Source organism: Aquimonas sp. (genome assembly GCF_044377145.1).
GTDB lineage: Bacteria > Pseudomonadota > Gammaproteobacteria > Xanthomonadales > Xanthomonadaceae > Aquimonas.
This window is the reverse complement of record NZ_JBILJQ010000042.1, coordinates 1-45630: the sequence shown is the minus strand read 5'-3', so window position 1 is coordinate 45630 and position 45630 is coordinate 1. Positions and strand designations below refer to the sequence as shown.

General features: G+C 67.6%; 31 protein-coding genes. 16 read left to right on the top strand and 15 right to left on the bottom strand.

Annotated elements, in window-relative coordinates:
- The first annotated feature begins 587 nt into the window (after positions 1–587).
- From ACIQ7H_RS13395 to ACIQ7H_RS13385, 3 genes are read left to right on the top strand one after another with little or no spacing between them, the layout of a single operon-like run.
- On the top strand, positions 588–1952 hold the full coding sequence (locus ACIQ7H_RS13395) for a cytochrome ubiquinol oxidase subunit I (protein WP_395792274.1): 1365 nt from the start codon (positions 588–590) through the stop codon (positions 1950–1952).
- On the top strand, positions 1949–2941 hold the full coding sequence (locus ACIQ7H_RS13390) for a cytochrome d ubiquinol oxidase subunit II (protein ID WP_395792272.1): 993 nt from the start codon (positions 1949–1951) through the stop codon (positions 2939–2941). The genes ACIQ7H_RS13395 and ACIQ7H_RS13390 overlap by 4 nt, the downstream gene beginning before the upstream one ends.
- Before the next feature lie 59 nt (positions 2942–3000).
- Positions 3001–4224 (top strand): FAD-dependent oxidoreductase, encoded by a 1224-nt coding sequence (locus tag ACIQ7H_RS13385; protein ID WP_395792278.1) that lies wholly within the window; start codon positions 3001–3003, stop codon positions 4222–4224.
- A gap of 248 nt (positions 4225–4472) precedes the next feature.
- Here the strand turns inward: ACIQ7H_RS13385 and ACIQ7H_RS13380 are convergent, their stop codons facing one another.
- From ACIQ7H_RS13380 to ACIQ7H_RS13365, 4 genes are all read right to left on the bottom strand, one after another.
- Positions 4473–5039 carry a thioredoxin-like domain-containing protein gene (locus tag ACIQ7H_RS13380; RefSeq protein WP_395792270.1) on the bottom strand — a complete coding sequence of 189 codons (567 nt, stop codon included), beginning with the start codon at positions 5037–5039 and terminating at the stop codon, positions 4473–4475.
- Positions 5040–5064: 25 nt separating this feature from the next.
- Positions 5065–7254, bottom strand: coding sequence for a TonB-dependent receptor plug domain-containing protein (locus tag ACIQ7H_RS13375; RefSeq protein ID WP_395792268.1), 2190 nt, complete (start codon positions 7252–7254; stop codon positions 5065–5067).
- A 509-nt stretch (positions 7255–7763) separates the two neighbouring features.
- The gene (locus ACIQ7H_RS13370; protein ID WP_395792276.1) at positions 7764–8426 is read right to left on the bottom strand and encodes a DUF1826 domain-containing protein; all 663 of its coding nucleotides are present in this window, start codon (positions 8424–8426) and stop codon (positions 7764–7766) included.
- A gap of 256 nt (positions 8427–8682) precedes the next feature.
- Positions 8683–9969: a GTP-binding protein gene (locus ACIQ7H_RS13365; RefSeq protein WP_395792266.1), complete on the bottom strand. Its 1287-nt coding sequence runs from the start codon at positions 9967–9969 to the stop codon at positions 8683–8685.
- A gap of 57 nt (positions 9970–10026) precedes the next feature.
- Between ACIQ7H_RS13365 and ACIQ7H_RS13360 the strand changes: the two genes are divergently transcribed.
- Positions 10027–10248 carry a hypothetical protein gene (locus ACIQ7H_RS13360; RefSeq protein WP_395792264.1) on the top strand — a complete coding sequence of 74 codons (222 nt, stop codon included), beginning with the start codon at positions 10027–10029 and terminating at the stop codon, positions 10246–10248.
- Positions 10249–10449: 201 nt separating this feature from the next.
- On the opposite strand, the gene ACIQ7H_RS13355 is transcribed toward ACIQ7H_RS13360, so the two are convergent.
- The 5 genes from ACIQ7H_RS13355 to tal all read right to left on the bottom strand — a co-directional run bounded on the left by ACIQ7H_RS13355 (position 10450) and on the right by tal (position 17279).
- A complete protein-coding gene (locus tag ACIQ7H_RS13355) occupies positions 10450–12894 on the bottom strand; it encodes a phosphoketolase (protein ID WP_395792262.1) in 2445 nt (814 codons plus the stop codon).
- A complete protein-coding gene (locus ACIQ7H_RS13350) occupies positions 12887–13138 on the bottom strand; it encodes a heavy-metal-associated domain-containing protein (protein ID WP_395792260.1) in 252 nt (83 codons plus the stop codon). Before ACIQ7H_RS13350 ends, ACIQ7H_RS13355 begins: the two co-directional genes overlap by 8 nt.
- Positions 13139–13259: 121 nt before the next feature.
- Entirely contained in the window at positions 13260–14534 is a 1275-nt protein-coding gene (locus tag ACIQ7H_RS13345) for an acetate/propionate family kinase (RefSeq protein ID WP_395792258.1), read from the bottom strand.
- Between the two features lie 31 nt (positions 14535–14565).
- A complete protein-coding gene (locus ACIQ7H_RS13340) occupies positions 14566–16188 on the bottom strand; it encodes an alpha-D-glucose phosphate-specific phosphoglucomutase (RefSeq protein ID WP_395792256.1) in 1623 nt (540 codons plus the stop codon).
- A complete protein-coding gene (gene tal / locus ACIQ7H_RS13335; RefSeq protein ID WP_395792254.1) occupies positions 16185–17279 on the bottom strand; it encodes a transaldolase in 1095 nt (364 codons plus the stop codon). Before tal ends, ACIQ7H_RS13340 begins: the two co-directional genes overlap by 4 nt.
- Before the next feature lie 259 nt (positions 17280–17538).
- On the opposite strand from tal, the gene ACIQ7H_RS13330 reads away from it, so the two are divergent.
- Positions 17539–26406: a GH36-type glycosyl hydrolase domain-containing protein gene (locus ACIQ7H_RS13330; protein ID WP_395792252.1), complete on the top strand. Its 8868-nt coding sequence runs from the start codon at positions 17539–17541 to the stop codon at positions 26404–26406.
- Positions 26407–26594: 188 nt separating this feature from the next.
- On the opposite strand, the gene ACIQ7H_RS13325 is transcribed toward ACIQ7H_RS13330, so the two are convergent.
- From ACIQ7H_RS13325 to ACIQ7H_RS13310, 4 genes are all read right to left on the bottom strand, one after another.
- Positions 26595–27125 (bottom strand): GNAT family N-acetyltransferase, encoded by a 531-nt coding sequence (locus ACIQ7H_RS13325; RefSeq protein WP_395792250.1) that lies wholly within the window; start codon positions 27123–27125, stop codon positions 26595–26597.
- 183 nt (positions 27126–27308) lie between these two features.
- Positions 27309–27620, bottom strand: a complete 312-nt coding sequence (locus tag ACIQ7H_RS13320) for a hypothetical protein (RefSeq protein WP_395792248.1) — start codon at positions 27618–27620, stop codon at positions 27309–27311.
- 28 nt (positions 27621–27648) lie between these two features.
- Positions 27649–29361 (bottom strand): tail fiber domain-containing protein, encoded by a 1713-nt coding sequence (locus tag ACIQ7H_RS13315; RefSeq protein ID WP_395792246.1) that lies wholly within the window; start codon positions 29359–29361, stop codon positions 27649–27651.
- A 284-nt stretch (positions 29362–29645) separates the two neighbouring features.
- Complete coding sequence (locus ACIQ7H_RS13310; protein WP_395792244.1) at positions 29646–29942, bottom strand: hypothetical protein; 297 nt, start codon at positions 29940–29942, stop codon at positions 29646–29648.
- A gap of 208 nt (positions 29943–30150) precedes the next feature.
- Here ACIQ7H_RS13310 and ACIQ7H_RS13305 point away from each other — a divergent pair, with 208 nt between their 5' ends.
- Positions 30151–31359 (top strand): AI-2E family transporter, encoded by a 1209-nt coding sequence (locus ACIQ7H_RS13305; protein ID WP_395792242.1) that lies wholly within the window; start codon positions 30151–30153, stop codon positions 31357–31359.
- Here ACIQ7H_RS13305 and ACIQ7H_RS13300 read toward each other — a convergent pair.
- Positions 31335–32753, bottom strand: a complete 1419-nt coding sequence (locus ACIQ7H_RS13300) for a hypothetical protein (protein WP_395792240.1) — start codon at positions 32751–32753, stop codon at positions 31335–31337. The two genes, ACIQ7H_RS13305 and ACIQ7H_RS13300, sit on opposite strands and share 25 nt — an antisense overlap.
- Positions 32754–33214: 461 nt before the next feature.
- Between ACIQ7H_RS13300 and ACIQ7H_RS13295 the strand changes: the two genes are divergently transcribed.
- The 3 genes from ACIQ7H_RS13295 (at position 33215) to ACIQ7H_RS13285 (ending at position 35878) form a co-directional block, all read left to right on the top strand.
- Positions 33215–33811 (top strand): RNA polymerase sigma factor, encoded by a 597-nt coding sequence (locus tag ACIQ7H_RS13295; protein WP_395792238.1) that lies wholly within the window; start codon positions 33215–33217, stop codon positions 33809–33811.
- Entirely contained in the window at positions 33804–34832 is a 1029-nt protein-coding gene (locus ACIQ7H_RS13290) for a hypothetical protein (RefSeq protein WP_395792236.1), read from the top strand. The genes ACIQ7H_RS13295 and ACIQ7H_RS13290 overlap by 8 nt, the downstream gene beginning before the upstream one ends.
- A 143-nt stretch (positions 34833–34975) precedes the next feature.
- Positions 34976–35878 (top strand): ATP-dependent Clp protease proteolytic subunit, encoded by a 903-nt coding sequence (locus ACIQ7H_RS13285; protein ID WP_395792234.1) that lies wholly within the window; start codon positions 34976–34978, stop codon positions 35876–35878.
- Between the two features lie 166 nt (positions 35879–36044).
- Here ACIQ7H_RS13285 and ACIQ7H_RS13280 read toward each other — a convergent pair whose 3' ends face one another.
- Entirely contained in the window at positions 36045–36554 is a 510-nt protein-coding gene (locus ACIQ7H_RS13280) for a DUF1993 family protein (RefSeq protein ID WP_395792232.1), read from the bottom strand.
- A 742-nt stretch (positions 36555–37296) separates the two neighbouring features.
- On the opposite strand from ACIQ7H_RS13280, the gene ACIQ7H_RS13275 reads away from it, so the two are divergent.
- The 7 genes from ACIQ7H_RS13275 (at position 37297) to ACIQ7H_RS13245 (ending at position 45536) form a co-directional block, all read left to right on the top strand.
- Positions 37297–39465 carry an FtsX-like permease family protein gene (locus ACIQ7H_RS13275; RefSeq protein WP_395792230.1) on the top strand — a complete coding sequence of 723 codons (2169 nt, stop codon included), beginning with the start codon at positions 37297–37299 and terminating at the stop codon, positions 39463–39465.
- A gap of 54 nt (positions 39466–39519) precedes the next feature.
- Positions 39520–40890, top strand: coding sequence for an ATP-dependent RNA helicase DbpA (dbpA, locus tag ACIQ7H_RS13270; RefSeq protein WP_395792228.1), 1371 nt, complete (start codon positions 39520–39522; stop codon positions 40888–40890).
- Positions 40891–41038: 148 nt separating this feature from the next.
- Complete coding sequence (locus ACIQ7H_RS13265; RefSeq protein ID WP_395792226.1) at positions 41039–41233, top strand: type II toxin-antitoxin system VapB family antitoxin; 195 nt, start codon at positions 41039–41041, stop codon at positions 41231–41233.
- Positions 41230–41631 carry a PIN domain nuclease gene (locus ACIQ7H_RS13260; protein WP_395792224.1) on the top strand — a complete coding sequence of 134 codons (402 nt, stop codon included), beginning with the start codon at positions 41230–41232 and terminating at the stop codon, positions 41629–41631. Before ACIQ7H_RS13265 ends, ACIQ7H_RS13260 begins: the two co-directional genes overlap by 4 nt.
- Positions 41632–42127: 496 nt before the next feature.
- Positions 42128–44443, top strand: coding sequence for a TonB-dependent receptor (locus ACIQ7H_RS13255; protein WP_395792222.1), 2316 nt, complete (start codon positions 42128–42130; stop codon positions 44441–44443).
- Between the two features lie 67 nt (positions 44444–44510).
- Positions 44511–45200 (top strand): Fe2+-dependent dioxygenase, encoded by a 690-nt coding sequence (locus ACIQ7H_RS13250; RefSeq protein ID WP_395792220.1) that lies wholly within the window; start codon positions 44511–44513, stop codon positions 45198–45200.
- 150 nt (positions 45201–45350) lie between these two features.
- Positions 45351–45536: a hypothetical protein gene (locus ACIQ7H_RS13245; RefSeq protein WP_395792218.1), complete on the top strand. Its 186-nt coding sequence runs from the start codon at positions 45351–45353 to the stop codon at positions 45534–45536.
- The last annotated feature ends 94 nt before the right edge of the window (positions 45537–45630 follow it).

Genomic DNA, 45630 nt, shown 5'->3' with positions numbered 1-45630 from the left:
CATCGTGACCCTGCCCAGTGAACTCGGAAGCAACGAGATCGCAAGCATGAGCGAATCCGCCACTCAGGAGAACGAATGACAGCTATCTGGTGAACAGGCTGTCTCAAAGGGGTTGACGCGTTCCGGTGGACTGACTTAAGGCGCTGGGTTGCATCGGCATGCCAACACCCCGCCCTCTCTCCAACCCCACCTTCGCTTCGCTCGGGCTCACCGAGCCACGGACTCCCACCGGGAGTCCGTAAGCGGCCCGGTTCGCTCCATTGGGAGAGGGGCTCAGATCGAAAGGTTGGGAGCTTGCGGGAACCCCGCTCTACTGACCAAGGCGCTGGGTTACATCGGCATGCCAACACCCCGCCCTCTCCCCAACCCCTCTCCCGCTGGGAGAGGGGCTCAGAACGAGAAGTTGGGAGCTTGCGGGAACCCCGCTCTACTGACCAAGGCGCTGGGTTACATCGGCATGCCAACACCCCGCCCTCTCCCCAACCCCTCTCCCACGGGAGAGGGGCTCAGATCGGGAAATCGGGAGCTCGCCGGAACCCCGCGCTCTAACGAATCCCGAATCCCGATTCCCAATTCCCGGCTCTCAAATGGACCCCCTAGACCCCATCCTCCTCGCCCGCATCCAGTTCGCGGCCAACATCAGCTTCCACATTCTGTTCCCCACCATCACCATCGCGTTGGGTTGGGTGCTGCTGTTCTTCAAGCTGCGCTGGCGACGCACGCAGGATCCGAAATGGCAGGCGGCGTATCGGACCTGGGTCAAGGTGTTCGCGCTGAGCTTCGCGCTGGGCGTGGTCAGCGGCATCACCATGAGCTTCCAGTTCGGCACCAACTGGCCGGGCTTCATGGAGCGCGTGGGCAATATCGCGGGACCATTGCTGGGCTATGAGGTGCTGACGGCGTTCTTTCTGGAGGCCGCCTTCCTCGGCATCATGCTGTTCGGCCAGGGCCGCGTGTCCGACCGGGTGCATACGCTGGCGACATTTCTGGTTGCGTTCGGCACCACCCTGTCGGCGTTCTGGATCCTGGTGCTGAATTCGTGGATGCAGACGCCGGTCGGCTTCGAGATGATCAACGGCCAGGCACATCCGACCGACTGGCTGGCGATCGTGTTCAACCCTTCGTTTCCGTATCGGCTGGTGCACATGCTGCTGGCCTCGGGCCTGACGGTGGCCTTCCTGATCGCCGGGCTCTCGGCCTGGCGGCGTCTGCGCGGCGATACCGGCACGGAAGTGCAGGCCACGCTGCGCACCGGCCTGATTCTCGGTGCGGTGCTGATCCCGCTGCAGATCCTCGCCGGCGACTTCCATGGCCTGAACACGCTGGAGCACCAGCCGGCCAAGGTCGCCGCGATGGAGGGCATCTGGGAGACCGAGCGCGGTGCGGGGCTGCGCCTGTTCGCGATGCCCAATGCGGAAACCCGCAGCAACGACTACGAGATCCAGATCCCCAAGCTGGCCAGCCTGATCCTCACTCACGAGCTCGACGGCGAGATCAAGGGACTGAACGATTTCGAGCACCACCCGCCGGTGGCGCCGGTGTTCTGGTCGTTCCGGGTGATGGTCGGCACCGGGATGCTGATGCTTGCCGTGAGCTGGCTCGGCGTCTGGCAGATCAAGCGCCGCGGCGAGCCCGCACGCTGGCTGCAGCGGGTGCTGGTCGGCATGACCTTCGCCGGCTGGGTGGCGACGCTGGCCGGCTGGTACGTCACCGAGATCGGCCGCCAGCCCTGGGTGGTGTACGGCGTGGTCAGTACCGCCGATGCCGCCTCCAGCGTGCCGGCGCCCTTGATCGGCATCAGCCTCGGCCTGTATCTCAGCCTGTACGCGGCCCTGCTGGTGGCCTACATCAGCGTGCTGTTCCACCTCATGCACAAGGCGTCGAAGGGCGAGCTCGACGCCGGGATCGGCGTCTTGCCTGAAGGTAAGGCCCACGAAGGAGTACGCGCATGAGCGCCTGGCTGCCCGAAATCTTCATGGCCTTGATGGGCCTCGCGATGCTGGCCTACGTGGTGCTGGACGGCTTCGATCTCGGCGTCGGCATCCTGCTGCCCGGCGCCGACGACGCCCAGAAGGACACGATGATTGCCTCGATCGGCCCGTTCTGGGACGCCAACGAAACCTGGCTGGTGCTCGGCGTGGGCATTCTGCTGATCGCGTTCCCGATGGCGCACGGCATGATCTTGAGCGCGCTGTATCTGCCGGTGACCCTGATGCTGATCGCGCTGATCCTGCGCGGCGTCGCCTTCGACTTCCGGGTCAAGGCACGCGCAAAGCACAAGCACCTGTGGGACCGCGCCTTCTTCATCGGCTCGGCGCTGGCGGCACTGTCGCAGGGCTTCATGCTCGGCGCCTACATCCTCGGCTTCGACTGGAGCGTGGCGAACTTCGCCTTTGCGAGCTTCATCGGCGTCTGCCTGCTGGCCGGCTATGCCCTGCTCGGCTCGACCTGGCTGCTGATGAAGGCCGAGGGCGAGCTGCAGATGAAGGCCGTGCGCTGGGCGCAGCGCGCGCTGTGGCTGACCGGCATCGGCATCGGCGCGGTCTCGGTTGCGACGCCGATGGTCAGCGCGCGCATCTTCGAGAAGTGGTTCAGCCTGCCCAACTTCATCCTGCTGCTGCAGATCCCGCTGATCACCGCGGTGCTGTTCTTCATCGCCCTGCGCGCGCTGAAGCGGATGCGCGCCGGTGAACTGCGCAGCCCCTGGCAACCGTTCGCGTGTTCGGTCGGGCTGTTCGTGTTCGCCTTCCTTGGTCTGGCCTACAGCCTGTTCCCGTACCTCGTGGTCGACCGCATCACCATCCACCAGGCCGCAGCGGCGCCGGGTTCGCTGATGATCATCCTGTTCGGCGTGGCGATCACCCTGCCGGCGATCCTGGCCTACTCGGCCTACAGCTACCGGGTGTTCTGGGGCAAGGCGACCCAGCTGCGCTACTACTAGACGGGGACTCGCAGGCACACTGCGCGGCGACAGCGATATCGGAGCCGCGCGTGAAAACCCTGCACATCGCCATCGCCGGCTACGGCAGTGCCGGCCAGGCTGCCAGCCTGCTGCTGGCCCGCGACGGCCATCGCGTTGAAGTGTTCGAGCGCGTCGCCGCACCCGGCCCGGTCGGTGCGGGCTTTCTGCTGCAGCCGACCGGCATGGGCGTGCTGCTGGAGCTTGAACTGCTCGATGCCGCGCTGCAGCTGGGCGCGCCGGTGCGGCGACTGTTCGGCGACCTGCCCAACGGGCGCCGGATCATGGACATGCGCTACGCCGAACTGCAGCCGGACCTGTGTGGGCTGGGCATGCAGCGCGGCGCCTTGTTCCAACTGCTGCACGCCGCGCGCTCGACCGCCACCCAGCTGCATTTCGATGCGCCGGTGCAATCGGTCGAGCCCGAACTCGGCCGTCTGACCACCGCTGACGGTCGTCAGCACGGTCCGTTCGATCTCGTCATCGCCGCCGATGGCTCCGGCTCGCAGCTGCGTGATGCGCTCGGCCCGCAGCGGCTGAATCGGCCCTACCCCTGGGGCGCCCTGTGGTGCCTGCTGCCGGCCGGCGACTGGCCGTATGCCGACGAACTACGCCAGCGCTATCGCGGCGCCCGCCGCATGATCGGCCTGCTGCCGGTGGGCAGGCGCGGTGCGGATCCCAGCCCGCATCTGAGCTTCTTCTGGAGCCTGCCGACGTCCGACTTCGACGCTTGGCGCGAGCGCGGCATGGATACGTGGCGTAGCGAGTTGGCCGAGCTCTGGCCGGAGGCGCGCGAGGTGTTCGATGGTCTGCCCGCGGACCCCGCCGACCTCGCCCGTGCCAGCTATCGCGATGCCGTGCTAAAGCGCTGGCACCACGGCCGCTTGTGCGCGATCGGCGATGCCGCGCATGCGATGAGCCCGCAGCTGGGCCAGGGCGTCAACATGGCCTTGCTGGATGCATTGGCGCTGCGCGATGCGCTGCGCGCGGAACCAAAGATCGAAGCCGCCCTGCCCCGCTACGCCGCCGAGCGTCGTGCACACGTCAGTAGCTACCAGCTATGGTCGCGCTGGCTGACCCCGCTGTTCCAGTCGGACCACGACGCCATCGCCCGCCTGCGCGACCTGCTGTTCCTGCCGCTGTCTCGCCTGCCCGGCAGCCGCGGCCAGAGCCTGAGCGTGCTGTCAGGCATCCAGCAGGGGCTGTTCGGTCGTCGACGGATCAACCCGGGGCTGCTTCAGCATCTTGAGCGGCACCAGCGCTGAGCAGCGCCTCCATCGCAGGTTGATGCGTGCCGCCGAAGGGTTGCTCGCGAGTGAACGATCAGGCTCGTCCCAACGGACCTACAGGCTAGATCAGCCGACGCCAGAGTTGGCCTTGACCCCTACGAGAGCAAGGCCGGCCGGCTTCTAACTGCGGCTTCATCAGGTCGTCGAAGATGGCGCTGCGCAGGCAGCCGCAGCATTCTTCCGCACCAGTTGCTCGGCCGTGGTGGAGGGAACGCGCGCGGCGTTCATGGCTGCGCTTTGGACGCCTGCGCGTCGATCGCGGAGATTGGCGCGGCCGCTTCCGAAACCGAAGCGAGCCATGCTTCCAATACAGACTGCAGACCGAGGTAGCGGCGGCCTTGCCAGCCGCTGGCCAGAACGGTGCCATCGCGATCAAGCAGCACCAGGTTCGGAGGGGCAGCGCCACCCAAGGCGCGGATTGCCGGCAGAGCCTTCAGCCGCCGATAGTCGATCGCCGGCCATGGCATCGACTGTCGACGCATGTAGCGCCGCATCTCGGCCTCGCTGCTGTCGAGGCTCACGTAGACCACCTCGGTATCGGCGCCGGCCACGCGCAGGGCGGCGTGGACCTGTTTCAGGTCTGGCAGAAAGGCATGGCAGGGCGCGCACCACTCGGCCCCGAAGTACAGCGCGACGAAGCGCGGCTCGCGCGGCCAGCGGTAGGCTTCGAAGCGCGCCTCGCTGGGCACGACCAGCGCATTCGCGATGGAGGTGCGCAGTGCAGAATCCTGCGCGCGTGCAGTGCCCGCGGCCGCGATCGCGATCGCGACCATGACCAGCACGCTGGCCATGGTCAACCAGCTGTGGCCATGCGCCCTAGAAGGCATAACGCAGGCGGGCGTAGTAGGTGCGCGCGAAGCGTGGGCCGTAGACGTAGTCGCTGTCGCGGCCAGCCCCCGTTTCGAGGTCGCGCTGCCGCTCGTCCAGCGCGTTGCGTATGCCGAATGACAGGTCGAAGCCTTTGCCGTCGCTGTCGTGGAAATGGCGTGTGGCGCCAATATCCGCGACCCAGAACTCCGGCGTACGATTCAAGCTCGCGGTGCTGTTGTTGAGCACGTACATGCTGCCCGTGTACTTGAGCCCAACGTAGGCGTCCCAGGCATCACTGGGCGCCCAGGTGGCCTGGGCCAAGCCGCTCCACTCGGGGGTCTTGAGATAGTCGCGGGTGGCGATCACGAGCTCGCCGCCGCTCTCGGTATCGTCGAACACCACCTGCGCCTCGTCGAACTGCGACTGGTACCACGCCAGCCCTGCGGTCAGCCGCAGTCCATCCGTGGGCTGCCAGCCAAGGTTGGCCTCCAGGCCCGCCACGCGCGAACCGGCGGAGTTCTCGCGCACTTGAAACAGGCCGCCGTCGGCGTCTTCGCGGATTTCGCTGAGCACGAACGAATCACGCAGGTCGGTCAGCGATGCGGTGAGGTCGAGCATCCAGACGGGATTCGCGGGGTCGGAGCGCCAGTCCAGATTGACCATGCCGGTGACCGCGCGCTCTTCTACAAGATCGTTGGCATTGCGGATGCGGACCGGTTCGGCACCCAGCGTATCCACGTGCAGGTCTTCGCTGAACACCTCGGGCGCGCGGAAGCCCGTGGACAGCCCGGCACGAAGCTTGAGGCCTTCGCTGGCCTGGAATGCCAGCGCGATCCGCGGCGAGAAGATCGGATCCTCAAGCGCGGAGTTCTTGTCCAGGCGCGCGCCCAGCACCAGATCCGCCGCATCGCTGATCGTCCACTCATCCTGCAGGTAGACCCCGAGGTTGGAGAACGTGTCTTCGGCTGTCGTCGCCAGCGTGTCGCCGCGTGCATTTCGATTGCTGTCTTTGACCGATTCGCGCTTGTATTGGACACCGAACGCCAGTGCGTGAGCGCCCCTCCGCAGGTTGAACTGGCTGTCGATGTAGTGCAGCGGGTTGAGCGTTCTACCGTACTGATTGAACGAAACGGACGCCGCGCTGCCGGCAAGGTTGGGGTCGAGTTCGTCAGGATCGTAGTTCGGGTCTGCCGGATCGGTAACAACATCGCCGAGGCCGCCATAGAAGCTGTCGCGTTCGATGTAGGCAAATGAATAGCCGATGCCAAAGTCGAAGTCATCGTCGACGATCTGATCCCAGCGGACACCGCCGCGGTGGTAGTCCGTCTCCAGCGCTTCGGCGATGTTGGCCAGCCATTCGGGCTGGTCGAGCCGGTTGCCGCCGCGGCGCTTCTCGCGCGTGAACTGGTAGTCGGCTCGCAGGCTTGTGTTGTCGTTCAGCGCGTATGAGCCGAGTACTCCAAACACCTGCTGCTGCTTCTCGGTGATCTCGCTGTAGCTGTCGTCATTGAAATCGATGGCGTCGTTCCGCGCCGCCTGGCCCAGAAGCGAAATCCCGCCGCGGCCATCCGCAGACACGAAGTCGCGGCGCGCCTCAGCGGAGTACAGCGGCTCGCCGTCCTGTACGTCGATGCCAGCCTGCACGAAACCACCGTCGTCGCGCGGATACTCGGGGATCAGATTGATCACGCCGGCAACGGCGCCTGCACCGTACAGCGCGGATCCACCGCCCTTGACCACTTCAAGCGTGTTGATGAACGCCGCTGGGATCTGCTCCAAGCCATAGACCCCGCCCAGCGTCGACAGCAAGGGCGTGCCATCGAACAGGATCTGGTTGTAGGCGCCGCCCAGCCCGAGCAGCTGCGCCTCCGAGGTATTGCAGTTCTGGCAGTTGCTCTCCACGCGCAGGCCATTGATGAGTTCAGCCGCCTGCGAGAAGTCCAGCGCGGCGCGCAGGGCAATGTCTTCCCTGCGCAGCACTTCCGTCCGAATCGGCACATCCGACATCAGCCGCTCGGTTCGGGTGGCGGTGCTCACGGTGACTTCGACCACATCCAACGTGGTGGCGGAGGGTCCTGAGTCACCTTCTGCATGGATAGCGCAAGTCGCCGTGCTCAACGCGGCTGCAACGGCGACCTGCAAAGGCAAGCGCCCGAACAAACAGGGGGACGCGCGGTGGAACGGGGATGTGGACATCGGGTTCGGTATACCGGGCAGAGTTCTGATGAGGCGCAAGGATGATCGAAAGTTACGTTATAACACTCGACATGAGAGTGCCGGAAGTCAGCGAAAGGTCGCCCCTGCGCTGCCGAGGCGATACGAAATGCTGCTGTCGGCAGGCCACGCCCAAGAATCTGAGGTCGAAAGCACCCGTCCCATGGTTGAGCGCGCCAAGCGCGCGGTCACACGGGGAAGGCGCAGCAGACCGCTCATCTGAACGCGACAGGCCGCTGTTCGAGGACGGGGATTTCCGCGGTGACATCAGGTGCCGATGGCTGTCGTGAACAGCGCAGGGCGTGTTCACAAACAATGGCGCGTGCGGTGCGTGAGCTCGCTGCGCCCAGGCAGATGGCGCGGGCCCGGGCGCATCGGCCGCTGCGTGCGTCTCGAACCGTTCATCTGCCGGCTCGGGCGGGCTCGCCGATCACGGACGCATGGCGATCGGAGCGTGCGCTGATTGAGATGCAAGCTCTCAAACGTGGCGGTCAGGCCAGATCGATGTCCACCATGGCCAGGACGCGCGGCGCGTCCGCACCCGCCGCAGGGGATCGATGCAGCAGCCCGCGGCCGGACTGGCCTGGATAGTACTTGCCCTTCATCACCGCCACGGCACCGCCGGGGATTTCCTGCAGCGTCGACACGGATGCCCCGCAATCGCCAACTTCCGCACCGCCTCGCTCGATCGCGCTCTCGGGCAACCACTGAGTACCCTGCCCCCGATAGGCGCAAATCAAGCGCAGCGCCACGTGATCGACATGGAATCGTTCACTGACATTGCAGGCTCGGGTTTCAATGCACACACGCAGCGCAGCCTGCGGCGCGAGCTGGCGAGCCAGCGCGAGCAGCAATTGAAGGTCAGCGCGCCAGGGGTCGCTCGCTGCGACAGGCGCCCGCAGAAACGCGCTCAAGGCTGCATCGAGTGCGGGCTCTACGGCGCAGGAGGGCCTGAGCGTGAACCGTTGCTGGCGCGGCATCAGCACGCACAGCTCTGCCATCTGCTGGTGAATCAAAGTGGGCAGCGGACGCTGCCATACCGCCACGCTGAACTGTGGCTGATGAACTCGATGCAGCACGCTCGGCAGCGATCCACACGCAAGGTTGGCGCACGCGACCGAGCCTGTTTGATCGCGCGGGGGTCGCTCGATCATGGGAACTCGCCTGCTCGCAAAGCGCCGTTCCGTAGCAAGTTGCCTCATCGGTCGCATTCCCCATCAAGGCATCAGAAAGGGAGAGCCCATTGGCTCCCACCCCAGTTCGTGGATGCGCGTGCAGTACCGCGCGGCCAATCTGCGCGGAATCCACCCCTCGGTACTCCTGAGCGCTTGGTTTGATCGCGTATCGGCAGCTTCAGCCTCGCCTTTGGCGTGCAAACGCAAGCTCTAGCGCCACGCGCCGGACACGGCATCAGTCCTCAGCCGAGCCCAGCCGCCAGCGCGGAAACGGATCAGGAAGATTTGCCCAGCCGCGTGGGCCTTGGGCCATCTCGCGCGCGCTGAGCAGGCAGGCGTCGAGATCCGCGCGCACGGCTTCCTCGTCGAGCTGGACACCGATGATCGCGAGCTCCTGGCGGCGGTCGCCGTACTCGCGATCCCACAGGCGCAACATGGCGGCATGCTCGGTCGGATCGCGCACATCCTCGCTGTCGGGCGCCGGCGCACTGATGCGCTCACCGAGCTTGAGCGGCGTGTCGACACGCCCGGCATCGACGCGATCGCGAGCAGCAAACCAGAAGCCGGCAGCCTGGTGCTGGGTGGCGGCGCCGACCGTGCTGAGCTCGCCTACCCAGTCCATCCGCGAGGCCAGCCAGAAGAAACCCTTGCTGCGAATCACCCCGCCCAGGCCTTGGGTCACCAGCCGATGGAAACGCTGCGGATGGAATGGCCGACGTGCGCGATAGACGAAGCTGGTGATGCCATAGGCTTCGGTTTCCGGGGTGTGCTCGCCGCGCAGCTCCTTCATCCAACCCGGCGCGAGCTGTGCCTTCACGAAGTCGAAGCGGCCGGTGCCCAGCACCTGACGCAGCGGCACGCGGGCGCGCTCGGCATCGATCAACAAGGCATCGCGGTTGAGTGCCCGCACCATCTGGCGCACCTGCTGCAGGGTGTCTGCATCGACGCGGTCGGTTTTGTTCAGCACGATGACGTCCGCGAACTCGACCTGCTCGGCCAGCAGATTGACCAGACCGCGCTCGTCATCGGGGCCAGCCGCCTGACCGCGCTCGCGCAAGCGCTCGCTGGAGCAGAAATCGCGGGTGAAGGTTTCGGCATCGACCACGGTGACCAGGGTGTCCAGTCTCGCGACATCCGCCAACGAGAAGCCGTCCTCGTCGCGCACGCCGAAGGTGGCAGCCACCGGCATCGGCTCGCTGATGCCGGTCGATTCGATCAGCAGGTAGTCGAATCGCCCTTCGGCGGCCAAGCGCCGCACTTCGTTGCGCAGGTCCTCGCGCAAGGTGCAGCAGATGCAGCCGTTGCTGAACTCGACCAGGGTCTCCTCGGTGCGCGACAGCTCCGCACCGCCGTCGCGGATCAGCTGGGCATCGATATTGACCTCGCTCATGTCGTTGACGATCACCGCGACCTTCAGGCCTTCGCGGTTGCCGAGCACGTGGTTGAGCAGGGTGGTCTTGCCTGCGCCCAGAAAGCCTGAGAGCACGGTGACAGGGAGCGGTACAGCGGTGGCGGCAGCCATGGCGAACTCGGTATGTTTGTTATAACGTTCCAAATACTACCGCAGCGCGAGCACAACATGATCCCCACCAGCTACGAAGAATGGCGGCACTGCATCCAGCACATCTGCCGCATCCCGCTGACCGCGGAATTCGTGGCGATGCGCGTGCGCGAGCTGGGTGACCCGCAGCTGCACAGCACCTCGCAGTTTCTGCGCCACTACGGGCGCGAGCATCACGGGCGCGTGCTGAGCTGGTTCACGCAGGCGGGGCAGCGCCTGCAGAGCGGCGACCGCCCATGAACCCGACTGGCAGTCGCTTCGCCCGAGGGCTGCAACAAAGCAAGCTCGGCTCCACAAGACGTGCGCACTACCGTATGGCGATCAATCACCGAAGGCCCGCAGCTCCGTTGTACAGCGGAGCTTGCTCAGCGGCTCTACCACTCCGCAGCGGCACGGACTCCGGCACCCACACCGACTCGGACATCGTTCAAGCCTGCAGGCTTACAGCCCCTGCGGCCAACGCCAGCCGCGGATCTCGGGCAGGTCTTCGCCGTGCGCTTCGATGTAGCTGCGGTGCTCGATCAGCTTCTGCTGCAGACGCAGCTTGAGCGCGTCGCCACGCGCGCTGGACTGCGGCAAGCGATCGAGGGTGTCGATCACCAGATGGAAGCGGTCGAGGTCGTTCAGCACCGCCATGTCGAAGGGCGTGGTGGTGCTGCCCTCTTCCTTGAAGCCACGCACATGCAGATGCGCATGACCGCGGCGTCGATAAGTCAGACGATGAATCAACAGCGGATAGCCGTGGTAGGCGAAGATGATCGGTATGTCGGTGCCAAACAGCGCATCGAAGGCCTCATCGCTCAGGCCTTGCGGATGTTCGCTGGCCGGCTGCAGACGCAGCAGATCGACCACATTGACCACGCGCACCCGCAGTTCCGGCAGCTCGGCGCGCAGGATCGCCGCCGCGGCCAGGGTCTCCAGCGTAGGCACGTCGCCGCAGCAGGCGAGGACGACATCGGGCGCGGCAACGCCGCAGTTGCTGGCCCAATGCCAGATGCCCATGCCGGCCTCGCAGTGTTGGATCGCGGCATCAATGTCCAGCCACTGCGGTGAAGGCTGTTTGCCGGCGACGATCACGTTGACGCGGTCACGGCTGCGCAGGCATTCGTCGGTCACCACCAGCAGGGTATTGGCATCGGGCGGCAGATAGATGCGGACGATCGCGGCCTTCTTGTTCGCGACCAGATCGATGAAGCCCGGGTCCTGATGGCTGAAGCCGTTGTGGTCCTGGCGCCAGACGTGCGAGGACAGCAGGTAGTTGAGCGAAGCCACCGGCGCGCGCCAGGGGATTCCGCTGGCGACATCCAGCCACTTGGCGTGCTGGTTGAACATCGAATCGACGATGTGGATGAAGGCCTCGTAGCACGAGAAGAAGCCGTGCCGGCCGGTCAGCAGATAGCCCTCCAGCCAGCCCTCGCACTGGTGCTCGCTGAGCATCTCCAGCACCCGGCCGTCGGCGGCGACATGCACATCATCGGCGTGGATCTCGGCAGTCGAGCAACGCGCGGTGACCTCGAACATCGCGTCCCAGCGGTTGGAGCTGGCCTCGTCCGGGCTGAACACGCGGAAGGTGTGGCGGTTGCCGGCGATGACATCGCGGATCAGCTGGCCCTGCTGGCGAGTGGCCTCGCCGAATACGGCACCCGGTGCGTCCACGCTCAACGCATAGCTGCGGAAATCCGGCAGCGCGAGATCTACCAGCAGCAGGCCGCCATTCGCGTGCGGGTTGGCGCCCATCCGCCGGCTGCCGACCGGCGCGAGCTCGGCCAGCTCCGGCAGCAGCCGGCCGCTCGCATCGAAGAGTTCCTCGGGGCGGTAGCTCAGCAGCCAGTCTTCGAGGATCTTGAGATGGCCGGGCCGATCCATATCGCCCATCGGCACCTGATGCGAGCGGAAGCTGCCTTCGGTCTGTAGCCCATCGACCTGCGCCGGCCCGGTCCAGCCCTTGGGCGAGCGCAGCACGATGACCGGCCAGCGCGGGCGAACGCTGAAGCCGTGCTCGCGCGCCTCGGCCTGGATGCGGCGGATCTCGGCGATCGCGGCATCCAGCGTCGCCGCCATGCGCTGGTGCATGTCCTCATGCACCTCGCCCTCGACAAAGTACGGCGTGTAGCCGTAGCCGATCAGCAGCGCTTCCAGCTCGGCGTGGGGGATCCGCGCCAGCACGGTCGGGCCGGCGATCTTGTAGCCGTTCAAATGCAGGATCGGCAGCACCGCGCCATCGTGGACCGGGTTCAGGAATTTGTTGGAATGCCAGCTGGTCGCCAGCGGGCCGGTCTCGGCCTCGCCGTCGCCGATCACGCAGGCGACGATCAGCTCGGGGTTGTCGAACGCGGCGCCGAACGCATGCGAAAGCGAATAGCCCAGTTCGCCGCCCTCGTGGATCGAGCCCGGAGTCTGCGGCGCGACGTGGCTGGGAATGCCGCCGGGAAACGAGAACTGCTTGAACAATCGCTGCAGGCCATCGAGATCCTGCGAGACCGCCGGATACACCTCGCTGTAGCTGCCCTCCAGGTAGGTGCTGGCGACCAGGGCCGGGCCGCCATGGCCCGGGCCGGCGATGTAGATCATGTCCAGATCCAGCGCCTTGATCACCCGGTTCAGATGCACGTAGATGAAGTTCAGGCCCGGCGTGGTGCCCCAATGACCGAGCAGACGCGGCTTGACGTGTTCGATCCGCAGCGGTTCGCGCAGCAGCGGGTTGTCGAGCAGGTAGATCTGGCCGACCGAAAGGTAGTTCGCAGCGCGCCAGCTGGCGTCGATCAGGCGCAGCTGATCGGCATCGAGGGTGTTGCTGATCACCGCCAACGGATCGGCCGCGTCTGCCGGCAGCTCCTCGGTGCTGAACGAGCTGGCATTGGCTGCATCGGCCGGAAGCTCACGCATCCGCTGCGGCCCGCCCACGGGTCTGCGCCCGACGCGTACCTTCAACCCCGTAGCCAGCTGCCTGCACCGCCCAGCGCAGTTGCTCGGGCGAACACAGTGACTCATCGAACTCGATCACGGCCTCGGCGCGGACCAGCGAGACGCGCGCCTCATCGACGCCGTGGATCGCTCGCAGCATCCGGGTGACCCGGCTGGCGCAGCCGGGGCTGTTCATGGCGATAACGTTGATCACATCGATCTGCATGGGACATCCTTCGGTGGCGCTACGGTGAACATCAGTGCGCGCAGCAGTGTCGTCGCCAGCCAGCAGCGGGTCGGTGCGCCCGCGTACCCAGTGCTCGCCGATCGAAGGCCAAACAGCCGGGTCACGGCCGCAGGCCCAGTGCGCGGCCGGTGGAGCGGGCGATCATCTGTTCTTCGTCGGTGCGCATGACCCGCACGCAGACGCGGCTGTCATCGGTCGAGATCACCGCCGCGCCGCGCGCGTTGCGCTCGGCGCACAGCTCGATGCCGAGAAACTGCAGCCCGCTGCAGATGCGCCCGCGGATCGGCGCCGCGTGCTCGCCGATGCCGCCGGAAAACACCAGGGTGTCGATGCCGCCCAGCACCGCCGCGAAACCACCGATGCCCTTGCGCACCCGATAGCAGAACAGCGCCAGGGCCTCGGCCGCGCGCGGGTCGGTCGCCTCCAGCGCCAGCAGCTCGCGCACATCGGCGCTGGTTTCCGAGACGCCGAGCAGGCCGGACTGGTGGCTGCACAGGTTCTGCAGCTGGGCCGTGCTCAAGCCTTCGCGGGCGGCGAGGTAGGCCATCAGGCCGGGGTCGAGGTCGCCGCTGCGGGTGCCCATCATCAGCCCGGAGTTGGGACTGAAACCCATGCTGGTATCGACACTGCGGCCCATGCTCAGCGCGGCCAGGCTGGCGCCGTTGCCGAGCTGCGCCAGCACCAGCTGACCGTCGGCGACATCGGCGCCCGCGATGCGTTCCAGCTCGTCATGCAGGTAGGCATAGGACAGCCCGTGAAACCCGAAACGACGCACGCCGGCTGCATCGAACCGACGTGGAATCGGCAGCCGCTGCGCGAGCGCCGGCATGTTGTGGTGGAACGCCGTGTCGAAGCAGGCCACCTGCGGCAGGGCCGGACAACGCTGCGCGAAGGCATCGATCAGCGCCAGCGCGCGCGGCAGATGCTCGGGCGCCAGCGGGCTGATCTCGCGCAGCTCGGCGCGCAGGGCGGCGTCGACGTGTACTGGTGCGGAATGACGAAAGCCGTGCACCAGCCGATGGCCGACCGCGGCCAGTCCGCTCATGTCGATCGCCTTCGACAGCCAGCCGAGCAGAAACTCGGCGGCGGCGGAGTGATCGGCCAGCGCGGGCACGGCGATGTCAGCGACCGCCGCGCGCGTGCGAATGCTCGTCGGGCCGTCAGCGTGATCGTTATCGCGTGCGGGATCGCCCGCGTGAGCGCGATCGCCGTGCTCCACCGTCAGCGTGGCGGCGACGCTGCCGATCCGCTCCAGGCTGCCGAACAGCACTCGCCGCCAGGGCGCGGCCGATGCGTACACGGCGAAACGGATGCTGGACGATCCGCTGTTGATCGCCAGCACCTGCGCACCGTGCGGTGGATCGGCGAGGTTCACCGGGCCGTCCCGAGCAGCCGCGCGGCGGCACTCATGCCAGCGCGGCCGAACTGGCCAGCGCGCGGTCGACCAGGCTCTGCGCCTGCACCAGCAACGCCTGCAAATGGGCCTCGTCGCGGAAGCTCTCGGCGTAGATCTTGTAAAGATCCTCGGTGCCGGAAGGCCGCGCCGCGAACCAGCCGTTGGCGGTGCAGACCTTGATGCCGCCGATCGGCGCGGCGTTGCCGGGTGCGCGCTCAAGCACCTGGGTCACCCGCTCGCCGGCAAGTTCGACCGCAGCGACCTGCGAGGCCCGCAGCGCCGCCAGCTGCGTCTTCTGCGCCGGCGTGGCGGGTGCACTGATCCGCGCTGCATGCGGCATGCCGAGGGTGCCGGTCAGCGCGCGGTAGCAGGCGCCCGGATCGCAGCCGCTGCGCGCAGTGATCTCGGCGGCCAGCAGTGAAGGTGCGAAGCCATCCTTGTCGGTGGTCCACACGCCACCGCTGCGGCGCTGGAAACTGATCCCCGCGCTCTCCTCTCCGGCCACCGCCAGGCGCCCGTCAAGCAGGCCGTCGACAAACCACTTGAACCCGACCGGCACCTCGATCACCCGCCGCCGCAGCCGGTGTGCCACGCGGTCGATCAGCCCGCTGCTGACCACCGCCTTGCCGATCGCTGCCGACAGCGACCAGTCGGGCCGCGCGCGCAGCAGGTAGTCCACCACCACCGCGAGATAGTGATTCGGCGGCAGCAGGCCGGCGCTGGGGGTGACGATGCCGTGGCGGTCGTGGTCGGTATCGCAGGCGAAGGCGATGTCGAATTCGTCCTTGCGCGCGATCAGCCCCTGCATCACCTGCGGCGAGGACGGATCCATCCGGATCTGCCCATCGAAATCGCGGCTCATGAAAGCGAACTGCGGATCGACCTGCAGGCTCAGCACCTGCAGATCGAGACCATAGCGCTCGGCAATCGGCTGCCAGTAGTCGACGCCTGCACCGCCGAGCGGATCCACGCCCATGCGAACCCCAGCGCTGCGGATCAGATCGAAGTCGATGACTTCGCCGAGATCCTCCACGTAGCTGTGCAGGAAATCGTGCGTGCGCGTGCCGCGCAGCGCCTGCGCATAGGGCATCCGCCGCACCCCGGCAGGCGCCGCCAGCAGGCCGTTGGCGCGCGCTTCGATCCAGCCGGTGACGGCGGTCTCGGCCGGGCCGCCGTGGGGAGGGTTGTACTTCAGCCCACCGGATTCCGGCGGGTTGTGCGAGGGCGTCAACACGATGCCGTCCGCGCAGCCGGAACGACGGCCGCGGTTGTGGGCCAGGATCGCGTGCGAGATCGCCGGGGTCGGGGTGAAGCCGCCACCGGCCGCAATGCAGGTGTGCACGTTGTTGCCGGCCAGCACCTCCAGCGCGTCTTCGAACGCCGGCTGCGACAGCGCATGAGTATCGATGCCGAGATACAGCGGGCCGTCGATGCCGTGCAGGCGGCGGAAGTCGCAGATCGCCTGCACGATCACCCGCACATGCCAGGCGTTGAAGCTGCGCGCGAACGCACTGCCGCGATGGCCCGAGGTGCCGAACGCCACCCGCTGCGCGGGCACCCCGGCATCCGGCTGCAGATCGGCATAGGCGCTGAGCAGGGCCGCGACATCGAGCAGCGGCGCGGGCGGATTCATGCGCGCTGAGCCGCGATCATGCGCAGCAGATGCCGCCACGACTGCACGAAGGCGGTGATGCCGTCGAGCTGCAGCCGGTCGGCCAGCTGACCGATTTCGACTCCGGCGGCAGCGATCTCGCGCAGGCGGGCCTCGGCGGCTTCGGCGTCGGCACTCAGGCCCTCGGCACCGGCGTCTGGGCTTCCGTCGGCAGCGCTGCCAGCAGCCTCGGCCCAGGCCAGCAGGGTCGCCTCCGGCAGGGTGTTGATCGTGTCGGCGGCGATCAGCGCCTGCACGTACAGGGTCGGTGAGCTGGTTTCATCCTTGCTGCCGGTGCTGGCCCAGAGCAGGCGCTGCGGCTGCGCGCCGGCATCAACCAGTACCCGCCAGCGCGGTGAGGACAACAGTCGGCGGTAGAACGAATAGATCCGCCCGGCGATCGCGATGCCGAGTGTGTTGTGCAGGGCAAGCGGCAGGTGCGGTCGTGCGGCCACATCCCAGCGGCTGATGAACACCGAGGCGACCGCGCCGACGCAGGGATAGAGGCCGGCCACCACGCGGCGCTCGATGCCGCACAGATAGGCCTCGGCCGCCGCGCGGTAGTGCTCGCGCGAGAACAGCAGGGTGGTGTTGGTCGGCATACCTGCGAACGTCAGCGCCTCGACCGCGCGCAGGCCGACCGCGGTGCCGGGAATCTTCATCATCAAGTTCGGCCGCGCGGCCTGCGCGTGCAGCTGCTGGGCAGCAGCGATGCTGGCTTCGGCATCGAAGGCCAGCATCGGCGAGATCTCCATCGAGACCCAACCATCGACCCCGCCGCTGGCATCGAACTGCGGCCGCAGCAGGTCTGCGGCGCGGCGCAGGTCAGCCAGGATGAGCTCGATCAGGACCGCCTCATCGGTCAGGCCATCGCCGGCATGCGCGCGGATGTCGGCGGCATAGGCATCACTGCCAGTCAGGGCGGCTTCGAACACCGCCGGGTTGGAGGTCAGCCCGCTGATCGACAGCTGGTCGATCCACTGCGCCAGCCGGCCGCTGTCGAGCAGGTCGCGGCTGATGCTGTCCAGCCACAGCCGCTGGCCAGAAGGGTGCGGGTTGAGTGTCAGGTGCATGGTTCACTCGCAGACAAGTATTTGCCCACAGGCCACGAATAGTGCTCGGCCGTCGGATGTGCAGGTTGCGACTGCGTCCGGGATTGGTCTGTCCGCCTCCGCACATACAGCCGAACACGGTGGGGGTACGGTGCGGAAGCCGGCTCCCGCGAACCGCATCGATGCGCCCGGCGTCGCCTTCGGCGCAGCGCCGATGTGCTCGATCGACTGCACCGGCGTTGTCTCGCCGGCACCGTTCGCGGCCACCACAGGACACCTGATGCCTACGATGCCCAAACGTTTCAAGCGGTGGCGAATGCGCCTGCGCCGACTGCTGCAGCAGGGCGAGCAGGCGCGTGTTGCGCACCTGCATGACATTGAGACTGGGCCGCGGCAGCGGCTGCTCGGCGGCGAGCAGATCGAACTGCGCGGCCAGGCGTTGGGGCGCCTGCATCGGCTGCATACGGGCCGGCGGCCGGATCGCCTGCTGGCGCGGCTGCGCTCCAACGAAACCCGGATCGACACCAGCTGTGCGGTGCTGACCGAGATGGTGCAGGACGAACTGCGGATCACCCCGGCCGGCGAATGGCTGCTCGACAATCACTACGTGATCCAGGAGCAGGTACGCACCGCGCGCCGACATCTGCCGCCCGGCTACAGCCGCGAGCTGCCGGCGCTCAGTCACGGCCCGTCGGCGCATCTGCCGCGGGTCTACGACCTCGCCAGCGACAGCATCCGCCACGCCGACGGCCGCATCGACGCCGAAGCCATCAGCCGCTTTTTTGCCGCCTATCAGACCGTGACTCCGCTCAAGCTCGGCGAGCTGTGGGCGATCCCGATCATGCTGCGACTGGCCCTGATCGAGAACCTGCGTCGCGTCAGCGACCGGGTCATGGGCGCGGCGCTCGACCGGCGCGTGGCCGGGCTGTGGGCGGCTCGTCTGAGCGAAGCCAGCGCCCTGCACCCGAAGGACATCGTACTGGTGATCGCCGATCTGGCGCGCTCGGAGCCGCCGTTGACCGGCGCCTTCGTCGCTGAACTGAGCCGCGGTCTGCACGGCCGCAGCGCCGCGCTGGCGATGTCGATCAGCTGGATCGACCAGTGGCTGGCCGATGCCGGCCAAAGCATCGAGACCCTGGTCCATGCCGACAGCCAGCAGCAGGCGGTCGATCAGGTCGCGATCAGCAACAGCATCGGCAGTCTGCGATTCCTCGCCAACATGGACTGGCGCGAATTCGTCGAAACCCTGAGCGCGGTCGAACAGACCCTGCGCAAGGACCCTGCCGGCACCTACACGCAGATGGACTTCGCCACCCGCGACCGCTATCGGCATGCGATCGAGCGGATGGCCCTGCAGACTGGCGCGCGCGAGCTTGAGGTCGCCCAGATTGTTCTGCAGCTGGCGCAGGCGCATGCCGCCTCTGCGGCCAGCATGGACAGCATCGAAGCCCATGTCGGCTATTACCTGATCGACGATGGGCAGGCACAGAGCCGGCGCGCGATTGCCGAGGCCGGGCACGCCGCCGGTGGGGTGCGTCGGCCATTGCGGCTGCAGCTGCGGCGGCTGCCGCTGCGGATCTACCTGCTGCCGATCGCGGCGATCTCCGCGGCGTTCACCGCTGCCCTGCTGGCACAGCTGCACCCTGCGCACACCGACGGCGCCCTGCCCTGGCTGGTCGCCTTGCTGGGCCTGATCGCGTTCAGCGAGCTGGGCATCGCCCTGGTCAACTGGGCCGCGACCCGACTGGTGGTACCGCAGCCGCTGCCGCGGCTCGACTACTCGAAAGGCATCCCCAGCTCGGCGCGCACTCTCGTCGTGGTGCCGAGCATGCTGAGCAATGCACGCGGCGTGGCCGCCCTGATCGAAGGCCTGGAGGTGCGCTTTCTCGGCAACCGCAACCCCCATCTGCACTTCGCACTGCTGACCGATCTGCTGGATTCGACCGAGCAGCATCTGCCCACGGACGCTGCGCTGGTGGCCCAGGCCGAGGCCGGCATCGCCGGGCTGAATGCGCGCTACGCGGACGCCGAGGGTGACCTGTTCTTCCTGTTCCACCGGCCCCGCACATGGAATCCGCGCGAGGGCGTGTGGATGGGCTTCGAGCGCAAGCGCGGCAAGCTGTCGGCGCTGAACCGGCTGCTGCGCAGCGCTACCCACGACGAGGCCCAGACCCGCTTCGATCGCGTGGTCGGTGACATCCGGCCACTGCTGAACGTGCGCTACGTGATCACCCTCGACACCGACACCGCCCTGCCGCGCGACAGTGCGCGCGAATTCGTCGGCACGCTCGCGCATCCGCTCAACCGCGCGCGTTTCGACCCGCACCGGCGCAAGGTCAGCCGCGGCTACGGCATCCTGCAGCCCAGCGTCGGCAGCAGCGGCAACGGCGGCGGTGCGGTCTCGCGCTACGCCCAGCTGTTCGGCGGCAGCGCCGGCATCGACCCGTACACCCGCACCACCTCGGACGTGTATCAGGACCTGTTCGGCGAAGGATCCTTCGTCGGCAAGGGCATCTACGACGTAGACGCCTTCGAGTACGCCCTGCAGGAGCGCCTGCCCGACAATCGCATCCTCAGCCACGACCTGCTGGAAGGCTGCTACGCCCGCGCCGGCCTGGTCAGCGATGTGTGGCTGTACGAGGCGCCGCCCTCGCGCTACGCCAGCGACGTCAAACGCCGCTACCGCTGGATCCGCGGCGACTGGCAGCTGCTGCCCTGGCTGCTGCCCTGGGTACCACGCGCCGCCGGCGGCTTCGAGCGCAACCCGCTGAGCCTGCTGTCGCGCGGCAAACTGATCGACAACCTGCGCCGCAGCCTGGTGCCGGCCGCGCTGACTGTTCTGCTGCTGATCGGCTGGAGCGTGCTCGATGCGCCGCTCGTGTGGACGCTGTGGCTGCTCGGCGTGCTGCTGCTGCCGGTGCTGCTGCCGGCGATCCCGGCCCTGGTCGACAAACCGGTCGGCATGGCCGTGCGCCCGCACTTCAATCACGTGATCAGCGCCGCGCTGCGCCGGCTGTCCGGCGCCCTGGTCGGTGTGGCCTGCCTGTGCTACGAGGGCTGGTACAGCCTTGGCGCTGCCGCACGCAGCCTGTGGCGGATCAGCATCAGCCGGCGCCGGCTGCTGCAGTGGAACCCGTCCAGCGAGGTCGAACGCAGCTTGGGCTCAAGCGGCAGCGCGGAGCTGCGCAGCATGTGGTTCGCGCCAGTGTTTGCCGTGCTCAGCGCCGCCTTGCTGTCGCAGCTCAACCCGGCAGCCCTGTGGGTGGCAGGGCCGATCCTCGGCTTATGGCTGCTGGCGCCAGCGCTGATGGCCTGGCTGGGCCGCGCGCCGGCACATAAACGAGCGCCGCTGGTGGCGAGCGAGCTCGCCTTTCTGGGTCGGCTGGCGCGCCGCACCTGGAGCTTTTTCGAAACCCAGGTGCAGGCGCAGGACCATTGGCTGCCGCCGGACAATGTGCAGGAGCATCCGGCCTGGGTGGTGGCGCGGCGCACCTCGCCGACCAACATCGGCTTGTCGCTGCTGGCCAATCTGGCCGCGCGCGACTTCGGCTACCTGCAGACCCGCGGCCTGATCGAGCGCACCCAGGCGGTGTTCGACAGCCTTGATCGCCTGCCGCGTCACCGCGGTCACTTCTACAACTGGTACGACACCGAAACACTGCAGCCGCTGCAGCCGCTGTACATCTCGACCGTCGACAGCGGCAACCTCGCCGGCCATCTGCTCACCCTGCGCCAGGGCCTGCTGGCGCTGCTGGATGCGCCGATTCTGGCGCCGGCCACGCTGCAGGGCCTGGCCGACACCTTGGGCGTACTCGAAGAAGCCCGCGCGCGACTGCCGGTGGGCGAGCTTCCGGCGACGCTGGACGCCACGATCACCGCCTTCCGCATTCGCCTGCAGCTGGAGCGGGTGACACCACCGCTGACCCTGCAGGCCGCGGCCGGCACGCTCGCCGCACTCGACACCTTGGCGGCGGATGTCCTCAGTGCGTGGCCGCCACGCGCTGATGGCTCCGCGGGCATCGAGCCGCACTGGCCACAGAAGCTGCAGCAGGACTGCGCGAACGCGCACGCCGAACTGCTGCAGCTGGCGCCCTGGCTGCACACCGCAGTGGCCGATCAAGTCGCCAGTGCCGAGGCGCAGCCGATGCGCATTCCCAGCCTGCGCGAGCTCACCACCACCTCGAAAAGCACCCTGGTGCGCCAGCGCGCCGGCGAGTGCGTGCTGGCGCTGTCGCGCCTGGCCCATCGCGCCGGCCAGTTCGCGCTGATGGACTACGACTTCCTGTACGACCGCGGCCGCCGCCTGCTGTCGATCGGCTACAGCGTGCAGGAGCGCCAGCTCGACAGCGGCCACTACGACCTGCTGGCCTCCGAAGCGCGCCTGTGCAGTTTCGTCGCCATCGCCCAGGGCAAGCTGCCGCAGGAGACCTGGTTCGCGCTCGGCCGCCTGCTGACCTCGACCGAAGGCAAGGCCACCCTGCTGTCGTGGAGCGGCTCGATGTTCGAGTACCTGATGCCCCAGCTGGTGATGCCGAGTTATCCCGACACCCTGCTCGATCAAACCGCCCGCCACGCGGTGCACGCGCAGATCGTCTACGCGCAGCGTCACGGTCTGCCCTGGGGCATTTCGGAATCCGGCTACAACGCCCGCGATGCCCGTCTGAACTACCAGTACCGCGCGTTCGGCGTGCCCGGCCTCGGCTTGAAGCGCGGCCTGAGCCAGGATCGGGTGGTGGCGCCCTACGCCAGCATGATGGCGCTGATGGTGGCGCCGGCCGAGGCCTGCCGGAACCTGCAGCGGCTGAGCGCGGAAGGCTTCGCCGGCCGGTTCGGCCTGTACGAGGCGATCGATTACACCCCTGAACGACTTCCGCGAGGCCAGACGCATGCGGTGGTGCGCTCGTTCATGGCCCACCACCAGGGCATGGGTCTGCTGGCGCTGGCGCATCTGCTGCACGACCAGCCGATGCAGAAGCGCTTCTGCGCCGACCCTGAAATCCAGGCCACCCTGCTGTTGCTGCAGGAGCGCATCCCCAACGCCGGCTTCTTCCACCCGCATCAAGCCGAAGCCAACGACACCCGCGCCGCATCGACCGCCGCCGAGACCCAGCTGCGCATCATCCGCGACCCCAATCGCAGCCGTCCCGCCGTACAGCTGCTGTCGAACGGCCGCTACCACAGCCTGCTCAGCAGCGCCGGCGGCGGCTACAGCCGCCTGCGCGACATGGCCGTGACGCGCTGGCGCGAAGACGCCACCCGCGACCACTGGGGCAACTTCTGCTACCTGCGCGATCTCGACAGCGGCAGCTTCTGGTCGGCAACTTTTCAGCCGACCTGCGCCGAGTTCGAGCATTACGAGGCGATCTTCTCCGACGCCAAGGCCGAGTACCGCACCCGCCTGCACGAGATCGAAACCCATCTGGAGATCGCGGTCTCGCCCGAGGACAACATCGAGCTGCGCCGCCTGCACCTGCGCAACCGCTCGCGCCACCCGCGCCGGATCGAGATCACCACGTATGCCGAAGTCGCGCTGGCGCCGCCGCTGGCCGATGAACTGCACCCGGCGTTCAGCAATCTGTTTGTGCAGACCGAAATCATTGCCGCCAAACAAGCCCTGCTGTGCACCCGACGCCCGCGCTCGCACGAGGAACAGCCGCCGTGGCTGCTGCATCTGTTGGCGGCGCACGATGTCGACCTGCTCGCGGTCTCGTACGAAACCGATCGCAGCCGGTTTCTCGGCCGCGGCGGCAGCACGCGCAGCCCGCAGGCGCTGAGCCCGGCGGCGCTGTTTGGCGACACGACGCGATTGAACGCTGCAGGCCAGCCGCACCCGCGCGGCGCACTTTCCGGCAGCGCCGGCTCGGTACTCGATCCGATCATCGCGATCCGCTGCCAGCTGCTGCTGCAGCCCGACCAGACCGCGGTGATCGACATGGTGACCGGGGTCGGCAGCGATCGGCAGGACTGCGCCGACCTGATCGACAAGTATCGCGACCGCACCCTGGCCAATCGTGTGTTCGACCTCGCCTGGACCCACTGCCAGGTGGTTCGCCTGCAGATCAATGCCTCGCAGGCCGATGCCCAGCTGTACGAGCGTCTGGCCGGGCTGATGGTGTTCGCCCATCCACTGCTGCGCGCCGAACCCGCCGTGCTGCGACAGAACCGCCGCGGCCAGTCCGGCCTGTGGCGACATGCGATCTCGGGCGATCTGCCGATCGTGCTGGTGCAGATCGCCGATATCGCCAACATCGAACTGGTCCGGCAGATGGTTCAGGCCCATGCCTATTGGCGTCTGAAAGGCCTGCAGGTCGACCTGGTGATCTGGAACGAGGATCAGGCCGGCTATCGCCAGCAGCTGCAGGACCAGATCCTGGCCCTGGTCTCGGCCGGGCCCGAGGGCAATGTGCTCGACAAGCCCGGCGGCATCTTCGTCCGCCCGATCCAGCAGATCTCGCAGGAAGAACGCATCCTGGTGCAGTCGGTGGCGCGGGTGGTGGTCAGCGATCAGCACGGCACCCTGCTGGCGCAGATGGACCGTCGCCCCGCACTGGAACGCACCCCGCCGCCGCTGCGCACCGGCGAAGCCTTCATCCGGCACGATGATGCTGGCGACGATGCGGGCGCCCATGCCCTGCAACAGACCCACTACCCGATCGCACCGACCCGCTCCGAGACCGAGTCCGGCCCGTACGCGGACCACGCCGAGCCGAGCGGGCCGCTGCAGTTCGACAACTCGCTCGGCGGCTTCAGCGCCGACGGCCGCGAATACGTGATCCATCTGCGCGACGGCCAGACCACCCCGGCGCCGTGGTGCAACGTGCTGGCCAATGCCGGCTTCGGCAGCGTGGTCAGCGAGAGCGCGCCCGGCTACACCTGGTTCGAGAACGCGCACACCTTCCGCCTGACGCCCTGGCACAACGACCCGGTGGCCGATGTCAGCGGCGAGGCCTTCTACCTGCGCGATGAAGACAGCGGCGAGGTGTGGTCACCGATGGCGCTGCCGCGGCGCGGACGCGGCGACTACCGCACTCGCCATGGCTTCGGCTACAGCGTGTATTCGCACGAGCAGGACGGCATCGCCAGCGAGCTGTGGGTGTTCGTGGCCCGCGACGACGCGGTCAAGTTCTCACTGCTGAAAGTGCTCAACCGCTCGGGCCGGCCGCGCCAGCTTTCGGCTACCGGCTATGTCGAGTGGGTCATGGGCGATCTGCGTCTGCGCACCCAGATGCACCTGTGCACCGACCTCGACCCAGTCAGCGGCGCCGTGCGCGCGCACAACCACTACAGCGACACGCTGAACGGCCGGGTCGCGTTCTTCGATGCCGATGCCGAGTTGCGCAGCATAACCGGCGACCGCTGCGAGTTCCTGGGCCGAAATGGCAGCCTCGCCGAGCCCGCCGCGCTGGGCCGCGAGCGCCTGTCAGGACGGCTCGGGGTCGGCCTCGACCCCTGCGCCGCGATCCAGATCCAATTCACGCTTGCGCCCGACCAGCACTTCGAAACCTGCTTCCGGCTTGGCGTCGGCGTTGACGCACAGGACGCCAGCGCACTGTCGCTGCGCAGCCAGGGCAGCGCCGCCGCGCATGCCGCCCTGCGCGACGTGCGCGCCTACTGGCAGCAGACCCTCGGCCAGCTGCAGGTCAGCACGCCGGAGCCCAGTCTCGATCTGCTCGCCAATGGCTGGCTGCTGTACCAGACTCTGGCCAGCCGCTGCCTGGGCCGCAGCGGCTTCTACCAGTCCGGCGGTGCGTTCGGTTTCCGCGACCAGCTGCAGGACACCATGGCGACCGTGCACACCCAGCCGGCGCTGACTCGCGAGCACCTGCTGCGCAGCGCCGCCAAGCAGTTCGTCGAAGGCGATGTGCTGCACTGGTGGCACCCGCCGCAGGGCCGCGGCGTGCGCACGCATTGTTCGGACGACTACCTGTGGCTGCCGCTGGCGACCTGTCGCTATCTCAGCGTCACCGCGGACGACAGCGTGCTTGACGAGCCGGTCAGCTATCTCGAAGGCCGCCCGCTGAATGCCGATGAAGAGTCCTACTACGACCTGCCCTTGGTCTCCGGACTGCAGCAGCCGCTTTACCTGCACTGCGTACACGCCCTGCAGCGCGGTATCCGTCTGCTCGGCGCGCGCGGCCTGCCGCTGATCGGCAGCGGCGACTGGAACGACGGCATGAACCGGGTCGGCGCCGAGGGTAAAGGCGAGAGCGTGTGGCTGGGCTTCTTCCTGTTCGAGGTGCTGAGCCGGTTTGTCGAGGTCGCGCAGCGGCGCGGTGACAGCGGCTTCGCCGGCGAATGCGCCGACGCCGCGGAGCTGCTGCGCCAGGATCTCGACCAGCACGGCTGGGACGGCAAGTGGTTCCGCCGCGCCTGGTACGACGACGGCACGCCGCTGGGCTCCGCGACGAGCGACGAATGCCGGATCGACTCGATCTCGCAGAGCTGGGCCGTGCTGTCAGGCGCCGCCCCAGAGGCCCGCGCGCGCCAGGCGATGGATTCGCTGCATACCCATCTGGTCCGCGCCGACGCCGGCCTGATCCAGCTGCTGGACCCGCCCTTCAATCACACCCACCACGACCCCGGTTACATCCGCGGCTATGTGCCGGGCGTGCGCGAGAACGGCGGCCAGTACACCCATGCGGCGGTGTGGGCGGCGATGGCCTTCGCCAAGCTCGACGATCGCGAACGCGCCTGGCAGCTGGCGCGGATGATCAACCCGATCCAGCACAGCCTGAGAAGCGAAGCGGCCGATATCTACCGGGTCGAACCCTATGTGCTGGCCGCCGATGTCTACGCCGTCGCCCCGCACGTCGGCCGCGGCGGCTGGACCTGGTACACCGGTTCAGCCAGCTGGATGTACCGCCTGCTGACCGAATCCCTGCTCGGCCTGCAGCGCGAGGGCGACGCTCTGATCCTGCGGCCCTGCATTCCGGCCGAGTGGGCCGACTACCGCATCGACTACCGCTTCGGCGCCAGCCTCTACCGCATCCAGCTGCGTCAGCTCGACGCCGCCGAGTTCAACGCATTGGCGAAGACCTCGCGCAGCGATCGCGAGCTGGCGATCGAAGCGCTGGACACGGGCGAGTTCCGGATTCCGCTGCGGGATCACGGGCTGGAGCATCGGATCGAGCTGTGGTTGGGTCGGTGAGCGCGCATGCAGATGCGGAGACCGAGATGCTGCCCGATGCGGATCGCCGGCTCGACAGCCTCCGCAGTGGAAGCCGTTTTGCGTCGGCCGTGCTTGGGGCTTGGACGAGCATGGACAGCTCAGAGTCGTGCATCAGGTTTCGGGAGCGGTCGCTGAGTTCGAGCGAATGCAGAGACGCGGCGGCAGAGTCACTCGCCAACCGCGCTACCTCCGCCCTGTCCTCGCGATGGAACAGCGAGCCTCGCCATCACATGAGCGTCAACATACCCACCATCCCGAAACGCGAAGTTTCGACACGTGCCCTCGACCAAGAAGCCGTGCCTGCGATAGAGGTTGATCGCAGCGGTGTTGTCCGCGTAGACCTCGATCTCGATGCGGGAGACGCCCATCCATCGCTCGCAGCAGTCGATGGCAGCCGACAACAACGCGGACCCCACGCCAGCACGTCGCGCGGATCCTTTGACCCCCATGCCGATGCTCGCCACGTGACGCCTGCGCGGGTTCTGGGACACATCCAGGCTCAGCTGACCCACGATCTCGTCACCGCGCAGCGCGACCAGGCAGGTGAACCCGGCACGAGGCGCGAGCTTGGCCGCCCAGTGATCGATGGTCTGAAAGGGCAGCTGCAGGGTGTCGGCGAATGCCGCGCGCTCGGAGTACAGCGCCAGAATCTGCGCAACGTCGGCGGGCTCGTAGTGGCGGATGTGCAGGTCGGACATGGGTCTGGCGATACAGGCTGGAGCGGCAGCCCGTTCATACCACGACAAGAGCCTGCGGAATCCGCGCGACGCGACGCCGACCCTGTTCGGCTCAACGACTGGACCGAAACCAAGCGCAAGCGCTCGAGTCAGCGGGGTGCCTGGCGGACTCCTTGCTCCGCAGTGCACCCCGCCAGGTCGACCTCAGTTCTCGAAACCGTTCCTGAAAATCAGATCCGGTGCCTGACCATTGCAGGTACCCAGCGCGGCAGAACCGAGGCGGGAGCTCAGCGTGTAGCGACCGTTGCTGGGCAGCGGGGCCTGCTTTTGATGCAGGTCGGCCCGCAGGGCGAAGCGCCCGTCGCCGCTCACGGCTTCGCTGGGCGTCTGCACCAGGCTCGGCTGCAGGGCAAAGCGGCCGCTTGCGTCGCGCAAGCTCGGCGCTTCCGCGCTTTTGGCCGGGTCCTTGTGGGGATCGGCCAGGGCCGAGCCGCAGACGGCGGCCAGCAGGATCATGACGCAGTAGGTGCGCATGGTCGTGTCCTTAGCGCTGCACGCGGATCAGCTGTTCCAGCGCGTCGAGGCGCTGGCGCAGCTGTGCGTTCTCGTGCTTCAGCGCGGCCAGCATGTCGTCCTGCACCGCATTGGCGACATCGAGTTCCTGGATCGCGGCGATCGCGGTGATGGTGGCCGGATAAGTATCGACCTGCAGGATTTCCGTGTCCGAGGTCTTGGGCGCACCGGGCAGATGCTCACCCGAGCGCTGCACGGCGTCCGGGAAGACCTTGGCGAAATCCTGCGCGATCACGTTGTAGTAGCGCTGCGTGGTAATGCTGGGGTGCGCGGCGCGATAAGACTCGGTGTATTCGAAGCTCACCGGCTGCACCTGGCGCAGCGTTCTCAAGGCATCGTCGATGGGCTGGATGTCTTGCTTGATGCGCCGATCTGAATTGGCCAGCCAGGCGGTGGCGGTGGTCTTGGAGGCGTTGCCCTCGACTTCCAGCATGTTGACCGCGGGTGATCGCGACACGCCCAAACGATCGTTGGTGATGATGTACTTGCCCGACGCGCTGGTGAGCAAGCGCAGATTGCCCGACGTGGCCTGCAGGGAGACGTCGGCGCCGTCTTCCGCCACCCGCAGCACAGCCTGGCTGCCGTTGTTGCTGTGCACCGTCATTGAGAAGTCGTTGTTGCCGCCCGAGGCACTGCGCAGCGTCACATCGGCGCCAGACGCGGACTGCTGGTTGAGGATCAACTGGCCGGTATCGGTGATCTTCAAGCGGTCCACATTGCCGCCGGTGCGAAACGTCAGACCGTCCGGATTGGTGATGCCAGCGGCAACCGGGTTGAAGATGATCGCGCCGTTGGCTGAACTGATCGAATCGCCAAACAGGATGCCGCGCTCGGTGCTGATCCCCGGCGACAGCAGCGACAGATAGTTGTTGCTGTCGGATTCGGCGGTGATCGAGCTGGCTGAAGCTACCGCAACGCCTGAGCTGCCGCCGCGACGTACCGTCAATGTGCCCAGCGGTGTGTTGGTGTTGATCGCCACGCCGTTCTGCGCGCGGATCAGGAACTGGTTGGCGGCGGTCGAAGACATTGCGCCCGACTGGCCATCGCTGAACACGGTTGTGAACGTGTGGGCAGTACCGATGCTGGCACGACCGGCGGCGAAACTGTTGACCGCACCCGCCGCAGCAAAATCACCAAAGGCGACTGAACTCGGCGCCGTGGCTGCGGAGCTGCCCTGCTCGATGCCGCCGTTGCGGCGCAAGTACAGGTTGGTGGTGCTGTTGCGTAGCGCGATCAGCGAGACACCTGCATCGTTCGCACCCAGCACGCCAGCAGTCAACCCGGTATTGCCATTGGTGTCCCAGCACGTCCCGCCACCCAAGGCCGACTTGACCTCCTGCCGACCCTGCAGCGCCTGGAAGTCAACGCCATCGGGCGCCTTCAGCTGCGCTTCCAGCCACACCGATCCCTGTGCGGGCAGCGGCTGCGACAGTTCCACCGGCACGCTGAAGCGGCCGTCCTGCACAGTGACGGCGTAGAACGTCATTGGCTCGCTCATGGCGACACCGCCCTGCTCGGCGCTGTACAGCTGCACGCGCAGATCGAACACGCCGTTGGCGGGCTTGCCGCCATCCTGCAGCGAGCCGGCGTACTGCACGCTGTCGGCGACAGCGGGCAGGCTCAGCAGCAGGGACAGGGCAGCGCACAGGCCGGTCAATCGCGGAACTCGGTAAGACAGGTTCATGGATAGCACTCCAGCGCGGGCCGGCCGGCATGAGCGCCCGCCACAAAACCCGTTCAAGGAGGTGAAACGCAGGGGCTTGACCAACCCTGACACGCGGATGCGCGGCTTGGGGGCCGACGCCGGCAGCTGCCGCTTCCAGCAGACGCGCTGCGCGCCCGGTCGGGACCTGCAGACGGAACCTTGGACACAGCCGGGCTGCGGACCCTATGCCGCCTTGGTCGCGCTGGCGGTCGCCTGTGCGCCCTGCCGGTTGCCTCGACGCCGCACACCTTCGCCCGTCGCGTTTACACCAGCAGCACCACCACAAACCACAGCATCGCCAGCAGCTCGGTCAGCGTGCTGCGGTCGGGTGCGCGGGTCACCGCCAGCAGCAGGAAGAAGTTGTACGGCTGTGGAATCAGATGCACGGCCAGTGCCGCCAGCGCGGGGCCGTCCAGCGCCAGTACGGCGAGGGCGAGCACGCTGGTGCCGAGGTTGATGAAGCTCGCCACCAGCAGGGTGTCGTGCCACAGCAGGCGGCGCATCGGCACCTGGCCACGCCAGCGGCGCGCGAAGAAGTTGTCTGCGGGTTGGAAATCCATTGCCAAACCTGAGCTGTGCGGTGAAGGGGCGATGCCATGACGTCCGTGCGTACACATCGCTCACCCTGTTCGCTCGCGTCGATCCGTCACAGTCAGCCGCGAAGCTTACGCCGCGGCCGGCGCCTGTGTTGTAGTGCCGGGCGTTGATCCGCCCGCTGTCTGTCATCTGCCATCCGCCCCCGATCTCCGAGCCCAGACCACTCGCACCATGTCCAAGCCCCCCCGTGCTGAATCCGCTGCGCCGCGCGCTGAGCTGCCGAGCGTGCCAATCGGTGCGACACCGGTGTTGGCCGCCTCGGCGCTGACCCGCCTGCTGCTGGTGCTGGTGCTGGTGGCCGGGGTGTACTTCTTCGTCGGCTTTCTGGTGCCGGTGCTGGCCGCGTTGATCATCGGTTTCGCCAGCTGGCCGCTGTACCAGCGCTGGATGCGCGCCTGCGATGGTCGCCGCACCCTGGCGGCCAGCAGCGCCCTGCTGCTGGTGATTCTGCTGCTGGTGGTGCCGCTCGGCCTGGTTGCGGCGTATGCGATGCAGGAGGCCGGCCAGCTGGTCGGCTGGGCGGTGGCCGCCAATCGCGATGGCGCGCCGGTGCCCGAATGGATCGCCACCCTGCCGATGATCGGCGAGCGTCTGGCCGGCTACTGGAACCAGCATCTGGCGCAGCCGGATGCCATCGGCCAATGGGTCAGCCTGCTCAGCGGCGAGCATCTGGCGGATCTTTACCACTTCGCACTGTCGACCACCGGCAATCTGCTCAAGCTGGCGCTGACTACGCTGTTCCTGCTGATGACCCTGTTCTTCGTGTTCCGCGACGGTGAGCGCCTTGCCGCGCAGCTCGATGTGGTCGGCGAGCACGCCCTGCCCGGCCGCTGGCAGCGCTTCTCCCGCGTGGTGCCTGCAACGATCAGCTCCACCGTGACCGGCATGGGCCTGATCGCGATCGGCGAGGGCGTGGTGCTGGGCCTGGCCTACTGGATCGCCGGCGTGCCTTCGCCGGCCCTGCTCGGCGTCATCACCGGTTTCATGGCCCTGATCCCCGGCGGCGCGCCGCTGGCGATGAGCCTGGTCTCGCTGTATCTGGTCGGTGCCGGCTATCCGGTCAACGGCATCGCCCTGTTCGCCTGGGGCGCGATCGAACTCTTCATCGTCGACAAAACCCTGCGCCCGCGGCTGGTCGGTGGGCCGGTGAAACTGCCGTTCCTGCCGACCCTGTTCGGCCTGGTCGGCGGCGTGCAGACGCTGGGCTTGATCGGCCTGTTCGTCGGACCAGTGCTGATGGCCCTGCTGGTGGCGATCTGGCGCGAATGGGTGCGCGAGGCGGCCGAGGTGGGCGCACTGCCGGCTGAGCCTGCGCTGCAAGACGCTCCAGTCGTAGTCGACTCGGCCGCCGAGCATCAGGTCTCCCCGCAGCGCGCGTAGCCCTCGATGTTCTCACCCGGTACGAGGTCGCGAACGACGCGCCAGCCGCCGGCGTCATCGCGCTGCGGCTGAACAATGCCGCTGCCACCGCGCGCTCGCTCCGGGTCTCGACGGTGGCGACCGTGCAGCAGCGGGTCGTCCGCAAACACCAGATCATCCAGGTAGTAGGTGCAGCGACCGGGCTCGATCAAGTGCATGTGCACGTGCTCAGGCTCGCCGCCCTCGGGGTAGGCACCGGGGCGAACGGTGTCGAAGCGGTAGCGCCCTGCGGCATCGCTCACGGCCCATCCGCGCAGCGCGCCATGAGCGCGCAGCTCGGGCTGCAGCCAGGTGGGTTGGGGATAGCGGCCATGGCTGTCGGTCTGATACGCATACACGAGCACGCCAGGCACCGGCGCGCCCTCGCGGTTGCGCACCACGCCCTCGATGCGCAGACGGGTGCCGGGCGTGTCCGCCGCGGCGATCCGGGCCTGCGCTGACAGTGCCGTGGGCAGACCCAGCAGGGCCCGCTCGCAGCCTTCGCAGGGACCGAGCACCGGCACCGCGGGCGCAGGCGCAGGCGGCTCCGACGCCGCTCGCAGCACGCGCACCTGCGCCTGCGCCAGTTCGTTCGCCGGAAGATCAAACTTGAGGGTCGGCTGCAGCGGCTCGAACACACGCAGGCCAAGCGAATCCCGGGTATCGCCGAGTACGCGCACGCAGCCGTCCGCCCGGCTGCTCGCCCACTGCAGCCGCATCGGCCCGCCCACTGCGACAGCTGCCTCGACCAGCGCATGCGCGACGGGCTGGCCTTCGATGCGTTCGAAGCACAGCTCGCTGGCGCTGTCGCCAGTGCCGGCGTGCAGCACCTCGCCCAGCCGGTTTGGCGCCATCCACAGCAGGCCACGCGGCAAATCGGGATCGTCCGATTGCAGCGGCTGCGGATAGTGCTCGGCCAGCAGTTGCAGCGCGTAGCGGGCATGAGCCTGTAGCGGCTCGATCTGCGTGGCAGCACTCAGAGGATCAAACCCGTACAGCAGACGCCGCTGGGCGAACACATAGCCCCAGGCAGATTCGCGCACTGGGCGCGCCAGCGCGGCCTCGGCCTCCTGCAGCCAACGGCCGTCCAACAGCGCAACCTGCAGCCCAGGTTGGGCCGCTGCGCCGAGCGCGTCCGCGCTCGGCGCACCCGCAAACAGCACGAAGCGCCGGAAGCGTGCTGCCGCGCTTGCCGCGGAATCGACATAGACGTCTTCACCGGAATCGGCAGCCGATGGCGGCAGCCGCAGCAGGCGCGCGGCGATGGCCGCCACCTCGTCGCTGTGGGTGTCCGCCGGCAGCACCACCAGCACGCCAGCGTCGTAGCCGTAGCGACACATCGGGCACACCCGCGCACCGGCATGCGGGCCATACACGTGCAGTGGGTCCAGTGCTGGCAGGCCTTGCCATGGTGTCAGCCCGATCGCTTCTGCGGGCCGCGGTGGTTCGGGTGCTGCCGTGGCGAACGCTAGCAGCCTGTCGGACTTTGGTTGGCCGGGCTGCAAATCCGCCTGCGCGGTCCATTTTTCCGCCGATTCTTGACCAAGAGAGCCCACTATTGGCCCGCGAATCGTCGAAAAACTGTCCTCGCACAGTCGGATTTTCGCCTCGACCCCCAAAGCCCGACAGGCTGCCAGGCCCAGCTGCGCAATGCCGATCAGTAGAGCGGAATGCAGTAGCGAGCGCAGCGCCCGTTGCGAAATGGTTTTCATGGTGTTCTCCGTTGCAGGTCGGCAACAGGAGCCGTGCGGAGCATCCGACGTTATCCGCAGTGGCCGCGCCGACGTCGCCGGCGGTTTGTGGTTAACGTTTGCCGCTGCCGCCCACTCATGCGGGGATGACCATCAAGCTCAGCGCCCAGCCGCCACGCGCCGGAGCCAGTGCAGCGCCCTCACCCGCCTCGACGGCGGACCTGGTGATGCAGGCGCGGCGCGGCTCGCAGCGTGCGTACACCGCACTGCACCAACGCTTTGTGGGGTTGGTGCACGGCCTGCTGCTGGCGCGGCATCCGTCGGCGTTTGCCGATGAGCTGTGCCAGGACTGTTTCGCCCTCGCCTTCGAGCGCTTGGCGCAGTTGCGTGATCCAGCCCAGTTCGGGCCGTGGATCGCGGCCATCGCTCGGCACCTGCGTCCGCGCGGGTCGAGCCACCTGCCGCTCGATGCCGTGTGCGAGCCAGCCGATCCTGGCGCCGACCCGGAGCGACACACCGAGGCCCTCAGCGTGTTGGATGCTATCCGTCGTCTGCCGATGGCCTACCGCGAGCCGCTGCTGCTGCGCTTGGTCGAGGGCCTCAGCGGGGCCGAAATCGCGGCGCAGACCGGGCTGGGTGCGGACTCGGTGCGGGTCAATCTGCATCGCGGCCTGCGCAAGCTGCGCGCGCTGCTGGCATCGGAAAGTGCAGGTACGCCCGTCACGGAGAACGGCCATGAGTGATCCCGAATTCGACTACCTGTGGGACCCACGGGCCAAGCCCGCCGAGGCGATCCGTGTGCTGGAGCAACAGCTGCGCGGCTACAGCGCGCAGGCACGCGACCTTAGCGGCAAGGCGCCGACACCAGCGCAGGCCGTCGCCGTGCGATCACGCCGTCGCTGGCCCTGGCTGGCGGCCGCGGCCGCTGTCCTGCTGATGGTGCTGGCGCCCGTCTACCGCTGGTCGTGGCCAGCACAGGCGGCCTGGCCGCTGGTGCTGACGACCGCGCAGCACACTGAGACCCGACAGCTCGCGCCCGGCCAGACCCTGAGCTTGCGCAACAACCAGCATGCGCGACTCCAGATCGCCCGCATCGGCCGCCTCGAACTGGCGCCCGGATCGCGATTGGAACTGCTGGAAACCGCCAGCGGCCGCCACCGGGTCGAGCTCAAGCAAGGCCAGATGCACGCACGCGTCTGGGCACCACCGGGCTACTTTGGAGTGCAGGGTGGCGGCGCATTGATCCTCGACCTCGGCTGCGAGTTCGAGCTGTCGGTGAGCCCCGACGACATTGGCCGGCTGCAGGTCAGCAGCGGCTGGGTCGCGTTCGAACGCGCGGGCCGCGAAACCTTGGTGCCAGCCGGCTATGCGCTGGACTTCAATGGCAGCCACAACTCGACGCCCGTGCGAGCGCACGCCAGCGACGCGCTGCGCGCCGCGCTGGCCGCGCTGGATCAGGCCCTGCAGCTGCGCGGCGATCCTCCTGGGGCACGGTCGACGGATCTCGACGCCTTGGCTGCAGCCGTCGCCGAGCATGCCGCGAATGACGATCTGCACAGCCTGCTCAGCCTGTTGACGCGCTATCCCGTCCTGGCGCAGACCGCGCTGTATCCGCGCCTCGCCAACGCCTTGGGCACCGCCGCCGATGACAGCCAGCACCGCCGTGATTGGGCCCGCGGCGAGGTGGCGGCGATCAATCGCTGGTGGCAGCTGCTGCCGCGGCCGCCCAAGGCCTGGTGGCGACATTGGCAGGATGCGTTCTGAGAGCTCGCGGCTGAGCGCGTGCCGACCCCGGGTGAAGGCGCTGATGCGCGCATCGACCGCCGCACTGCCGGGAGTGAACGCCGAAAGCTCCAATGTCCGGCGTGGCGCCATGCCCCGCAGCACTCGATTGCAGCCCGCAACAGTTGACCCGCGCCCGCGCATCCGGCCTGATCTGTGGCCCGATCCACTGGCTGCCCACTTTGTTGACCCTTGTCGCTCTACTCCTGCTGCTCCTGCTCGCGCTCGTGCTGCAGCCACTGCTGCATCGCCGGCTGCTGACCGGGCGGCGAGATCGACTGCGCCATCAGATCGAAGCCGAACGCGGCAGCCGGGTGATTCTGCTGGTGCATCGCGAGGAGCGGATGAGCCTGTTCGGGGTGCCGCTGCTGCGCTACATCGATATGGAAGACGCCGAAGCGGTGATCCGCGCGGTGCATCAGACCGATCCGAAAACCCCGATCGATCTGATCCTGCACACGCCCGGCGGGCTGGTGCTGGCTTCGCTGCAGATCGCCCGTGCGCTGGCCCGTCATCCCGGCCCGGTGCGCGCGCTGGTGCCCTACTACGCGATGTCCGGCGGCACCCTGCTCGCGCTGGCCGCCGATGAGATCGTGATGAGCCCGCATGCGGTGCTGGGCCCGCTGGACCCGGTGATCGACGAGGTGCCGGCTGCCTCGATTCTGCGCGCGGTGGCGCAGAAGGAATCGAAGGATGTCGATGACAGCACGCTGATCCTGGCGGATCAGGCCGATATGGCGATCCGCCAGCTGCGCGAAAGCCTGAGCGAGCTGCTGCTGGTGCGGCTGGGCAAGGAGCAGGCCGACAAGGTTGCGATGGCGCTGACCGAAGGCCGCTGGACCCACGACTATCCGATCGTGCCCGAACAAATGGCCGCGCTCGGGTTGAAGGTCAGCACCGGGATGCCCGAGCGCGTGCTCGACATGATGGCCCTGTATCCGCAGCCGATGCGCGGCATGGCCGGGGTCGAGTACGCGCGCCGCGAGGACCGCCCACCGGTGGATGTGTCCAAGCCAAAGCCCGGCTGAACCAAAAGCCGCGACCCGGCGCAAGCTCGGTCCGGGCAATCGATTCATCGCAGGCTCCAGCAAGGAGGCCAAGCCACGCAAAGCCGAACGATACGTCGCGAACCCGTTCGGTGCCGGGCGCGCGAAGCAAGCGGCGGGTCACCGTGCACGGTGACCCGCCCAAGTCTCAGTAGCTGCCCATGTAATCGCGCTTGCCGATCTCGACGCCGCTGTGGCGCAGCAGGCCGTAGGCGGTGCTGACGTGGAAGAAGAACTGCGGCAGGCCGTAGGACAGGAGATAGGCCTGGCCGCTCAGGGCGCGCTCCTTCGGGGTGCCCGGGCGCAGCACGATCTCGCGCGACTCGCTGCCGTCAAACGCGGCGGGGTCGAGGCTGTCGAGAAAGGCGATGCTGCTGGCGATGCGCAGCTGCAGTTCGTCGAAACTGTGCTCGGTGTCGGGCGCGCTCGGCACCTCGACGCCCGCCAGTCGCGCCGCCACGCTGCGCGCGAAGTCGGTCGCGATCTGCACCTGTCGCAGCAGCGGGAACATGTCCGGAAACAGCCGCGCCTGCAGCAGTGCCGGCGGATCGATCTTGCGCTCGGCCGCGTGCGCGGCGGCTTTGGTCAACACGTCGCTCAGGCCGCCGAGCAACTGCTTGAACACCGGAACGGATGCGACATACATGGGCTGGTGCATGGGACTCTCCTGCAGGGGGACGCGATGGTAGCCCGTCGGCGCCACGGGTTTCAGCGCTGGAGCGAAGGTCGGCCAGATCGACGCAGCGATCGCGCCGCGCACGCCGGTCCAGGTGCAGGTGCAGGTGCAGGTGCAGGTGCAGGTGCAGGTGCAGGTGCAGGTGCAGGTGCAGGTGCAGGTGGAAGTGTCCGCGATCGCACACCCAAGTGTCCGCTTGTGCGCACATCGTTCGCGCTCGCCCGCAAGCCGAACCTGCGTATCGCGCGCCGCGTCCGTCGCGCCACGCAAGCCCAACAACACCCGCCCACCGAACGGCAGCCCCGGGCACCCGCGGGGCCTGTCTCAACCGCAGCGGAGCAAGCTCCGCTATACGGGTGTGGCCACTCGCTGGGCGGATGGCGCGGAATCTGCTTGTGCGCTTTCCATCATCGTCAAACGCTTCAATGCTGCATCCACGCTCCTCGATACGTTTCGCGTCGCCAAGCCCCCCCGCCGCGGCGGTGAGCGCGAACCCCGTGATCACCGCTCAGCACCACCACAGCAGGCGACCCATGCGCATTTCGGCCAGCTTCGCGATTCCCCTGATGCTGCTGCTGGCGCTTGGCGCCGCCGTCAATGCCGCCAGTTTCGGTGCGCTGTACACGCTGCTGTGGAAGCCGCTGCCCTATGCCGATTCGCAGCAGCTGGTCGAGCTGCGCATGGATCTGCGCGATGCCGGCCTGCAGGTCGGGCTGTCGCATGTGTGTACGAGCTGCTGCGTGCCGACTCCGGCACCTTCAGCGGCGCGGCCGGTGCGATCCCTGTGCGCCCGCTTACCGATGCGGCCGGCCGCGGCTGGGCGCTGCAGCGCGTCACCGTCGACTTCGCCGAAGTGCTCGGCAGCGTTCCGAGCCACGGCCGCTCACTGCGCGATGTTGATGGCGTTGAACATCCGCTGCTGCTGGCCGAAACCCGTGCACGCGAGCGTTTTGGCAGTGCCGAAGCTGCGCTCGGCCAGACCCTGCAGCTGAAAGACACGCTGTACACCGTGGTCGGCGTGATGCCGCACGGCTTCAGTTTCCCCGATGCAGGCGTCGATGCCTGGACGCCGTACGTGCAGACCGCCGCCGAACGGGAGCAGGACGCGCGGGGCGGCTTCGGTCCGTTCGTCGTGGTGGCGCGGCTGGCGCCGGGCGTGGACATCGCCCGCGCCCGGGCCAGCCTCGCCTCGGTGCTGGCCAATGCCGAGGTGCTTGCGCGTCTACGCAGTTCGGACGCGCAGGTAGAGGCCGATGCACGCAGCTGGCGCGAGCGCTACAGCGCCGGCCATGCGCGTGCGATCGGCCTTCTGCAGATCGCCGCCCTGCTGCTGCAGGGCGTGGTCGCCACCAACCTGGCCAATCTGCTGCTATTCCGCGTGCTGGCCCGCGGCCGCGAGTTCGCCGTGCGCAGCGCGCTGGGCGCGCGCCGCTTGGATCTGCTGCGCAGCGTGCTGGCCGAATTGTGGCTGCCGGCCCTGCTGGCAACGGCCGCAGGTTGCGCACTCGCACCGGCCGGCAATGCACTGCTATCTCGATTGGGCATGCTGCCGGCCAGCCTGCCAGACATCCTGGGCGCGCCGTTGGCCGGTCCGCTGGCGGCCCTGCTGTCGACCGCACTGATCCTCGCGCTGGTGGTGCTGTCGATGCTGCCGGCGCTGCGCCCGGCCGGCACCGGCGCGCTGCGCGAGCACGCGCGCAGCGGCCAGATCGGTCGCGGCCGCAGCGGGCTGCTGGTAGCCCAGATCGCGCTCGCCACTGTGCTGGTCGGCGGCGCCGGTCTGCTGCTGCGCAGCGCGCAGAATCTGGCCGCCGAGAGCCGCGGTTTCGAGGCGGACCGCGTGCTGCTGAGCACGGTCGACCTGCAGGACCTCACCGCCGCGGCGACCGCGCGCGGCGAAGCCGACCCCGCAGCCACCCTTGCAGCCGCCGGCCTGCGCATCGGCGAACAGGTGGCGGCACTGCCTGGCGTGGTCGATACCGCCTATGCCGATGCCGCGCCCTTCGGCAGCTCGCACTTCATCGTCGACGTGCGCAGCCCTCAGGGCGACGCGGATATCACCGTGCGCAGCAATGGCGTCAGCGCCGGCTTCTTCGACGTGATGGGCATGCCGCTGCTCGGCGGCCGCGGCTTCAGCGCTGGCGACTCGGCCCGCGGCGAAGTCATCGTCGACGCGCTGTTCGTCGCCCAGGTGTTCGGCGGTGTGGACCCGGTCGGCCGCAGCATCCGCATCGCCAACGACGACGGCTACCGGGAGGCCACCGTGATCGGTGTGGTGCCGACGGTGAAGTTTCGTTCGCTGGATGAACCGTCGGTGCAGGCCGCGCTGTACGAGGTGTTGCGCGCTCCCTCGGAGATCCACTTCCGGCTGACCCGTACCCGGGGCGCCCCCGCCGACCTGGTCGACGGCGTGCGCGCTGCGGTACTGCAGGCCGCGCCCGACGCCGTGCTGGCGTATCACCGCCCGCTGGCCGAAGCGGTGGATGCCTCGGTCGCCGGCCGCTTCGCCCTGCTGCAATTGGTCGGGCTGTTCGCGCTTGGCGTGCTGCTGCTGTCGGGCCTCGGCCTGTACGCCGTGCTGGGCCTGAGCGTGCTCGAACGCCGCCCCGAATTCGGCGTGCGCCTCGCCTTGGGCGCCACCGGGTCGCGCATCCTGCGGCTGGTGCTCAACCAAGGATTGCGACTGCTGTTGCCGGGCGTACTGCTCGGCGTGCTGGTGGGCATCGTTGCGGCCGGCTGGCTGGCGGATGATCTGTTCCGCGTGGCGCCGCATGATTTGGCCGCGTGGCTGCTGGCCGCACTGGCGATCGGCGTAGTGGCCTTGCTGGCCTGCGCGCTGCCGGCGCGGCGCGCCGCGCGGGTGTCGCCGCGGCTGGCAATAGACGGCGGCTGAGCCCTCTCGACACCGCCACATCGCGCAATCCGCCGCGGCCTGCGATCATGGCGCATGTCGACATTCCAAGAACTTGAACTCATCCCTGCCCTGCAGCAGGCCATCGAAGCCGCCGGTTTCGACACCCCCACGCCGATCCAGTCGCTGTCGCTGCCGCCGATCCTTGCCGGCAAGGACGTGCTCGCGCAGGCGCCCACCGGCAGCGGCAAAACCGCCGCCTTCGGCCTCGGCCTGCTGCAGCGGCTCGATTCCAACAGCATCCGCACCCAGGCGCTGGTGCTGTGCCCGACCCGCGAGCTGGCCGACCAGGTCGGCAAGGAGCTGCGCCGGTTGGCGATGGCGATTCCCAACGTCAAGCTGAGCCTGCTGACCGGCGGCATCGCGCTGGGGCCACAGTTGGCCTCGCTCACGCATGCGCCGCACATCGTGGTCGGCACCCCCGGCCGCGTGCAGGAGCTGCTGCACAAGCAGGCGCTGGATGTGTCGGGCATCGAGGTGCTGGTGCTGGACGAAGCCGACCGCATGCTCGACATGGGCTTCGAGAAATCGATCAAGGACATCCTCAAGCGCCTGCCGCGTGCGCGCCAGAGCCTGCTGTTCTCGGCCACCTGGCCGGACGAGATTCGCGAACTCGCCAAGACCAGCCTGCGCGAGCCGGTGGAAGTGGCGGTGGAAGGCGCCGACAGCCGGCCGCAGGTCGACGCGCGCTTCTTCGAGGTCACCCTCGACGCCAAAACCGCCGCGCTGATGGGCCTGCTGCTGCAGCACCGGCCGGAATCGACCGTGGTGTTCTGCAACACCAAGCGCGATGTCGACGATGTGGCTGAGGCGCTGGCAAATGCCGGCTTTGCCGCCGCCGCCCTGCACGGCGATCTGGAGCAGCGCGACCGCGATGAAGTGCTGGTGCGGTTCTCGAATCGCTCGCTGAGCGTGCTGGTGGCCAGCGATGTCGCCGCGCGCGGGCTGGACGTCAAAGACCTCGCCTGCGTCGTCAACTACGAGCTGCCGACCGACCCGGATGTCTACCTGCACCGCACCGGCCGCACCGCGCGCGCTGGCGAAAGCGGGCTGGCGCTGAACCTGGTCACCCCACGCGAGAACTCGCGCGCCCTGCAGATCGAAGACCGCAGCGGCGAGAAGCTGCGCTGGGAGCGCGCCCCGCTGAACGCGCGCCCGGCCGATGTGCCCAAAGCCGCGATGCGCACCCTGCGCATCGACGCCGGCCGCACCGACAAACTTCGCCCCGGCGACGTGCTCGGCGCACTCACCGGCGCCGCGGGGCTGAAGGCCGCTGACATCGGCAAGATCGACGTGTTCGCCACCCGCAGCTACGTCGCGATCCGCGCCGATCTGCTGAAAGCCGCGGTAGCCGGGCTGCAGGCCGGCAAGATCAAGGGGCGCAGCTTTCGGGTGAGGGCGCTGTAGGGTTCCCTAGGTGCACGCTTGGGCTTGAGCGAGGCTGGCGGACGTCGGGAGCCACACGTTGCGTAGAGCGCGATCGAATTGCGTCAGCCCTTGAGCAGGCGTTTCGACCGGCGTACCGCGTGTAGAAACACACCGGAGGCTACACATCATGAGAACGAACATCGTCATCGACGACAAGCTGATGGCAGACACGCTCCGCGCAACCGGGCTCACGACCAAGCGTGAGGTGGTTGAGCTCGGTTTGAAAACCTTGCTTCGGCTTCAGCAGCAGGCCGAGATCAAGAAGCTTCGTGGCAAGGTCACTTGGGAGGGTGATCTCGATGCCATGAGACGCGAGAAGTGATTCTGGTCGACTCCAGCGTTTGGGTGGACTTCTTCCGTGGCAAGCCGACTCCGCAGACCGACACACTCGAACGGTTACTCGATTCAGAAGCGCTTGGAATCGGCGACCTGAATCTCACCGAGGTTCTGCAGGGTTGCAAGTTCGACAAGGAGTTCAATGAAGTCCGACGACTGCTGGCTCGCCTGGAACTGGTTGTTCTGGGTGGTGACGACGTCGCGGTCAAAGCGGCGCAGAACTTTCGCAAGTTGCGCAGTGTTGGCGTCACTGTGCGCGTCACCAGTGACGTGGTTCTCGCAACGCGCTGCATTGTGAGCGGACACCAGCTGCTGCACAGCGACCGCTACTTCGATGCATTTGAAGTGCACCTCGGGCTTCGCTGCGTCGGCGCTGGCGAGTGAAACTCAGGAAGCACGATCGCGAGTGCCCGCCACCTGCTTGAGCGCCAAGCGGGTATCCACGCAAAGCGCAGCAACCGCAGAAGTGCAGAGCACGGCCGATGCATCTCGGCCTCGCGGGAGGCAACACGTCGTTCAGCCTTGTGTGTGGGTAAGCGGGGCGCGAGCGACCCGCCCTGGCGTCCAAACAAGCCCAACCTGCACACCACGCTCCGCTTTGACCTCGCTCGGCACAGGCACACGCATCGGCATCCGCAACTGCCTCCGCAAGGGCACTGCATGCGCATGCGCATGCGGCATGCGGCATGCGGCATCGGCGTCGGCGAAGCGAAGCGAAGCGAAGCGAAGCAGCCAAGCGGCTCGAGGACGGTGTCCACACCCGCGCACCTTGCGCCTGCCCTAAAACGCTATTACGATTCATTCGCATTTGTGCGGGCACCCGTCGGAACCTCAAGCGCAGATTCGCACCTGCCCCTTCCGACAACCCTGCGAGTTCCCCATGTCTGCGCTTCCCCGGCCCAGGTCGATCCGACCGGCCCTGCGTCCGTCCCTGCTGGTTGCCAGCATCACCGCCGCCCTGTTCGCCCTCCCGCCGCTGGCCATCGCCGAACCCGCGAACCCCGCCACAGCGGACGCCGCCGCCGATGCGTCCAACGCGCGCACGCTTGATGAGCTGCTGGTCGAAGGCCAGGCGGTCAACAAGGCTTCCTCGACGAAATACACCCAGCCGCTGCTGGACACCCCGCAGACGCTGACCCAGATCCCGAAGCAGGTCATCGAAGGCCAGAACCTGCTGAGCCTGCGCGACATCCTGAGCACCCTGCCCGGCATTACCTTCGGTGCCGGCGAAGGCGGTGGCGGCTACGGTGACAGCATCAACCTGCGCGGTTTTTCGGCCAACAACGACATCACCGTCGACGGCCTGCGCGACAGCGCGCAGTACACCCGCAGCGACACCTTCAACCTCGAATCGGTTGAAGTGGTGCAGGGCGCGAACTCCGTACACTCCGGCGCCGGTGCAGTCGGCGGCACCATCAACACGGTCAGCAAGATCGCCAGCGCGCGCGAGTTCAATCGCGCCCAGATCGGCGTCGGCACCGACAGCTACGCGCGCGGCACGGTCGACAGCAACTTCCTGCTCGGCGATTCCGTTGCGCTGCGCCTGAATGCGATGAGCCACCGCAACGACATCCCCGGCCGCGATGTGGAAACCAACGAGCGCTGGGGTTTCGCGCCCTCATTGGCGATCGGCCTGGGCACAGATACCGTCGCCAGCCTGAGCTACATCCACCAGGAAGACGACAACATCCCGCAGTACGGCGTGCCCTACTACAACGGCGGCCCGCTGCCCGACGTCGACCCTTCGACCTACTTCGGCTACCGCAATGTCGATGTGCAGGAAATCGAACTCGACGCCCTGACCGCGCGTTTCGAGCACAGCTTCAACGACCAGGTGACGCTGAGCCACATCACCCGGCAGTCGACCACCAGCCAGTTCATCGTGGTCAACCCGCCGCAGGGCACCTACTGCCTCGCCAGCGGCATCAACCCCGCCACCGGCCTGGCCTGCACTACCCCCGGCACCTACCAGCCCAGCGGCCCGCGCGGCAACACGCGCGACACCGAAAACCGCGCGCTGACCAGCCAGACCGACCTGCTGCTGAGCTTCGACACCGGCAGCATCCACCACGACATGGTCGCCGGCCTGTCGTTCTCGCCCGAGAGCTTCGAGCTCAGCTCGGGCAACTCGCTGCTCAATGCCGATGGCAGCACGGTAACGCTGCCGGTGATGGACCTGTACGCACCCGACACCGTGTGGACCGGGCCGGTCAACTTCATCCGCGCCGCCCAGCAGCGCGGCGAACTCGACAACACCGCTGCCTATCTGATGGACACCCTGAGCTTCAATCAGCAGTGGCAGTTGAACCTCGGCCTGCGCCACGAGCGCGTTGAGGGCAGCCATCGCACCGACACCATCGCCCGTCCCTCAGCCGGTGGCACGGTCACCGCGGGGCCTGAGTTGCGCAACGACAATGACCTGCTGTCCTACCGCGGCGGCTTGGTGTTCAAACCGGCTGCCCACGGCAGCGTGTACCTGAGCTACGGCAACTCGAAGACGCCGTCCAAGGCCTCGGTCAACGGCGCCTGCACCCCGGCGACCTGCGCCGTCGACCCGGAAAACGCCGTCATCACCGAGCTCGGCACCAAGTGGGACCTGTTCGATGGCGACCTGTCGCTGACCGCAGCGCTGTTCCGCAACGATCGCAAAAACTACAAGGTTGCCGACCCAGGCAACCCGGACAACCCCAGCGGCGAGCAGCAGCTCGATGGCCGCGCGCGCGTCGACGGCGTGAGCCTGGGCGCCTCAGGCCACATCACCGAACGCCTGACACTGTTCGCCAACTACACCCGGCTGGAAAGCGAGGTGCTGCAGGGCGTATCCGACCGGCAGGCCGGGCTCGGCGCCGACTACACCCGCGGCGACCGCCTGATCAACACGCCCGAGGACTCGCTCGGCCTGTGGACCACCTACGCGCTTTCGCCGGCATGGGAGCTGGGTTACGGCACCAGCTACCTCGGCAAGGTGTGGCTGACCCAGCACTCCGCCGCCAACCCGAATGGCGCCCTGGTGACCGCGCCCGGCTACTGGGTGCACCGCGCGATGGCGACCTGGCACGCAACTGAACAGCTGGATCTGCAGTTGAACATCAACAACCTGTTCGACAAGGAGTACTACACCCGGCCGCGCAACAACGGCTGGTCAACCCCCGGTGAGGCGCGCAGCGCCACGCTGACCGCCACCTTCAACTTCTAGCGGCATCGGATCGCGGCGGAAAGGCCTGCCCGGCCGAACCGCCGCGATCCATCCATCGACCACGCCCATGCTCCTGCATCTGCCCGACCTGCTCGAACCCGCCCGCCTCGCCCATATCCGCCAGCGCCTGGAAACAGCCGAATGGGGCGATGGCCGCATCACCGCCGGCCATCAATCCGCCCGCGCCAAGGAGAACCTGCAGCTGCCCGAAAACTCGCCGCTGGCGAGCGAACTCGGCGCCCTGGTGCTGGAGGCCGTCAGCCGCGACAGCAGCTTCTTCGCCGCCGCCCTGCCGCGGCGCATCTACCCGCCCCTGTTCAACTGCTACCGCGGCGGCGGGCGCTTCGGCAACCACATCGACAACGCCGTGCGCTACGACCGCAGCCAACCCAACCGGGCCGAGCCGGTGCGCACCGACGTATCGGTAACGATCTTCCTGAGCCCACCCGAGGACTACGACGGCGGCGAACTGCTGATCGAAGACACCTTCGGCAGCCAGCGCGTCAAACTGCCGGCCGGCCATGCCGTGCTGTACCCGGCCTCAAGCCTGCACCAGGTCACCGCCGTCACCCGCGGGCAACGCCTGGCGGCGTTCTTCTGGGTCCAAAGCATGGTCCGCGACGACGGCAAACGGCGCCTGCTGTTCGACCTCGACCTGTCGATCCGCCAACTCACCCGCGACCTGCCGGAGCACCCGAGCCTGCTGGGGTTGACGGGGACGTATCACAATCTGTTGAGGCGGTGGGCGGAGGTGTAGTCGAACGGGTTGGGGGAACGATTGACGCCACAATCGTGGCTCTGATGGAAAGCCGCTGATTGCATTGCCTTTGCCCAAGCCAGCGCTGGATTTGCCAGCGGGCACGCGATCGTCCGGGATCTGACATCTATCCATTTACGTTAGGCTGCCATGCGCTCATCCCCGCCGTCTTTCCAAAGCATCGAACACCAGATTCAAGCACTCATCAACTCGATTCGTAATGCCGAAGGCAAACGCTGGTGTGCCGAGTTCTGGGCGATAAGCCCCGACGGTGAAAACTACGGGAGGCGCGGCGGGGATCTTTCTAAGGAAGCTCTGAACAACGCGACCAACTGAGCCCTGGGCGGTCCCCAGCCGATTTTTTCGGACCTTCAGCCTGCTATCGCTCACCTATTTTGATTCTTCGACTCGCCCAAGGCTCTTTCGAACC

Coding starts and splice junctions, on each gene's coding strand:
- ACIQ7H_RS13375 (WP_395792268.1), bottom strand. CDS start 7,254: ATGTCCACATCCCCGTTCCACCGCGCGTCCCCCTGTTTGTTCGGGCGC.
- dbpA (WP_395792228.1), top strand. CDS start 39,520: ATGTCGACATTCCAAGAACTTGAACTCATCCCTGCCCTGCAGCAGGCC.
- ACIQ7H_RS13250 (WP_395792220.1), top strand. CDS start 44,511: ATGCTCCTGCATCTGCCCGACCTGCTCGAACCCGCCCGCCTCGCCCAT.
- ACIQ7H_RS13395 (WP_395792274.1), top strand. CDS start 588: ATGGACCCCCTAGACCCCATCCTCCTCGCCCGCATCCAGTTCGCGGCC.
- ACIQ7H_RS13330 (WP_395792252.1), top strand. CDS start 17,539: ATGCCTACGATGCCCAAACGTTTCAAGCGGTGGCGAATGCGCCTGCGC.
- ACIQ7H_RS13315 (WP_395792246.1), bottom strand. CDS start 29,361: ATGAACCTGTCTTACCGAGTTCCGCGATTGACCGGCCTGTGCGCTGCC.
- ACIQ7H_RS13320 (WP_395792248.1), bottom strand. CDS start 27,620: ATGATCCTGCTGGCCGCCGTCTGCGGCTCGGCCCTGGCCGATCCCCAC.
- tal (WP_395792254.1), bottom strand. CDS start 17,279: ATGCACCTGACACTCAACCCGCACCCTTCTGGCCAGCGGCTGTGGCTG.
- ACIQ7H_RS13290 (WP_395792236.1), top strand. CDS start 33,804: ATGAGTGATCCCGAATTCGACTACCTGTGGGACCCACGGGCCAAGCCC.
- ACIQ7H_RS13380 (WP_395792270.1), bottom strand. CDS start 5,039: ATGGCCAGCGTGCTGGTCATGGTCGCGATCGCGATCGCGGCCGCGGGC.
- ACIQ7H_RS13355 (WP_395792262.1), bottom strand. CDS start 12,894: ATGCGTGAGCTTCCGGCCGATGCAGCCAATGCCAGCTCGTTCAGCACC.
- ACIQ7H_RS13360 (WP_395792264.1), top strand. CDS start 10,027: ATGATCCCCACCAGCTACGAAGAATGGCGGCACTGCATCCAGCACATC.
- ACIQ7H_RS13255 (WP_395792222.1), top strand. CDS start 42,128: ATGTCTGCGCTTCCCCGGCCCAGGTCGATCCGACCGGCCCTGCGTCCG.
- ACIQ7H_RS13265 (WP_395792226.1), top strand. CDS start 41,039: ATGAGAACGAACATCGTCATCGACGACAAGCTGATGGCAGACACGCTC.
- ACIQ7H_RS13370 (WP_395792276.1), bottom strand. CDS start 8,426: ATGATCGAGCGACCCCCGCGCGATCAAACAGGCTCGGTCGCGTGCGCC.
- ACIQ7H_RS13350 (WP_395792260.1), bottom strand. CDS start 13,138: ATGCAGATCGATGTGATCAACGTTATCGCCATGAACAGCCCCGGCTGC.
- ACIQ7H_RS13390 (WP_395792272.1), top strand. CDS start 1,949: ATGAGCGCCTGGCTGCCCGAAATCTTCATGGCCTTGATGGGCCTCGCG.
- ACIQ7H_RS13310 (WP_395792244.1), bottom strand. CDS start 29,942: ATGGATTTCCAACCCGCAGACAACTTCTTCGCGCGCCGCTGGCGTGGC.
- ACIQ7H_RS13295 (WP_395792238.1), top strand. CDS start 33,215: ATGACCATCAAGCTCAGCGCCCAGCCGCCACGCGCCGGAGCCAGTGCA.
- ACIQ7H_RS13340 (WP_395792256.1), bottom strand. CDS start 16,188: ATGAATCCGCCCGCGCCGCTGCTCGATGTCGCGGCCCTGCTCAGCGCC.
- ACIQ7H_RS13325 (WP_395792250.1), bottom strand. CDS start 27,125: ATGTCCGACCTGCACATCCGCCACTACGAGCCCGCCGACGTTGCGCAG.
- ACIQ7H_RS13365 (WP_395792266.1), bottom strand. CDS start 9,969: ATGGCTGCCGCCACCGCTGTACCGCTCCCTGTCACCGTGCTCTCAGGC.
- ACIQ7H_RS13305 (WP_395792242.1), top strand. CDS start 30,151: ATGTCCAAGCCCCCCCGTGCTGAATCCGCTGCGCCGCGCGCTGAGCTG.
- ACIQ7H_RS13245 (WP_395792218.1), top strand. CDS start 45,351: ATGCGCTCATCCCCGCCGTCTTTCCAAAGCATCGAACACCAGATTCAA.
- ACIQ7H_RS13280 (WP_395792232.1), bottom strand. CDS start 36,554: ATGCACCAGCCCATGTATGTCGCATCCGTTCCGGTGTTCAAGCAGTTG.